Source organism: Terrabacter sp. Soil810 (genome assembly GCF_001429645.1).
Lineage (GTDB): Bacteria > Actinomycetota > Actinomycetes > Actinomycetales > Dermatophilaceae > Terrabacter.
Genome location: NZ_LMSW01000011.1, coordinates 1,599,004 through 1,655,433, shown reverse-complemented (window position 1 = coordinate 1,655,433; position 56,430 = coordinate 1,599,004). Strand labels below are relative to the sequence as shown.

The window sequence follows — 56,430 nt, the reverse complement described above, 5'->3', positions numbered from 1 at the left end:
AGGCGAGCAGGTCAGCCGCCGACGAGGCGACCCGTCACGGCATACGGCACGCCGACGACCTCTGCCGGGCCGCCGAGGATCATGCCGAGCAGCTCAGTGGGCCGGGGGTAGTCGGGGCCCAGGCCCGCGAGGTAGGCGTCATGGGCCGACAGTGACGCGACCGCCGCGTCGAAGTGGTCCGAGACGTCGACGAAGTGCGTCGGCTCGGGGTCGGCGACGACGAGCAGCCGGGCGACCTGCCACGGCTCGTGGCCCTCGTCGACGAGCTCGGGGAAGATCCACCGGTTGCCCGCGTCGGCTTTGGCGTCGACGACGGCGAGGCCCACGGCCCGGTGGTCGGCCTGGTTGACCATGCCACCGGGGAAGCGGTCGGCGTACGTCGTGGTGATGACCAGGTCGGGCCGCCGGATCCGCATCTCGCGGGCGATGGCGCGACGCAGCGCGAGGCCGTACTCGACCACGCCGTCGGTGAAACCGTCGAGGAACTCCACGACGTCGACCCCGACCCTCGCCGCGCCGTCGCGCTCCTCCTGTTCGCGCAGCGGGCCGGCCTCCTCGGGCCGCACGCCGTCGATGCCCGCCTCGCCACGGGTGGCCAGCAGGTAGGTCACGGTCTTGCCCGCCCGGACCCACTTGTCCACCGCGGCGGCCGTGCCGTACTCGAGGTCGTCGGGGTGCGCGACGACGCAGAGGACGGTCTCGAAGGTGCTCTCGTCCAGCGACTTCAGCTCAGGGTGCTCCGTCATGGACCAAATCTAGGGTTGCTTGGCGAAGTCCCGGGGGGATGTGACGATGGAGAACATGCTGACCATCGAGCTCGCCCGCCGGCTCTCCGACGCGGGACTGACGTGGGAGCCCGTCTCCGGGGACCGCTTCGTCGTGGCCGTCAACGGCATGGAGGACGACGTGTTCGTCATCAGCGAGATCACGGTCGACGTCCACCACTTCACGACGGGCGACGTCATCGGCTTCAACGGCACCACCGAGTGGGCCCTCGACAGCGTCGAGCAGGACAAGGCCGTCTGGCTCCCGCGCGAGGACCAGCTGCGCCACCTGCTCGGCGACGCGTTCGTGTCCCTCGAACAGCTCGAGGGTGGGTATGCCGTGTCCGCCCGTGGGCGCGACGGCGCGGTCGAGCGCCACGCTGACATCGACGCCGAACGTGCCTACGCCCGAGCGCTGCTCGTGCAGCTCGGGACGTCGGCTCCCTAGGCCTAGCCGGACAGACGGTCAGGCCGGGCGCCATCCCGCGATCGACATGACGGCGACGTTCGTCGCGTCCGCGAGGGCCGCGTCGGCGTCGGCCGCGAGGTCGCGCAGCAGGCGCGTGCGGTTCGCCGTGGTCCCCGCATCGAGCCCTCCGGAGCCCAACGAGGTCCGGTCGGCGTTGCGGTGTGCCAGGCGCGAGAGGCTGGCCGCCAGCGCCATGATCCGCAGGGCCCGTCCGGACGTCTCGGGCGGGATGCCCCACAGGGCCGTGTCGAGGTCGGCCTGCGCCTCGGCGCGCGCCTCGTGTCCCCAGGGGTGACCGCCCACCTGCTCGAACCGCACCGTGTGCTCACGCAGCCGGCTCATGAGGTCCCGCTCGATCTCCCGGAGGTCGAGCATCTCCATCCGGTGACGGGGGAGCGGGTCCGCCTCATAGGCCGTCCAGTCGGCCCTGACGCCCACGTCCCCCTCGGGACCGAACTCCGAGAGCGTCGGCACGAGGACGCCCCCGATGCCCGCGACGAAGACGCACTCGCCGGCGTCGGCGGCGTGTGCGGTGGCCGCGGAGGACCCACGCGGCATACGGCTGATGTCGCCGGGACGGGGGAGCGCCACGAACAGGGCGCGCTCCCCGAGGTCGCGCCACACGTCGAGCCGGGCGAGGTCGCCGGCGACGTGGTCGAGGTCGGGAAACGCCCGCGCCAGGGCCTCCGTCGTCGCGAGGTCGCCGCGCCACGAGGCGGTCACCCACAGCGCGAGGCGCACGGACGCGGGCAGCTCGGACACCCCGTCATCGTAGGGTGCGCCGCCGCGTCGACCTCGATGGCCTTGTCATAGGGTCGAGCCATGAGCGACGTCCTCGCCTTCGCCGGAGTCACCGTTCGTCGCGGTGCCTCGACGCTCCTCGACGACGTCACGTGGGAGGTGGAGGAGGGCGAGCGCTGGGTCGTGCTGGGCGCCAACGGTGCCGGCAAGACGACCCTGCTCCAGATCGCCGCGGCGCGCCTGCACCCCACGTCGGGTGTCGCCGGCGTCCTCGGCGAGGTGCTCGGTGCGGTCGACGTCTTCGAGCTGCGGCCCCGCATCGGGCTTGCGAGCTCGTCGATGGCCGAGCGCATCCCGGGCGGCGAGCTCGTCGGCAACGTCGTCGTCACGGCCTCCTACGGGATCATCGGCCGCTGGCGCGAGACGTACGACCACGTTGACTACGTGCGCGCCATGGAGCTGCTGCGGACCCTCGGCGCCGACCACCTCGCCGACCGTGCCTACGGCACGTTGAGCGAGGGCGAGCGCAAGCGCGTCCAGATCGCGCGGGCCCTGATGACCGACCCCGAGCTGATGCTCCTCGACGAGCCGGCCGCCGGACTCGACCTCGGCGGCCGCGAGGACCTCGTGCGCCGCCTGGCCGACCTCGCCGCCGACACCGAGGCGCCGGCGATGGTGCTCGTGACGCACCACGTCGAGGAGATCCCGCCGTCGTTCACCGACGTGCTGATGATCCGCGACGGCAAGGTCGTCGCTGCCGGACCCATCCCGCTGACGCTGACGGCCGAGAACCTCAGTGCGACGTTCGGGCTGCCTCTCGTGCTCGAGCAGCACGGCGAGCGCTGGTCGGCGCGGGCCGAGTCCTGATCGCAACCGGTCCCGACCTCCCGATCCGTAGGTCCCGAGAGGGAACTGAGGCAGAATCGAGAACGTCACAGGAGTGACGCACGGGACCTCGGGGCCCGTCGCCGGCACGGACGAAAGCAGGGTGGGGGCACGTGGGCGAAGGACACGCTTGGATGGTCTGGCTCGCGGTGGCCCTCGTGCTGGTCGCCATCGAGGCGGTCACGGTCGACTTCACCTTCCTCATGCTCGCGGGCGGCGCCGTGGGAGGTTCGGTCGCTGCGGCCCTGGGGGCGTCCCCGGTGGTGCAGGCGATCGTCGCCGCGCTCGTGGCCGTCGCCCTGCTCGCGATCGGGCGCCCGTGGCTCAAGAAGCGCTTCCAGGCCACCTTGCCGCACGAGCTCATGGGGGCCGCCGCCCACGTCGGTCGATCAGCTGTGGCCATCGAGCGGGTCAACCCGGCCGGGGGACGCGTCAAGCTCGCGGGCGAAACCTGGTCGGCGCGCACTCTCGGCGACGACATCGAGCCCGGTGAGGAGGTCGTCGTCGACTCCATCGACGGCGCGACCGCCATCGTGAGCCGCGCCCACGTCGTGGGGAGCTGAGCCGGACACCGGCAACGCGCCTCGCCGACGCCACCGAACCACCGAGCGGATCGACCGATCCGCCCGCACCAACCGCGCTTCCTCGGGGAGCCCGGACCGTACAGGAGAAGGTCGAGAAGGTCGTGGACCCGGTACTCATCATTCCGATACTCATCGTCATCGTGGCGTTCGTGCTCGTGCTGCGCACGGTGCGCATCGTGCCGCAGCAGACGGCACAGATCGTGGAGCGGCTCGGCGGCTACAACAAGACGCTGACGGCCGGCATCCACTTCCTCGTGCCGTTCGTCGACAAGGTCCGGGCCAACATCGACCTGCGCGAGCAGGTCGTGTCGTTCCCGCCGCAGCCCGTCATCACCTCCGACAACCTCGTCGTGAGCATCGACACCGTCATCTACTACTCCGTCATCGACGCCAAGGCCGCGGTCTACGAGATCGCCAACTTCATCCAGGGCATCGAGCAGCTGACGGTCACCACGCTCCGCAACGTCATCGGGTCGCTCGACCTCGAGCAGACCCTGACGAGCCGCGACCAGATCAACGGCCAGCTCCGCGGTGTCCTCGACGAGGCCACCGGCAAGTGGGGCATCCGCGTCAACCGCGTCGAGCTCAAGGCCATCGACCCGCCCCACTCGGTGCAGGACTCGATGGAGAAGCAGATGCGTGCCGAGCGTGACCGTCGCGCGGCCATCCTCACGGCCGAGGGCGTCAAGCAGTCCGCCATCCTCACGGCCGAGGGTGAGAAGCAGAGCCAGATCCTGCGCGCGGAGGGTTCGGCCCAGGCCCGCATCCTCGAGGCCCAGGGCCAGGCGCGCGCCATCCAGCAGGTCTTCTCCGCGATCCACCGCGGCAAGCCGACGCAGAAGCTGCTCGCCTACCAGTACCTCCAGGTGCTGCCGCAGATCGCGCGCGGCGACTCCAACAAGATGTGGATCATCCCGTCGGAGCTGACCGACGCGCTCAAGGGCATCGGCAACGCGCTCGGCGGCAACGACCCGCAGTCGGGTGCCGAGGAGGACGAGCCGTGGGTGCAGACGACGGATGCCGAGGAGGACGCTTTCGCCGAGACGATCCTCGAGGACTCCGCCAAGGCTCTCGCCGAGGCCCGTGGCGAGGCCGCGGCCGCGAGCGCCGAGTCCACCGAGCACACGGGTCCCATCTGGCGCCAGAGGGCGTCGGTCCACCCGGCCGACCCTGAGCTGCCCCCGCCGCCCGCGGCCGCTCCGCCGGTCCCGCCGCAGGCGTCACCCGCGATCGCCCCGCCGGCCGCTCCGGCGGACCTGCCCGACGCGCCGCCGGAGCCTCCGGCACAGCGCTGACGGACACCACCCGACGACACCCGGTCACCCTCTGTAGGGTGACCGGGTGTCGTTCTGGTCCGCCGTCGCCGTCGCGCTGGCCGGGACCGGAGCCGGCATCATCAACACGATCGTCGGCTCGGGCACCCTCATCACCTTCCCGACCCTGCTGTTCTTCGGGGTCAACCCGCTCGTCGCCAACGTCTCGAACAACATCGGCCTCGTCGCCGGAGGCGTGACCGGGGCGTGGGGCTACCGCGAGGAGCTGGACGGCCAGGCGCGCACCCTGCGGCGCCTCATGCCCATGTCGTTCCTCGGCTCGGTCGTGGGGGCGGGGCTGCTCCTCGTCCTGCCGGCCGCGGCATTCCGGGCGATCGTCCCCGTGCTCATCCTCATCGCACTGGTGCTCGTCGTCGCCGGCCCGCGCATCCAGGCCCGCGTCCACCCGGAGGGTGACGACGGGCCCGTGCCGCGCTGGCACGCGCCGGCGATGGCGGCCGGGGTCTTCGCCGCCGGCGTCTACGGCGGCTACTTCGGTGCTGCCCAGGGCGTCCTGCTCATGGGGCTGCTCAGCGCCCTGAGCCTCGAGCCCCTGCAGCGGCTCAACGCCTACAAGAACGTCCTCTCGCTCGTCGTGAACTTCGTCGCCGCAACGGTGTTCGTCCTGTTCGCCCGCGAGCACATCGACTGGCTCATCGTCGCGCTCATCGGTGTCGGCGCCTTCGTCGGCGGCATCATCGGGGCGCGCGTGGGCCGGCGCATCCCGCCGAACGTGCTGCGCGGTCTCATCATCGCGATCGGACTCGTGGCCGTCGTCAAGCTCGTCCGGTTTCCCTGACCTGGACCGGACCCACGCCCACGATGCCGGGCGGGCACGCGACCACCACTAGCCTGTCGGGCGTGCCGATCGAGATCTCCGACCCCAGCGACCCGCGACTGACCGACTACGTCTCGCTGACCGACGTCGTGCTGCGCAGGCGGCACGAGCCCGAGCGTGGCCTCTACATCGCCGAGAGCCAGAAGGTCATCCGGCGGGCGCTCCGGGCCGGTCACCGGCCGCGGTCCTACCTCATGGCGCGCCGGTGGCTCGACGACCTCTCCGACATCGTCGCGGACGCCGAGGCCGACGGCATCCCGGTCTACTTCGGCGACCACGACGTCATCGAGCAGCTGACTGGATTCCACCTGCACCGAGGCGCCCTCGCCGCGATGCAGCGTCCGTCGTTGCCGACGGTCGAGTCGCTCATCGCCGACGCCCGGCGGGTCATCGTCCTCGAGGACGTCGTCGACCACACGAACGTCGGGGCGATCTTCCGTTCTGCGGCTGCTCTCGGCGTCGATGCCGTCCTCATCACGCCCCGGTGCGCCGACCCGCTCTACCGACGCTCCATCCGGGTGTCGATGGGGACGGTGTTCCAGGTGCGGTGGACCCGGATCGACCCCTGGCCGCAGGGCATCGGACTGCTGCACGACGCCGGGCTGACGGTGGCGGCGATGGCGCTCTCCGACGACTCGGTCTCGCTCGACGACCTCGAGAGCGCTCCACCCGAGCGGCTCGCCCTCGTCGTGGGCACCGAGGGCGACGGACTGTCGCACCGGACGGTCGCCGACGCCGACCTCACCCTGCGCATCCCGATGGCCGGTGGTGTGGACTCGCTCAACGTGGCCGCCGCGAGTGCCGTCGCCATGTGGGCGCTGCGCCCACCCGCGCGGGCCTGACCGAGCGGCTCAGGCCCGGACGAGGCGGTCGAGGAGCCGCTCGAGCTCGACGCCGGGGTCGTCGCACAGTCCGCCGTGCACGGGGCCCGGTTGCACGACGGTCGAGCGCGGCGCGATGATCCAGCCGAACCGCTGCCCCGGCTTGTCGAGGGTCGGCAGGCCGCGTCCGGTCTCGCCGCGGCACACGGCGCGGACGCGGTCGAGCGTCGACCGCACCCCCTCGAGGTCGCACGTCGGGCACAGCGCGCTCGCGCGGCCCTCGTCGAGCTCCCAGGCGGCGTCGAGGAACCCGGCGTCCTGCGAGTAGAGCACGACGCCGACGTTGATGAACTCCTCGCGGTCGACGCGCGGGACGAGGCGGAGCAGGACGTACTGGTAGGCGTTCACGCGGCGATGCCCGTCGGCACCCACGTCAGCGGCCCGTCGAGGCGGGCGCGCAGCATCTGGGCGTATGCCGTCCGCACCGCGGGCGCGTCGGCGAGGTCAGGAGTGGGCTCGATCCACTCGTCGGGGACCTCGGCGACGACGGCGTCGACCGCCTCGGGCGTGAGGCGCCCGGCGAACTCGTGGTGCCGTCGGGCCACGTCGCCCGCGACGTCGCGCAGGACGTGGCGGCTCGCGTCGAAGGGCTGAGCGGCGAAGCGCTCGGGCGCGGGTGCCCTGCTCGGCCACGAGTGGTGGAAGTACAGCGCGGCGCCGTGGTCGATGGCCCACGTGCGGCCGTGCCAGACGAGCAGGTTGGGGTTCGACCACGTGCGGTCGACGTTGGCCGTCAGCGCGTCGAGCCAGATGATCCGCTCGGCCAGGTCGGCGTCGGGAGGCCTCGAGCCGTCGTAGCCGAGCGATCCCGGCAGGAAGTCGACGCCGAGGTTGGTGCCGACGGAGGCGGTGAGCAGGTCCTGGACCTCCTCGTCGGCCTCGTACTTCGCGATGCGCGGGTCGAGGCGGATCACGGCGAGGTCAGGCACCGGCACCTCGAGCAGGCGCGCGATCCCGGCGACGAGCACCTCGGCCACGAGGACCTTGAGCCCCTGGCCCGCGCCGCGGAACTTCAGGACGTACGTCCCGTCGTCGTCGGCCTCCACGATGCCGGGCAACGACCCACCCTCCTTGAGCGGCGTCACGTAGCGGGTGGCGGTCAGCTCGGGAAGCACGCCGTCAGCCTAGTGGCCGCTCGTGGTCGAGCACCGTGGCCCGCGTCCACAGCCGGCCGAGCAGCATCGCGCTCGCCCCGTAGAGGCACGCGAACGCCACGAGCGGCCACCACGCGAGCCCGCTCTCCGGGAGGACGAGCGCGCCGAGGGCCGCCGCCGCGACCATGCCGGCGTTGTAGACGACGTCGTAGGCGGAGAAGGCGCGGCCGAGCAGGTGGTCGTCGACGTGGGCCTGCAGCAGCGAGTCGACGGTGATCTTGACGCACTGCGAGGTGAAGGAGACGACGAAGCCCACCACGACGATGCTCCACGGCGTGAGGAACGGGCCCAGCAGGGCGCACACGATCGCTCCGAGCGCGAGCATCCGGGCGGCATACGGCACGGCGGTCAGGCGGGGGGCCAGCCACGGCGTGACGAAGGCGGCGGAGGCGAACCCCAGCGCGGACGCGCCGGCGGCGATGCCGAAGCCCTGCGCGCCGTGACCGGACTCGAAGGGGCCGCGGAAGAGGAGCAGGGTCTGCAGCAGGAGGAAGCCGAACGGGAGCCGGGTGAGGAAGACGAGGGCGAGCAGGAGGCGGGCGCGGCGCGGCAGGGTGTGCACGGCCTCGACGAGGCCCGTCACGACGGACCTGGTGATCTGCCCGACCGAGGGCGCACCGCTCGTGTCGTCGGGGCCGATGAACGGCAGACGGGTCGCCGCCCAGGCGGCCACGAGGACCCCGGCGGCGGCGAGGAGCACGTCGACGACGTCGCTGCCACCGAGGGCCCGGATCCCGGTGCCGACCGCGCCACCGAGGAGGTACGCGAGGGAGCCGCACGTGGGAGCGACGGAGTTCGCGCTCACGAGGTCCTCGCGCGGCACCACGTGCGGCATGGCCGAGGAGAGCCCCGCGAGGATGAAGCGGTTGACCGAGAAGACGAGGAGCACGAGGCCGAAGAACGCCGGGCCGGTCTCGGCTCCGGTGACGAGTACGGAGACGCCGAGGATCGCCGCGGCCCGGATGACCTGGCTCACGACGATGACGCGCTTGCGCGGCCACCGGTCGAGCAGCACCCCGACGAACGGCCCGAGGGCCGTGTAGGGCAGCAGCACGATCGCGAAGGCGATGGCGATCCCGCGCGCGTCGGCGGCCTTCTCGGGGTTGAAGAGGATGTGGCTGGCCAGGGCGACCTGGAAGATGCCGTCGCTGAACGACGACGTGACCCGGCTGACGAAGAGCCGACGGAACCCGCGCCCCCGGAGCAGGGTGAACAGGGCGCGCAGGAAGGTCACGCGGCACAGCGTACGGTCACCGCTGCGACGGCCGGTGTCGGGACGGGGTCAGCGCGCGAGTCGCCCGATGAGGGCGGCGGCGCAGACGATGCCGGCGACCGCGCTGCCCGCGAGGACACCGAAGTCGACCCAGTAGCTCGTCGGCGTGTCGAGGAGCAGGCCACGCAGGGCCGACACCTCGTAGGTCAGGGGGTTGACGTGGCTGATGACCTGGAGCCAGCCCGGCATCATCTCGATCGGGTAGAGCGCGTTGGAGGCGAAGAAAAGCGGCATCGTGATGGCCTGGCCGATGCCCATGAGGCGGTCGCGCTTGAGGGCGACCCCGGCGATGCCGAGCGAGAGGCACGAGAAGAAGGCAGCGCCGAGCATGACGACGACGACCACCCCGAGCAGGCGCACCGGGTTCCACGTCATCGCCACGCCCATGAGCGCCGCGACGACGACGACGATGACCGCCTGCGCGACCGACCGCACGCCTGCGGCGAACGCCTTGCCGGCCACGAGCGCGGTTCGCGGCGTCGGCGTCACGAGGAGCTTGGTGAGCACGCCGGCGTCGCGCTCCCAGATGATCTGGATGCCGTAGAAGATCGAGACGAAGAGGGCCGACTGGGCGATGACGCCCGGCGCGAGGAAGTCGAGGTAGTCGAGGCCCCCGGTGGGAATGGCCCGGATCTGGCTGAACGTCGTACCGAAGATGACGAGCCAAAGGATGGGCTGGATCGCGCGCGTAACGAGCTCGCTGCGGTCGTGACGCAGCTTCTGGAGCTCGACGAGGCAGAACGTCGCGACGCGCGACACGAGGAGCCGCACCCCGGTGCGGCTGCGCCGGTCAGCCCAGACGGCGGGCGGTTCGACGAGTTGCTCGGACACCGCGCAGCCCTCCCTTCTCGCCCTCGACCTCGTCGAGCGCCTCGCCCGTGTGGTGACGGAAGACGTCCTCGAGGCTGGCACCGTCCCCGGCGGCGGCCTTGAGCTCATCGGGGGAGCCGAGGGCGCGCAGGGCGCCACGGTGCATGAGGGCGACCCGGTCGCACAATGCGTCCGCCTCCTCCATGTAGTGGGTCGTGAGGAGCACGGTCATGCCGTGGTCTCGCTGCATCTGTGCGACCCGCTGCCACACGCTGTCGCGGGCGACGGGGTCGAGGCCCACGGTCGGCTCGTCCAGGACGAGCAGGGCGGGGCGGTTGACGAGGGCCTGTGCGAGCTCGAGACGGCGCACCATCCCGCCGGAGTAGGTCGAGGCGAGGCGTGACTCGTCACCGCGCAGGTCGACCATGTCGAGGACCTCGTCGACCCGGGTCCTGCGCTCACGCCGGGGGACGTCGAAGAGGCGGGCGAACCACTCGACGTTCTCGCGGCCCGTGAGGTCGCCCTCGATCGACAGCTGCTGGGGCACGTAGCCGAGCAGCCGCCGTACGGCCATCGCCTCGGTGCGAACCGAGCGGCCGAAGATCTCGACCTCCCCGGCCTGCAGTGGCAGCAGGGTGTTGAGCAGCCGGATCGTCGTCGTCTTGCCGGCCCCGTTGGGCCCGATCAGGCCGAAGCACTCGCCCGGCTCGACGGCGAGCGTCAGGTCGTCGACGGCCCGGTGCGTCCCGAAGCTGTAGCCCAGCCACCGGATGTCGATGGCCGCCGTCATGGACGGTCGCCTCCGGCCGGATCGTCCGCGTGCTGGTCGACGTGCGGGGCCGCGTGCTCGTCGTGGTGGAGGCCGACCGGAGCGAGTGCCGGGTCCGAGGGCCCCGTCGTGGCGACTGCGGGCGTGACCGGCAGGTCCGCGGCGATGCGCGCGATGGTCGGCAGCGCTGCGGCCAGCCGGGCGCGCTCGTCGGCCGGGAGCCCCTCGAGCGCCACGGCCGTCGCCTGGGCCCGCCGGTCGCGCCACTGCTCGAGCCCGGCACGGGCCGAGGGCGTGAGGTCGAGGCGTGCCACCCGTCGGTCGCTCGCGTCGCGTTCCCGGAGGAGCACCTCGAGGGCCAGCAGCTGGCCCACGAGGGTCGACACGGTGTTGGCGGCCAGCCCGAGGACCCGCGCCGACTCGGCGACGGTGATGCCGGGGTTGCGGCGCACGACGCGCATGAGCTCGAGCTGCGCACCCGACAGGGCCAGCTCGGGAAGGGGAGCGCCCACGAGTCGCCGCGACCGCCGCCGCAGCAGGCCGATCACGTCGTAGAGGTCGTCCGCCAGCCCAGCCACGTTCTCGTCGCTCACGATCGAAGATTACGTCTGTCGCAGAGGGGTGACCAGAGGGAACGAGTCCGGTCGACCCGACGTGCGTGGAAGTGGGCCACAGGACACGAGAAGACCCCCGGGTCCTGACCTGCAGGAACCCGGGGGTCTCATGGTGTCGAGGGGGGGACTTGAACCCCCACGCCCGTTAAGGGCACTAGCACCTCAAGCTAGCGCGTCTGCCATTCCGCCACCCCGACAAGGTGTTGCAAGGGGCTCGTGGGATTCCCTTGCGGCGAGGCGAAACGTTACACGGGGCCCGACCAAAAGACCAAACGGGCGGCTGCGAGCGGCAGGAGGTGGCGGCATACCCTGATCCGCATGAGCCACGACGACGCCGACCGCACCGTGACGACCACGGGAACGACTGCCGTGACGCCCGAGGAGGAGGTCGCGCGGATCTGCGCCGAGCTCATCCGCATCGACTCCTCCAACTACGGCGACGGCTCGGGCCCGGGGGAGCGCAAGGCCGCGGAGTACGTCATGGGAGAGCTCGCCGAGGTCGGTCTCGAGGGCACGCTCCTCGAGAGCGAGCCGGGACGCGCGACGGTGGTCGTGCGACTCGAGGGCGCGGACTCCTCACGCCCCGGACTCGCGGTGCACGGCCATCTCGACGTCGTGCCGGCCGACGCCGCCGACTGGCAGGTCGACCCGTTCGCGGCAGAGGAGCGCGACGGCTGCATCTGGGGGCGCGGCGCGGTCGACATGAAGGACATGGACGCGATGGTCCTCGCGAACATCCGGCACTTCGCCCGCACCGGCACCAAGCCCGCGCGTGACACGACGTTCGTCTTCTTCGCCGACGAGGAGGCCGGCGGCACCTACGGCAGCCACTGGCTCGTCGACCACCACCCGCAGTGCTTCGAGGGCGTCTCCGAGGCGATCAGCGAGGTCGGCGGCTACAGCATCACGGTGCCCACGCCGCACGGACAGCAGCGGGCCTACCTGCTCCAGACCGCGGAGAAGGGCATCGCGTGGCTGCGACTGCGGGCACACGGCCGCGCCGGCCACGGGTCGGTGCCCAACGACGAGAACGCCATCGTGCGCCTCGCCGCCGCCATCGGCCGCATCGCTGCCCACGAGTGGCCGCGCGAGTACATCGCCTCGGTCCGCGAGCTGCTCGACACGCTGAGCACCATGACCGGACTCTCGTCCGCCGAGGCCGACCTCGAGCCGCTGCTCGCCACGCTCGGCGGGGCCCAGGGGTTCGTGCGCGGCACGCTCCGTGACACGGCCAACGTCACGATGCTCGAGTCGGGCTACAAGCACAACGTCATCCCGCAGACCGCCACGGCTGCCGTCGACTGCCGCTTCCTCCCCGGGCACGAGGACGCGCTCATGGCCACGATCCGCGAGCTGGCCGGCGAGCACGTCGAGGTCGAGGTGGTGCACCGGGACGTCGCCATCGAGGCGCCCTTCTCCGGCGACCTCGTCGAGTCGATGAAGCAGGCGCTGCTCCGTGAGGACCCCGAGGCCGCTGTGCTGCCCTACTGCCTCTCCGGGGGCACCGACAACAAGGCCCTGGGCCGGCTCGGGATCAGCGGTTACGGTTTCGCGCCGCTGCGGCTGCCGGCCGACCTCGACTTCGCGCCGATGTTCCACGGCATCGACGAGCGCGTGCCCACGTCGTCGCTGCGCTTCGGGGCGCGGGTCCTCGGCGACTTCCTGCGCACCTGCTGAGCCGGGCGCGGCCACGTCGGGTCAGGCGGTGCGCTCGACGCGCATGATCCTGCGCCGCAGCCACATCCGCCGCACGCCGCCCTCGTAGATCACCGTGCGCGAGAGCTCCCAACGGCCGTACTCGGCGTGCTCGCGCACCGCCTGTCTGGCCTGGGCCTTCGACGTGTGGCGGTCGAACGTGAGGACCCGGTACTCGTACTCCGTCATCGCCGTCCATTCTGACACCAACCGTGACACCACCGAGACCGTATGCGCGGTGTGGCGCCAGGTGGTCGCGGTACCGTCGATGGGTCATCCTGTCGCGAGACCGGGACCGTGCGAGGTCCCGCGCGGCGAACGGGGGAACCGCCTGGCACAGCCCGGCGTCAAGGGCCCAGGAGGTCACCACACATGAATTGGAACACCCGCCGCATCGCGGCAGCAGTCATCGTCCTGCCGGCCGTCCTCGGCGTCGCCGCCTGCGGCAAGAGCGAGAGCCCGGCCCCCACGACCGGCCAGACCCAGGCCGGCTCGGCCGCCGCGACGAGCAACGCACCCGCAGCGGGCCAGCCCTTCAAGGACAAGGCGTCGTTCGTCGCAGCCATGAAGGCCGCCGGCAAGAACGCCACCACGGCCCACGTGACGATGGCGATGGACGCCGCCGGCCAGAAGATCGCGATCACCGGCGACACGAAGGTCGACGCGAGCAACCCGGCCATGAAGATGACGATGGACATGGGCCCCTCGATGAAGGTCGACATGATCCTCGTCGACGACAAGGTCTACATGAAGGGCTTCCCGGGCCTCGCTGCGGGGAAGTGGGCCGTCATCGACAGCAGCTCGACGCTGGGCAAGCAGCTCTCGCAGTCGCTCGACCAGGCCGACCCGACCAAGATGTACGACCAGTTCGGCGCAGCCGTGCAGGACGTGAAGTACGTCGGCGAGGACACCGTCGACGGCGAGAAGACGTGGAAGTACGACCTGACGCTGGACACGACGGCGATGCAGGCCCAGCTGCCGGCCGACCAGAAGACGAAGCTGCCCGCCACCATCACGTACACCGCGTGGCTCGACGACAAGAACCAGCTGCGCAAGGTCACCTTCGACCTGTCCGGCGTCAAGGCGGACATGACGATGAGCAAGTACGGCGAGCCGGTCGACATCACGGCGCCGCCGGCCGCCGACACCGTCAAGGCCCCCATGTGACACGCCGCGAGGGCGGCGGGTGAACGGCCCGCCAACCACGCGTGAACGGTCCCGCAGCGAGCACGACTCGCTGCGGGACCGCTGCGTTCCCGGGCGTTTCCGGGCCCGTAATCGGTTCTCTGGCTCGGGCGGGTCGACTACGGTCGAAGCATGACCGTGGACCCCCGCGCTGCTCTCGAGCAGCTGATCGCCGCCCTCGAACGCCACCTCGAGGCCGCGAACGCGAGCCGAGACCCCGACCACCCCATGGTGATGGCCGCGGCGCAGGACCTGGCCGAGGCCTTCGACGACTACGACGAGGCGCTCTACGAGGCGACCGAGGTCGCGACGCCCCTGGCGATCTACGGCGACGACTTCGACGGGCACGAGGACGAGGACGGCACCGAGGGCCGCGTCTACGCCGGGCTCGACTCGGACGACTACGACGAAGACGACGATGATGACGACGATGATGACGACGACGACGATGACGATGACGACGACGACGACTATGAGGACGACGACGAGGATGACCTCGACGACGACGGCGTGACCGAGGAGTCCGACGCCCGGGCCTGACGCCGGGCGGCTCGTCCCGGGCTAGGCCGAGACGTCGTCCAGAGCCGCCACGATCTCCGACGGCAGTGACAGCTCGAGGCTCGCGAGCGCCGATCGCAGCTGCGCCGTCGTGCGCGCCCCGACGATCGGCGCGGCGACACCGGGTCGGTCGCGCACCCACGAGAGCGCCACCTCGCCGGGCTTGGCGCCGAGCCCCCGGGCGGCCATCGCCACCGCGTGCGCGACACGTGTGGTCTGCTCGTCGAGGAAGCGTTCGGCGAAGCCCGGGAAGTCGTTCGACGCGGCGCGCGAGCCCGACGGTATGCCGTTGCGGTACTTCCCGGTCAGCACGCCGCGTCCCAGTGGCGACCAGGGAAGCAGGCCGAAGCCGAGCGACGTGGCAGCCGACGCGACCTCGTGCTCCGGCGTACGGCATACCAAGGAGTATTCGATCTCGTTGGCCACCAAGGGGATTCGCGCCGACTCGAGCAGGCTGTAGGCGCGGGCGGACTGCCAGCCGGAGTAGTTCGAGACGCCGACGTAGCGGGCCCTCCCCGACGTCGCGGCCCACTCGAGCGCGGAGAGCGTCTCGGACAGGGGCACGTCGTCGGACCACGTGTGCACGAGCCAGAGGTCGACGTGGTCGGTGCCGAGTCGGCGCAACGACGTCTCCAGCTGGGACATCAGGCCGCGCCGCGACACGTCGACCCGGCGCTCACCGCCCGCCCGCGAGATCCCGGCCTTGGTGCAGATGACGAGGTCGTCACGCGGGACCTCGCCGTCCAGCAGGCCGCCGAGGATGGTCTCCGCGTCGCCGCCGCCGTAGCCGAACGCCGTGTCGACGAGGTTGCCGCCCGCCTCGACGAAGGCGCGCAGGTGGTCGCCGGCCTCGTGGCGGTCGACGGCGTTGCCCCAGAGCATGGTCCCGAGGGCGAGCGGGGTGACCGTGAGACCGGACGAGCCGAGACGCCTGCGCATGCCTCGAACGGTAGTGGGCGACGCCGCACCTCGACCGTCCGCCACGTCGGCGGGTGCGCCGATAGCCTGCGTTCCATGAGGATCGGTGTGAATCTCGGCTACTGGGGACGCGGCACGACAGGCCCGGACCAGGTGGCGGTCGCGCAGGCCGCGGACCGGCTCGGCTTCGACAGCGTGTGGGTGGCCGAGGCCTACGGCTCCGACAGCCCGTCGATGCTCGCCTGGATCGGGGCCCTGACCGAGCACGTCGGCCTCGGGTCTGCCGTCATGCAGATCCCGGGGCGCACCCCGGCGATGACGGCGATGACGGCCGCGACGATCGACACGATGTCCGGCGGCCGGTTCCGGCTCGGGCTCGGGGTGTCGGGTCCCCAGGTCAGCGAGGGCTGGCACGGTGTGCCGTTCCGCAGCCCCCTCGGCCGCACGCGCGACTACGTCGAGATCGTGCGGGCCGCGCTGCGCCGCGACACGGTCACGCACGCGGGACCGCACTACCCGCTCCCGCTGCCGGACGGCCCCGGCAAGCCGCTCAAGCTCTCGGCGCGCCCGGTGCGTCCTGACCTCCCGGTCTACCTCGCGGCGGTCGGGCCCAAGAACCTCGAGCTGACCGGCGAGATCGCCGACGGCTGGCTCGCGATCTTCTTCAGCCCCGAGCACGCCGCCGACCTGCTCGCCACCCTCGAGACGGGGCGGCGCCGCGGTGGGCGAGGCCCTGCAGACGCACCGATGACCGGCTTCGACGTCGTGGCGACCACGCCCGTCGTCCTCGTCGACGACGTCGCGGAGGCGGCGGACCACGTGCGCGACTACTGCGCGCTCTACATCGGTGGCATGGGCTCACGCGAGCAGAACTTCTACAACCAGCTCGCGTGCCGGATGGGCTTCGAGGAGGACGCGGCGCGCATCCAGGACCTCTACCTCGCCGGCCGTCACCGCGAGGCCGCGGCGGCCGTGCCCCTCGAGTTCATCGACGAGACGGCCCTGCTCGGCTCACCACGGCGGATCGCCCAGCGGCTCGGTCGCTACGAGGCGGCCGGCGTCACCACGCTGGCGGTGGCCGTCGGCGGCGGCATGACGCGCGACCAGGCGCTGGCGACGCTGGAGGTCGTGGCCGCGACCACCGGTCTCACCCCGACCCGGTAGACGTGGCACGCGGCGCCGGACGTTCCCGAGGACTTCGCCTCCGCGCCGCTCGCCCCTGAGCTTTCCCAGTCCACGTTGTGGATAGGGTGCGACATTGTGCCCAGCGGCCGCTCCCCGTCGGGACCCGCGGCCCGTCCATTCCCTCCTGCGCAGAAGGCCCACCCTGACCCATGGCTGACCTCAGCTACCTCGACGCCGTCATCCTCGGTGTCGTCGAAGGCCTCACCGAGTACCTTCCCGTGTCCTCGACCGGCCACCTGACCATCACCGAGAAGCTGCTCGGCCTCGAGGTGAGTGACCCGGCCGTGACGGCCTACACCGCTGTCATCCAGCTCGGGGCGATCGCGGCGACGCTCCTCTTCTTCTTCCGCGACATCGTGCGCTTCGCGCTCGCGTGGGTCCGCGGTCTCGCCACGGCGGAGGGCCGCAAGGACCCCGACTACAACCTCGCGTGGGCCGTCGTGATCGGCTCGATCCCGGTCGGGATCGTCGGCTTCCTCGGGCGCGACCTCATCTCGGGCGGGCTGCGCAGCCTCTGGGTGGTGGCGGCGGCGCTGCTCCTCTGGAGCGTCGTCATGGTCCTCGCCGAGCGCATCTACGCCGGCTACGAGGCTCGAGGACAGCTGCGTGGCGAGCACTCCGTGCGCCCGGTCGACGGCGTCGTCATCGGGCTCATCCAGTGCTTCTCGCTCATCCCCGGTGTGTCGCGCTCAGGCGCGACGATCTCCGCCGGCATCGCCCGCGGCATCGACCGCGTCACGGCCACGCGGCTCAGCTTCTTCCTCGCGATCCCGGCCCTCACCGCCGCCGGTCTCTTCCAGTCCGTCGAGGAGAAGGACGGTCTGTCGGCCCTGGGCATCGGCCCGGTGCTCGTCGGCCTCGTCGTGGCCTTCGTCGTGGCCTACGCGTCGATCGCCTGGCTGCTGCGCTTCGTCGCGAGCAACACCCTGATGCCCTTCGTCTGGTACCGAGTCGTGCTCGGCGTGCTGCTGGCCGGGGTCCTCGCGGGTGGCGTCATCACCGCGACCTGAGGCCCGACCCGACACCCCGGGCGGCCGGCTCCCATCCGTGGGAGCCGGCCGTTCGCCGTCGCTAGAGCCAGCCCGAGCGCTTGAACGCGCGGTAGAGGCCGATGCACGCGGCCGCCATGACCCCGAGCACGAGGAAGTAGCCGTACTGGAACTCCCCGCGGCCGAGGTGGACGCTCGCGGTCAGCTCGGGCATGTGCTCGAAGTTCATGCCGTAGATGCCGGCGATCATCGTGGGCACTGCCGCGATTGCGACCCATGCGGAGATCCGGCGCATGTCCTCGTTCTGCTTGACCGAGACGCTCGCGAGATGGGCCGACAGCACGTCGGTCAGGAGGCGGTCGTAGGACTCGACGTGGTCGTTGACGAGTCGCAGGTGGTCGGCGACGTCACGGAAGAAGGGCAGCATCTCCTCCGTGAGGCCGCGGCCCCGCGCCCGCTCCATGAACTGCGTCAGGGTGTCGGCCAGCGGCTGGCTGGCCCGGCGGAACTCGAGCACCTCGCGCTTGAGGCGGTAGATCGTGTTGGCGTCGCCGCCGAGGTGGGAGGCGAACACCTGCTCCTCGATCTGCTCGAGGTCCCTGCGCACCTCCCGGTCGACGACGAGGTAGTTGTCCACGACGGAGTCCATGACGGCGTGGAGCACGGTCATGGCGCCGTGGCCGAGGCGCTCGGGCTCGGTCTCGAGACGCTGGCGCACGCCGGCCAACGGGTTGCCCTCACCGTGCCGGACGGTCACGACGAACCGGTCGCCGATGAAGAGCATGACCTCGCCGGTCTCGATGTCGCTCGTCGCCTCGATGTAGCGCAGCGTCTTGAGCACGACGAACACCGACGACTCGTACTTCTCGATCTTGGCCCGCTGGTGGCCGTTGACCGCGTCCTCCACGGCGAGCGGGTGCAGGTGAAGCTCCTCGTTGACGAGGTCGAACTCCTGGTCGGTCGGGTCCTTGAGGCCGATCCAGAGGAAGCCGTCCTGGGTGAGGCGCAGCACGTCGAGCTCGTCGCTGAGGTCGCCGCACCCTTGCCGCCGGCCGTTGCGGTAGATGGCCTTGTCCACGATCACATCTCCTACTTCACCACGTCCGCTCCCCGACGTCTCGCAGGCTGGCGTAGGCCGCCGGGCGACGGTGCAGGGGCGGGCTAGGGTGGCGATCGTGCCCACCGTCATCTTCGTGCGCCACGGGCGCTCCACCTCCAACACCGCCGGCACCCTCGCCGGCTGGATGCCCGGGGTCTTCCTCGACGAGACGGGCGAGGCGCAGGCCGCCGCCGTCGGCCAGCGGCTCGCCGCCGCAGTGCTGCCCGTCGTCGAGGTCGTCAGCTCACCGCTCGACCGCTGCGTGCAGACCGCCGACCTGCTGGCTGCTGGGCTGCCGGCGCACGTGGCCCGCAGCATCCACGACGGTCTGGGGGAGTGCCGCTACGGCGCGTGGACCGGGCGGCCCATCGCGGAGCTCGCGAAGGAGGAGCTGTGGAAGGTCGTCCAGGACCGACCCAGCGAGGCGCGCTTCCCTGACTCGGCGGCATACCCCGCCGAGTCGATGGTGGAGATGCAGGAGCGCGCCCTGCGCGCCGTCCGCGACACCGACGCGCGCATGCTCGAGACGCACGGCAAGGACGCGGTCTGGGTCGCGGTGTCGCACGGTGACGTCATCAAGTCGATCCTGTCGCACGCCACCGGCGCCCACCTCGACGACTTCCAGCGGATCAACGTCGACCCGGCCTCGGTGAGCGTCGTGCGCTACACGAGCCGCAAGCCGTTCGTGTTGCGGCTCAACGACGTCGGGGGAGACCTGACGGGGCTGCGACCGCCCGAGAAGCCGGCCGCCGAGGAGGGCGACGCCGTCGTGGGCGGGGGCGCCGGGGCACCCGGAGGTGTCGGATAGGGTCGAGCGCATGACGGTCCAGGACTTCGATCCCGCTGACCGGTTCGTCGCCGGGACGGTCGGCCCCGCCGGCCAGCGGGCCTTCTACCTCCAGGCGAGCACCGGCCCCCTCGTCGTCACCGTCGGGGTCGAGAAGCAGCAGGTCTCGATCCTTGCCGACCGCATCAACGACGTGCTCGACCAGCTCGCCCCGGCCGCGGCCGTCGAGCCGGGAGAGCCCGGCGGAGCGCCCGAGGACACCGACCCGCTGCAGACGCCGTTCGACGAGGACTGGCACGTGCAGACCCTCTCCCTCGCGTGGGACGAGGAGGCGCAGAAGGTCGTCATCGAGTGCCACGACCACGACCCCGACGAGGTCGACGAGGAAGCGGACGACGAGGTGGGTCCGCTCGAACGCAACTCGATCCGGGTCGCGCTGACGCCGGCCGAGGCCCGCGCCTTCGCGCGACGCAGCAACGCGCTCGTCGCCGCAGGCCGTCCACCGTGCCCCTTCTGCGGCAGCCCGCTCGACCCCACGGGCCACATCTGCCCGCGGGCCAATGGCTACAAGCGCTGACGCGACCCTGCCGCCGGTCGACCTGAGCGGCGAGCTCGAGGTCCTCGGGCGCATCACGGAGTCCTCGAACCTCGCGGTCGTCGCACGCATCTCCAGCGTGCCCGGCGGCCACGTCATCTACAAGCCGGTCCGGGGCGAGCGGCCCCTCTGGGACTTCCCGGAGGGCACGCTGGCCGGACGTGAGGTCGCGGCGCAGGTGGTCTCGGAGCTGGGCGGCTGGCACGTCGTCCCTCCGACCGTCCTGCGCGACGGACCCCTCGGCCCCGGTTCGGTGCAGCTGTGGATCGGTGACCCGTTCGAGCCCGTCGCCGACGACGTCGTCGTGGACCTCGTGCCCGAGGGGCACATCCCCGACGGCTGGCACGCGGTCTTCGACGGCGAGACGCCCGGGGGCTCTGCCGTCACGGTCGTGCACTCGGGCGCCGACGACGTGCGGTCCCTCGCCGTGCTCGACGCGGTCCTCAACAACTCCGACCGCAAGGGGTCGCACTGCCTGCGTGACCGGGACGGTCGCCTCTGGGCCATCGACCACGGCGTGACGTTCTCGCCGACCCCCAAGCTGCGCACGGTGCTGTGGGGCTGGGCGGGCGAGCCGATCGCCGAGGACGACCTCCTGCGTCTGAAGCGGCTGCGCGACGCGCTCGCCGACGACGGGCCGCGGGAGCGGCTGCTCGCGCTGCTCCCCGAGGACGACGTGGACGCCCTGGCGCAGCGGGTCCGGCGGCTCCTCGACCGCGGCGTGCACCCCTTTCCCAGCCCCGACTGGCCGTCGGTGCCGTGGCCTCCGCTGTGAGCGGAGGAGGCGACGCCGCAGACGCCCCGGCCCACCGGTCCCGACGGGGTCCGGGCGCCGGGATAGAGTCTGCGCGTGAGAAGTTGGCCGATGCCGTTCATCCCCAAGGTTCCCGGCAGTGCACCCGAGGTGCGAGTCCGCGACACGGCATCCGGAGAGCTCGTCCCCGCCGCGCGCGGCGACGTCGTCACCCTCTACGTCTGCGGGATCACGCCGTACGACGCGACCCACATGGGGCACGCCGCGACGTACGTGACGTTCGACCTGCTCGGTCGCGCCCTGCGCGACAGCGGGCACGCGGTGCGCTACGTCCAGAACATCACCGACATCGACGACCCGCTGCTCGAGCGTGCCGAGCGCGACGGCGTCGACTGGCGTGACCTCGCGACGCGCGAGATCGCGCTCTTCCGCGAGGACATGACCGCGCTCGCCGTGATCCCGCCGGACGAGTACCTCGGCGCCGTCGAGAGCATCCCGACCTTCGTCGGGCCCATCGAGAAGCTCGTCGCCGACGGCTGGGCGTATGCCGTGCCGGCGCCGGACGCGTCACGCGAGGGTGCGCAGGACCACTACTTCGACGTGGCCCGGGACCCGCGCTTCGGCTCGGTCAGCCACCTCGACGAGGCCGGCATGATGGAGGTCTTCGCCGAGCGGGGCGGCGACCCCGACCGCGAGGGCAAGCGCAACCGTCTCGACGCCCTGCTGTGGCGCGCGCACCGCGAGGGCGAGCCCGAGTGGGACGGCGGAAGCCTCGGCTCGGGCCGGCCCGGCTGGCACATCGAGTGCGCGTGCATCGCGCTCGACCACCTCGGCATCCCGGTCGACGTCCAGGGCGGCGGCACCGACCTCGTCTTCCCCCACCACGAGATGAGCTCGGCGCACGGCCGCGCGCTCAGCGGCTCCGAGTCGTTCGCCGGGTCCTTCGTGCACCAGGGCATGGTCGGCCTGGACGGCGAGAAGATGAGCAAGAGCAAGGGCAACCTCGTCCTCGTCTCGCAGCTGCGACGCGACGGCGTCGACCCGATGGCGATCCGTCTCGCGCTGCTGGCCCGCCACCACGCCCACGACTGGATGTGGACCGACGACCAGCTCGCCGAGGCCCAGCAGCGGCTCGCCACCTGGCGCGAGGCGCTCTCGGGCAACGGCGGCCCGGTGGCCGACCAGACCGTCGACGACATCCGGGCGGCCCTCGCCGACGACCTCGACAGCCCACGGGCCCTGGTGGCCGTCGACCGGTGGGCCAGCCAGGCGCTGACCCGCGGTGGCGACGACCCGGGCGCCCCCGGCGTACTCGGTCGGGCGCTCGACGCCCTCCTCGGCGTCCGTCTCTGACGAGCCGTCCTCGCCTCGGACGGCCAGCTCCAGCCCGTCCCTGCCGACCGAGACGACCCACCGAACACGGCGTTCGATCACGAACTCACTGTTCCAACACGGCCTTCGCCACCGAACGCTGCGTTCGGTGGCGAAAAGGCGCTTGGTTCAGCGGGTCAGCGGCCGGTCTGGTCGTCGTCGCGGCCGCGCAGGTAGCGCTCGAACTCGCGCGCGATCGCGTCGCCGCTCGCCTCGGGCAGCTCGGCCGTGTCCTGTGCCTCCTCGAGGGACTGGACGTACTCGGCGACCTCCTCGTCGGACTGGGCCAGCTCGTCGACGCCGCGCTCCCAGGCGCGGGCGTTCTCCTCGAGCTCGCCGTGCGGCACGGTGATGCCGAGGAGCGACTCGATGCGGCGCAGCAGGCTGAGGCTCGCCTTGGGTGACGGAGCGCCACCGGCGTAGTGCGGCACCGCGGCCCACGCCGAGACCGTCGGGATGCCGGCGTCGGAGGCGGCGTGGCTGAGCACTCCGACGATGCCGGTGGGGCCCTCGTAGCGCGAGGCCTCGACGTCGAAGCGGTGGATGGCCGCCTCGTCCTCCGCGGTCGCGGTGACCGGGATCGGGCGCGTGTGCGGGACGTCGGCGAGCAGGGCCCCGACCGTGACGATCGTCGTGACGCCGAGCTGGTCGGCGAGCTCGAGCAGCTCGATGGAGAAGGCCCGCCAGCGCATCGACGGCTCGATGCCCTGCACGAGCACGACGTCCCGGTCGAAGCCGGTCTCGGTCGCGACGAGGATGCGCGTCGTGGGCCAGGCCAGCATGCGCCGGCCCTCCTCGAGCGACACGCGGGGGCGGTTGACCTGGAAGTCGTAGTAGTCCTCGGGGTCGAAGGCCGCGACGACCTCCGCGTCCCAGACCTCCGCGAGGTGGCGGACCGCGCTCGTGGCGGCCTCGCCGGCGTCGTTCCATCCCTCGAAGGCCGCGATGAGCACCGGGTCGGTCAGCTCCGGCACGTCCTCGAACTCCAGCACCATGTCTCCTTCACCGTGGGCGCGGTCGCGCCCACACCACCAGCCTAGGACCTGCCGCCGTCGATGGGCCGGACTCCCGGACGGGCGCGCCCCCGTCGAGGTGCCGTCCCCGGGCCCACCGGCGACGCCGACGGGGTATGCCGTGTGGTGGCGCCGCGTGACCGCAGTGCGGGCGGCGACGCGCGAGGCACGGCAGGTCCGTAGAATCGGGCCGGTCCCGTCACTCGGCACGAAACTCGTGCCGTCGAGAGGAGCCACGTTGTCCCAGTCGCAGCAGCGACCCGACGCCACCGAGAGCCTGACCGCCACGCTCGGTCGGCGCATCATGGTCCTCGACGGCGCGATGGGCACGGCCATCCAGCGCGACCGGCCCGACGAGGCCGGATACCGCGGTGAGCGTTTCGCCGACTGGCCGAGCGACGTCCAGGGCAACAACGACCTCCTGACGCTGACGGCGCCCGAGATCATCGCCGGCATCCACCGTGAGTACCTCGAGGCCGGCGCCGACATCATCGAGACCAACACGTTCAACGCCAACGCGATCTCGCTGTCCGACTACGGCATGGAGGAGCTCGCCTACGAGCTCAACCTCGAGGCGGCCGCGCTGGCCCGGCGCGAGGCCGACGCGATGACCGAGCGCACCCCTGACCGTCCACGCTACGTCGCGGGGGCGCTCGGGCCCACGACGCGTACGGCCTCGATCTCGCCGGACGTCAACGACCCCGGTGCGCGCAACGTCTCCTACGACCAGCTCGTCACGGCCTACCTCGAGGCGGCACGGGGCCTCGTCGACGGCGGCAGCGACCTCATCTTCATCGAGACGATCTTCGACACCCTCAACGCCAAGGCGGCGATCTTCGCGGTCGAGACGCTCTTCGAGGAGCAGGGCCGGCGCTGGCCCGTCGTCGTCTCCGGCACCATCACCGACGCGTCCGGCCGGACGCTGTCGGGTCAGGTCACCGAGGCCTTCTGGGACTCGATCCGGCACGTCTCCCCGCTCGCCGTCGGCCTCAACTGCGCCCTCGGCGCCAAGGAGATGCGGCCCTACATCGCCGAGATGGCCCGCCTCGCCGACTCGTTCGTCTCCTGCTACCCGAACGCCGGGCTGCCCAACGCGTTCGGCGAGTACGACGAGGCGCCCGACGAGACCGCCGCCATCGTGGGCGAGTTCGCCGAGGCCGGCCTCGTCAACCTCGTCGGCGGCTGCTGCGGCACGACCCCCGAGCACATCGCCGCCATCGCGAAGGCCGTCGAGGGCAGGCCGGTCCGAGAGCTCACCCCCATCGCGCCAGCGATGCGCCTGTCGGGCCTCGAGCCGTTCACCGTCACCGACGACAGCCTCTTCGTCAACGTCGGCGAGCGCACCAACATCACCGGCTCGGCCCGGTTCCGCACGCTCATCAAGGACGGCGACTACGACACCGCCCTGTCGGTGGCCGCACAGCAGGTCGAGAGCGGCGCCCAGGTCATCGACGTCAACATGGACGAGGGGATGATCGACGGGGTCGCGGCCATGGACCGCTTCCTCAAGCTCGTCGCGAGCGAGCCCGACATCAGCCGCGTGCCCGTCATGGTCGACTCCTCGAAGTGGGAGGTCATCGAGGCCGGGCTCAAGTGCGTGCAGGGCAAGGCCATCGTCAACTCGATCTCCCTCAAGGAGGGCGAGGAGCCCTTCCTCCGGCAGGCGCGCCTCGTGCGCAAGTACGGCGCAGCGGCGGTCGTCATGGCCTTCGACGAGGACGGCCAGGCCGACTCGCTCGAGCGCCGCACGCAGATCTGCTCGCGCGCGTACCGCCTGCTCACCGAGGAGGTCGGCTTCCCGGCCGAGGACATCATCTTCGACCCCAACGTCTTCGCCGTCGCGACCGGCATCGAGGAGCACGCCTCCTACGGCCTCGACTTCATCGAGGCGACGCGCTGGATCAAGGAGAACCTCCCCGGCGCCAAGGTGTCCGGTGGCATCTCCAACGTGTCGTTCAGCTTCCGCGGCAACAACCCCGTGCGCGAGGCGATCCACGCCGTCTTCCTCTACCACGCGATCCGCGCGGGACTCGACATGGGCATCGTCAACGCCGGGGCCCTGGCCGTCTACGACGAGGTCGACTCCGAGCTGCGCCTGCGCATCGAGGACGTGGTGCTCAACCGTCGCCCCGACGCGGCCGAGCGGCTGCTCGAGATCGCCGAGGAGTACAACAAGGTCGGCCAGGCCGCCGAGGTGACCGAGGAGGAGTGGCGCGCCCTCCCGCTCGGCGAGCGGATCACGCACTCGCTCGTCAAGGGCATCGACGCCCACGTCGAGGCCGACACCGAGCTGCTCCGCGCCGAGATCGCCGAGCGTGGCGGACGGCCCATCGAGGTCATCGAGGGTCCGCTCATGGACGGCATGAACGTCGTCGGTGACCTCTTCGGTGCCGGCAAGATGTTCCTCCCGCAGGTCGTCAAGAGCGCCCGCGTCATGAAGAAGGCCGTCGCCTACCTCATCCCGTTCATCGAGCAGGAGAAGATCGACGACCCCTCGCTCGCGACGCAGAAGGACACGAACGGCACGATCGTCATGGCCACGGTGAAGGGCGACGTGCACGACATCGGCAAGAACATCGTCGGGGTCGTGCTCCAGTGCAACAACTACGAGGTCATCGACCTCGGCGTCATGGTGCCGGCGCAGAAGATCCTCGACGCCGCGCGCGAGCACGATGCCGACATCATCGGTCTGTCCGGACTCATCACGCCCTCGCTCGACGAGATGGTGGGCTTCGCCGCCGAGATGCAGCGCCAGGGCCTGACCATCCCGCTCCTCATCGGCGGGGCGACGACCTCCCGCGCGCACACCGCGGTCAAGGTCGACCAGCGCTACGACGGTCCCGTCGTCTGGGTCAAGGACGCCTCCCGGTCGGTGCCCACCGCCGCCGCGCTGCTCAGCGACGAGCTGCGTCCCAAGCTCATGGCCCAGGTCAAGGAGGACTACGACTCGCTGCGGGCACGGCACGCGGGCAAGGCGGACCGGCGGCTGCTCGGTCTCGACGAGGCCCGCGCACGGCGCACGCCGATCGACTGGTCCGGCTACCGTCCGCCACACCCGCACCTGCTGCTCCAGCAGGACCACGACGTCTCGTCGATCACCCGCTCCCACCGGATGTCCCAGCACGTCAAGGTGTTCCGGAGCTACCCCCTCGGTGAGCTGCGCCGTTACATCGACTGGCAGCCGTTCTTCAACGCGTGGGAGATGAAGGGCAGCTTCCCCGACATCCTCAACAACCCGGCCAGCGGCCAGGCGGCCCGCAAGCTCTACGACGACGCCCAGGCCATGCTCGACCGCATCATCGAGGAGCGGTGGCTCACCGCCAACGGGGTCATCGGCTTCTTCCCCGCCAACTCGGTGGGTGACGACGTCGAGGTCTACCTCGACGACGAGCGCACCGAGCCCGTGACCGTGCTCCACCACCTGCGCCAGCAGGGCGACCACCGCGCCGGGGTGCCCAACCGGTCGCTCGCCGACTACGTCGCCCCGAAGGGGACGAAGGACTGGGTTGGTGGCTTCGCCGTCACGGCCGGTCTCGGTGGTGCCGAGCGCGTGGCAGCGTTCCGGGCCGACCTCGACGACTACAACGCGATCCTGCTCGAGTCGCTCGCCGACCGCCTCGCCGAGGCCTTCGCCGAGCGCCTGCACGAGCGGGTCCGCAAGGAGTTCTGGGGCTACGCGCCCGACGAGCACCTCGACAACGTCGCCCTCATCAAGGAGCAGTACGCCGGCATCCGGCCTGCGCCGGGATACCCCGCCTGCCCCGAGCACACCGAGAAGGAGACGCTCTGGCGTCTCCTCGACGTCGAGGCCAACACCGGCATGACGCTGACCGAGAGCATGGCCATGGCGCCGGGTGCCTCGGTGTCCGGCTGGTACCTCTCCCACCCACAGTCCCAGTACTTCGTCGTCGGTCGGCTCGGCCGAGACCAGGTGCAGGACTACGCCGACCGCAAGGGCTGGACGCTCGCCGAGGCCGAGCGCTGGCTGTCCGCGAACCTCGCCTACGACCCGGAGGACTGACCCGGTGACCCTCTCGCACACCGCCGACGCCGATCGCACGGTGCCGGCACTGCCGGCCGCCGTCCTGTGGGACATGGACGGCACGCTGGTCGACACCGAGCCCTACTGGATCGAGGCCGAGCACGAGCTCGTCGCCGCTCACGGGGGCGTCTGGAACGACGAGTTCGCCCACCAGCTCGTCGGCAACGCCCTCGAGGTCTCGGCGCAGCTGATCATCGACCAGTCGGGGATCGCCCTGTCGGTGCCCGAGATCATCGACGCCCTCCTCGAGCGGGTCATCACCCAGGTCGAGCAGCGCGTGCCGTGGCGACCGGGAGCCCGGGAGCTGCTGCTCGAGCTCGGCGAGCTCGGGGTCCCGTCGCTGCTCGTGACCATGTCGTGGCGCTCGCTCGCCGACACGGTCGTGGGGCGCCTGCCCGACGGCGCCTTCGACCACCTGGTCACGGGTGACGAGGTGAGCCACGGCAAGCCGCACCCCGAGCCCTACCTGGCCGCCGCCCGTCTCGTCGGCGCCGACCCGGCCGACTGCATCGCCATCGAGGACTCCCCGGCCGGGGTGCGCTCCGCGACGGCCGCAGGGGTGCCCACCATCGCGATCCCGCACGTGGTCCCGGTGCCCCACGTCGACGGCGCCGTGCACATCGACACCCTCGCTGGGGTCGGTGCGGCCGACCTCACGACGATCGTGTCGAGCGTGCGGTCTCCTCGCTGAGGTGCGCCAGTGTCAGGAGCTGACGCCGCATCATCACGAGGTCACCCCACGCGAGTGCCACGGACCGGGCGCGGGCCAGGGCCGAACCCGGTCGGGGGAGTGCGATGTCGCCGCGCAGCGTCGTGCCTGCCTCCGGGCCGCCTGGGAGCGGGACCGTCTGGTAGACGAGCGGCAGCCGTCCGAAGAGGCGTATGCCGGCCGGCTCGGTGATCTCGAGGGCGACCAGCTCGTCGGGCACCCAGTCGACGAGGGTGAAGATGGACGCGAACCGCTGTCCGACCGCGAGGGACTCCAGGCCGGGTGTCAGCGTGCGTGGGCTCCGGCGACCGCGGTTGTCGACGATGTCGTAGCTGTACGGCGCGACGCGTAGCTGGCAGAGCCATCGGAAGACGACCGCGGGCTCGGCACGGACCGTCACCGCACGGCTGACGACCGGACCGGAGTGGCGTGCCAGGCGGTCAGGAAGCCCCGATGTGCCGAACTCGCCCCACCGCCAAGGGAGCTCGCCGCTCGGTGCCCGAGGGGTGCCGACCGGGCCTCTCACCGGCGGCCCTTGCGTCGCGGGCCACCTCCGCGGGCCGCGCCCTTGCGCCCGGGCTGCTGGGCCCGCCGACCGGCGGCGCCCCGGGAGCGGTCGCCCGACCGGGCAGGCGTCGTGGAGCTCTTGGCCCGGCCCGGCTGCCTGGCCGTCTCGTCCGCGACCTGCGATGAGGCCGGCTCGGACGTACCGCCACGGGTGCTGCGTTCGGTCCGACCACGGACGATGCCGATGAAGTCCTCGATCCGCGGGTCGTCGTCATCGACCCGCCACGCCAGGCCGACCCGCGACGGCGCGACGCCGGTCACCGGACGGTGGACGACGTCCTTGCGGTGGTGCAGGCGAGCGACCGACATCGGCACGACCACGATGCCGGAGCCCGTGGCCACGACGGACACCGCCTGCTTCGTCGTCATCGGCGGCATGGCAGCGCTCCGGTCGCGAGCCTCGGACGTGGCGACAGCCGCCCACTCGGGGACGAGCGCGGGATCCTGCATGAGGACCTCCTCGCCGAGATCGGTGACGTCGACCTCGTCGAACGCCGCGACGACGTGCTCCTTGGCCACGACGACGACCGGGACCTCCTCGTAGAGGGGGATGACGTGCAGACCGTCGCGGTCGACCGGCAGCCTCAGGAGCACCATGGACGATGTCCCGTCGCGCACGTGGGTCAGGGCCTCGGCGTCATCGACGGGCGCCGCCTCGAGAGGCGAGTCAGGCAGGCGCTGACCCCAGACGCGCAGCCACTTGTCGGGCGTCACGCCCGGCACGAACTCGACTCGGAAGGGATCGGCGGGGCGCGTCCCACCGTCTCCCTCAGTGCCGTCCGTCACCGTCCGAGCCTAGAGGACGAGCCCAGGGTGTCCGACCCTCACTGGTAGTGGAGGGAGATGTCGATCCCGGTCGGGCGGTCGTCGGCCCCGACGAGCAGGGCGTCACGCGCGGCGGCAGGAGGCTCGCTGCCCGTGTCGTCCACGGTGCCGGTCGGGGTCCAGCAGCCCGGGATGATCTGGAAGTGTTCGCCCGGGTCCTGGAGGACGTGCTCGCACACCGTGTAGCGGCCGGGGACGACGACGGCCGTCCACGTGACGGCATCGAGGTCCACGTCCACGTCCATCTGCGTCCCCGCGGTGTCGGTGACGTAGAGGAACCATGCCGTCCCCGATGACGCGGCGCCACCGATGCGGCGAGCGTTCGTCGTGACCCCTACCTTCGTGTAGGCACCGAGCAGTCCGCGGGTGTCGCGCGCGGCGACGTAGTAGCTGTACGTGACGTCACGGCGCAGCGACACCGCGGTGTCGGCATACCGCGTCGTGGGCCAGGCGGCCTCCAGCACCGTGGCGTGGGCCCAGTCGCTGCTCGTGCGCAGGACCCGGTAGCTCGCGATGTCGGCGTCGCCACTGGGGCTCCACCGCACGTCGACCTTCGGGACGAGCGTGCCCGACCGGAGACCGGGCTGGGCCGAGGGCGACGAGACGACGCGTGGAGCCGTCGTGTCGGCGAGGGTCACGAGCGACAGCGTGCGCCGCTGCGACAGGTGCCCGGCGGCATCGCGGACCCAGACGGCGAAGGTGTAGCTGGTGGATGCCAGCAGCGGCCGAGCCTCAGCGACACGGGCGTACTGGACCCACGTCGCGGCGTAGCCCGCATCGGGTGTCGCAGCAGCGGTGAGACCGCGGGTGTACCGGACGACGACCCTCGCCCCGGGCGCGTACGCCGCGGCCGGGACGTCCCACTGGGCACGCAGGGTGTGGTCGTAGCGCGCGTAGGGTCGCAGGTTCGACACTGCAGGCACCGAAGTGGCGGCATCGGCATGGTGCACCGGAGCGACAAGGGCTCCTCCCACGGCCATCGCCGCTGCCGTCAGTACCCGAACGAGACGTCGACTCAACATCTGGTGCCCTTCCCCTGTGGCGGATGCGCTCCGGACGGTAGACCTGCTCACCGTCCTCTGCAAGGACCGGGGTCGGCAGCGACGCGCGCCGAGGCGCCCTAGGCTGGTCCCATGCCCACGCCGAAGCCGCAGACCATGAAGCCCCAGACGGCCGCGAAGAAGCTCGGCGTCCTGCTGTCCGAGACCCCGGCCGAGTTCCAGGACGGCGTCGTCAGCCGCACCGAGCTCAACGCGCTGCAGGCCGATCCGCCGGAGTGGCTCTCGACCTTGCGCCGTAACGGCCCGCACACACGGCAGGAGACGGCACGCCGTCTCGGCATCTCCAACTCCGGCCTCGCCCGGGGCGGCGTCGGAGAGCACCTGACCACCGACGAGATCAAGGCCGTCCTCGAGGAGATGCCCGACTGGCTCGTCTCCGAGCGCGACATCTTCGCCCAGGTCCGGGCCGAGGACGCACGCCTCAAGGCGCGCGACGCCGAGCGTGCGTGACGTCCGCGTGGGTGAGACCGTCCAGACCTTCCGCACCGTCCTCGAGGCGACGGGTGGGAACAACGTCGGCATCGTGGTGCCCGACGAGGTCGTCGCGGCATTCGGCCGAGGCAAGCGGGTGCCCGTCTCCGTGACGGTGGACGGCACGTACACGTATGCGACCTCGATCGCCTCCATGGGTGGCCGGTTCCTCGTGTCCTTCAACGCTGCGACACGGGCCGCCACGGGACGCGGTGCCGGCGACGACATCGAGGTGCGGCTCGAGCTCGACGACGGTCCGCGTGAGGTCGACGTGCCCGAGTCGCTGCGGGCGGCCCTCGACGCCGACCCCGGGGTCCGGACCGCCTGGACGTCGCTGTCCAGCAGCAAGCAGAAGGCGCACGTCCTCTCGGTGTCGTCGGCCAGGACCGAGCCCACCCGGGAGCGGCGTCTGGCGCTGGTGGTCGAGGCGTTGCGCGAGGCCGGCGCCCGAGGCTAGGCCAGCTGGTCGCGGCGACGCTTCAGGTAGGCCGTCTCTGCCGTGTTGCCCGCCAGCTCGATCGCCTGCTCATACGCCGACCGCGACTCCTCGCTCCGACCGAGACGACGCAGCAGGTCGGCGCGGGTCGCGTGGTAGGCGTGGTAGCCGCCCAACACCTCCCGGAGGCGGTCGACGGTGGCGAGCGCCACGTCCGGACCGTCGAGCTCGGCGAGCGCGATGGCGCGGTTCAGGGCGATGATCGGGGACGGGTCTAGGCGGACCAGCTGGTCGTAGAGGGCGACGACCTGCGACCAGTCCGTGTCGCGCATGTCGCGGGCGGAGGTGTGCACGGCGCTGATCGCAGCCATGACCTGGTAGCGACCCGGCGCCACCCCTGAGTCGAGCCGCTCGCGCACGAGTCGGTGACCCTCGGCGACGAGCGCCACGTCCCAGGCGCCCCGGTCCTGCTCGTCGAGCGGCACCAGCTCTCCCGTCGCCGAGACCCGGGCGGTCCGACGGGCCTCCGTGAGCAGCATCAGCGCCAGGAGTCCGGCCACCTCGCCGTCCTCCGGCAGCAGGTCACGGACCATCCGGGTGAGCCGGATCGCCTCGGCGGTCAGGTCGTGGCGGACGGGGTCGGTGTCGGGGCCGGTCGCGAGGTAGCCCTCGTTGAAGACGAGGAAGAGGACGCCGAGCACCCCGGAGACCCGTGCGGGGAGGTCCGCCGCGGCCGGCACGCGGTACGGGATGCGCGCCACCGCGATCTTGGCCTTGGCCCGGGTGAGGCGGCGAGCCATCGCCGACTCCTGGACCAGGAAGGCGCGGGCGATCTCGGGCACCGTCAGGCCGCCCACCATCCGCAGCGTCAGCGCGACGCGGGCCTCCATCGCGAGGGCCGGGTGGCAGCAGGTGAACACGAGTCGGAGACGGTCGTCGTCGATGGCGCCCAGCGGTTCTGGTCGACTGTCGTCGTGCGCCATCGCAGCCTCCCGGTGCTTGTGGTCGCGCTTGCTCTCGCGTCGGATGCGGTCGATCGCCTTGCGGTTGGCGGTGGTGGTCAGCCACGCGCCGGGGTTGGGGGGTGTGCCCTCGGTGGGCCACCGCTCGACGGCGGTCGCGAACGCCTCGGCCGCAGCGTCCTCGGCGAGGTCGAGGTCACCGAATCGCCGCGCCAGGGAGGCGACCACTCTGGCCCACTCCTCGTGGTGGGCCCGGGTGATCTCTGCGCTGACCTCGAGCGGCATCACAGGAACGGACGCACCTCGATCTTCCGGTTGCAGGCCCTCGACCCCTCGGCGCCGAGCTCGAGCGCCACGTCCAGGTCCGGGGCCTCGAGGATCCAGAAGCCGGCGAGGTACTCCTTCGACTCGAGGAAGGGCCCGTCGCTGAAGACCGGCTCGTCCCCGCGGTTGTCGATGACCGTCGCCGGGTCCGGGGAGCCGAGGCCACCGGCGAAGACCCAGTAGCCGTCGGACCTCAGCCGCTCGTTGAAGGCGTCGATGGCGGCCTCCTCGGTGGGCGTGTCCGGACCGGTGCCGTCGTCGATGACGGATACGAGGTACTGCATTGGATCGTCTCCTCTGACTCGGGCCGCCCCTCGCGGGCCGCCTCTCACCCCTACCACGAATACCCCGACCCCGATCGGACAGCGCGTCCCGGACCACCTCAGGGGCCCGGCCCCTCTGGACGAGCTCAGCGGTGCTGCGCGGTCCAGGCGCCGGCGCTCGCGGCTTCGGCGATGAGGTCGGCGACCTCGGCGTGGTTCTCGCGCACCAGTCCGGTGGTCACGCGCACGTGCCCCTCGGGCCCGGCGACGTGCTCCACGGAGAACGGTGACCCGGGGGTGACCGCGATGCCCTGGCTCGCGAGCCGGAGCACCGCCGCGGCCTCGTCCCGCACGGGCACCCAGATGTTGAGCCCGTCGGTGCCCGGCACGTCGATGCCGTGCTCGGCGAGGCGGGCGACCACGAGCTCTCGGCGACGGGCGTACTCCGCCCCGGCCGAGGCGATGCCACGGGCGCAGCCCTCGTCGCGCAGCAGTCCGGCCAGGACCCGTTGGAGCAGCCTGCTCGTCCAGCCCTGCCCGATGGCGCGCGCGTGGCGCACCGGGGCGAGCAGCGAGTCCGGGCCGCTCAGGGCGGCGATCCGCAGGTCCGGTCCGTGCGACTTGCTGAAGCTGCGGATGTGCAGCACCTGGTCAGGGATCCACGTGCCGAGGCTGATCACCGCCGACGTCGAGATGGGACCGCTGGAGTCGTCCTCGACGACGACGCAGTCATGACCCTTCAGCAGCGCGGCGAGCCGGCGCGCCCGGGTGGGCGACATCGAGACTCCGGTCGGGTTCTGACCCCGCGGCTGGATGACGACCGCTGCCGGCCGTCGAGGCAGGAGCGCCTCGACCCGGTCCAGGTCGAGCCCGGTCTCGTCGAGCGGCACCCCGACGACCTCGACGCCCCGGTCCTCGAGCAGGTCGAGCAGGGGAGGGAAGCCCGGGTGCTCGACGAGGACGAGGTCACCCGGGCGCAGCAGGGCCCGGGTGACGAGGTCCAGCGCGTCCATCGCGCCGTCGACGACCAGGAGGTCGTCAGCGGCATACGGCCAGTCGCGGGTCAGCTCGGCGCGCAGCTCGTCGAGCACCGGGTCGTCGAGGTAGCTGCTGGGCGTGGTCGGGTCGGTCAGCGCCGACAGCACCGGGACGAGCGGGGGCAGCAGCGTGCTGTCGGGGATGCCGGTCGACAGGTCGAGGCTCACCGGTGACTCGTGACGCAGGGCCCGGGTGTAGCGCTCGCCGCCTCGTGCGGTCGGTGCGACGGTCGTGCCCCGACGCCCGGCGGACCGGATCGTGCCCGAGCGCGCGAGGAGCTGCCAGGCGGCGCTGACGGTCGTCGGCGACATCATCAGCTCCTCGGCCACCCGACGGATCGGGGGCAGCTGGTCGCCCGGCAGCAGGGTGGCGTCGCGGATGGCCCTCGACACGGCTTGGGCGAGCCCCTTGGCAGTCGGGGCGTCGAGGCGCTCCTCGATGGAGGAGATGACGGCGCGCATGTTCGTAACATAGCAATGAGGTCTTTGTGTGGGGTAGAGGTGGCACGTAGCGTGGACCGCATGACGACCTCCACCGTGACGACCATCGACCACTGGATCTCCGGCGCCCGCGTGCCCGGCACCTCGGGACGCACCGCCCCGGTGCACGACCCGGCGACCGGCCGCCAGACCGGCGAGGTGCCGCTCGCCTCCGCCGCCGAGGTGGACGACGCCGTCAAGACCGCGGTCGCGGCCGGACGCGACTGGCGCACGAGCTCGCTGTCGAAGCGGGCCGCCGTCCTCTTCGCCTTCCGCGAGCTGCTCCACACGCGCACCGACGAGCTGGCTGCCATCGTCACCGCCGAGCACGGCAAGGTCCTCTCGGACGCCGTCGGCGAGATCGCCCGCGGCCTCGAGAACGTCGAGTTCGCGACCGGTGTCCCTCAACTGCTCAAGGGCGGCTTCTCCGAGCAGGCCGCGAGCGGCGTCGACGTCTACAGCATCCGCCAGCCGCTCGGTGTCGTCGCCGGCATCACGCCCTTCAACTTCCCCGTCATGGTGCCGCTGTGGATGTGTGCCAACGCGATCGCCTGCGGCAACAGCTTCGTCCTCAAGCCGAGCGAGAAGGACCCGTCGGCCGCACTCTTCCTCGCGCAGATGTGGAAGGACGCCGGGCTGCCCGACGGCGTCTTCACGGCCGTGCAGGGCGACAAGGAGGCCGTCGACGCGCTCCTCGACCACGAGGACATCGCGGCCGTCAGCTTCGTCGGGTCGACCCCCATCGCGAAGTACATCTACGAGCGCGGTACCGCCAACGGCAAGCGCGTCCAGGCCCTCGGCGGTGCCAAGAACCACGCGCTCGTGCTCCCCGACGCCGACATCGAGATGGCTGCGGACGCCATCGTCTCGGCGGCCTACGGGGCGGCGGGGGAGCGCTGCATGGCCCTGTCCGTCGCGGTCGCCGTGGGCGACGTCGGCGACGACCTCGTCTCGGCGATCTCCACCCGGCTGCCGAAGCTCACCGTCGGACCCGGCGCTGCGGAGGGCACCGACATGGGTCCCCTCATCACGCGTGAGCACCGGGACAAGGTGGCCGGCTACGTCGCTGCCGGCGCCGAGGCCGGTGCCACGGTCGTCGTCGACGGACGCGAGCAGGACGTTCCCCAGGACGGCTTCTTCCTCGGGATGACGCTGCTCGACGACGTGACGCCCGACATGACCGTCTACCGCGACGAGATCTTCGGGCCCGTCCTGTCGGTCGTCCGCGTCGCGACCTACGACGAGGGCCTGGCCCTCATCAACCGCAACCCGTATGCCAACGGCACCGCGATCTTCACCCGTGACGGAGGGGCCGCGCGCCGCTTCCAGAACGAGGTCGAGGTCGGCATGGTGGGGATCAACGTGCCCATCCCCGTCCCTGTCGCGTACTACTCCTTCGGCGGCTGGAAGGACTCGCTCTTCGGCGACACGCACATGTACGGCCCCGAGGGCATCAACTTCTACACGCGCGGCAAGGTCGTGACGCAGCGGTGGCCCGACCCGGCCACCTCGAGCGTCGACCTCGGCTTCCCGCGCACCCGCTGAGAGGACCCACCCGTGACCGACCTGAGCGACCTGAGCAACCCGATCGGCGTGACCGAGCTCGACCGGCGCCCCGTGGTCGCCGACCTCCTCGACGAGATGACCGAGGCGCAGGTGCGCACCCTCGACCGCGAGCACGTGTTCCACTCGTGGTCCGCCCAGGGACTCATCGACCCGCTGCCCATCGCACGGGCCGAGGGCTCCTACTTCTGGGACTACCAGGACAAGCGCTACCTCGACTTCAGCAGCCAGCTCGTCAACGTGAACATCGGCTACAACCACCCGAAGGTCGTCGCCGCCATCCAGGAGCAGGCCGCCCGGCTCGCGACGATCGCACCGTCGTTCGCCAACGATGCCCGCAGCGAGGCTGCGCGGCTCATCACCGAGGTCGCGCCCGAGGGACTGTCCGCCGTCTTCTTCACCAACGGCGGGGCCGAGGCCAACGAGAACGCGATCCGCATGGCCCGGCTGCACACGGGGCGCCACAAGGTGCTCGCGACCTACCGCAGCTACCACGGCGCGACAGGCGGCTCGATCACCCTGACCGGAGACCCGAGGCGCTGGCCGTCCGAGCCCGGCCTCGCGGGCATCGTGCACTTCTGGGGCCCGTACACCTACCGGTCGGCCTTCCACTCCGAGACCGAGGAGCAGGAACGCGACCGTGCCCTCCAACACCTGTGCGACACGATCATGGTCGAGGGCGCGCACACGATCGCGGCCATCATCCTCGAGACGGTCGTCGGAACCAACGGCATCCTCGTCCCACCGGACGGCTACCTCCAGGGCGTCCGTGACCTCTGCGACGAGCACGGCATCATCCTCATCGCCGACGAGGTCATGTCCGGCTTCGGCCGGTGCGGCGAGTGGTTCGCCGTCGACCGCTGGGGCGTCCGCCCCGACCTCATCACCTTCGCCAAGGGCGTGAACTCCGGCTACGTGCCGCTCGGCGGCGTCGTCATCTCGGACGAGATCCGGGCGAGCTTCGACCAGCGCGCGTTCCCCGGCGGGCTGACCTACTCGGGCCACCCGCTCGCCTGCGCCTCGGCGGTGGCGTCGATCAACGCCTTCCGCGAGGAGGGCATCCTCGACAACGCCCGGATGCTCGGCACCGACGTCATCGGCCCGCGCCTGCGCGAGATCGCCGCGAGGCACCCGAGCGTCGGCGACGTCCGGGGGCTCGGGGTCTTCTGGGCGGTCGAGCTCGTGCGCGACCGGGAGACCCGCGAGCCGCTCGTGCCCTACAACGCCGCGGGCGAGGCGGCCGCCCCGATGACGGCCTTCGCGGCGGCCTGCAAGGAACGTGGGCTCTGGCCGTTCACCCACTTCAACCGGACGCACGTCGTGCCGCCGTGCACGACGACCCCGGCGGAGGCCGAGGAGGGGCTGGCGGTGCTCGACCAGGCGCTCGACGTCGCCGACGAGTTCACCGCCTGACGGCGCTCGAGCGTCGCGAGGGCGTATGCCGCTGGGTCCGGGCCCGGCGGCATACGCCCTCGGTCGTGGGCCGGGTCAGGCGTCGAGCTCGACGAGCCCGGTGACGCTCGGGTCGACGGCGCGCTGGGCGGCGTCGTCGGGCAGCGGCGGGGGAGTGCCGCCCCAGGCGGGGCACAGGGCACGGTGGTCGCACCAGTCGCACAGCCGGCTGGGGCTGGGCCGCCAGTCGCCGGTGGTGGCCGCGCGCTCGATCGCCTGCCAGAGGGCCTTGACCTTGCGCTCGGTGCCCAGGAGGTCCTGCTCGTCGGGCTCGTAGGCGACGATCTCGCCGTTGCCGAGGTAGACCAGCTGCAGGCGCTTGGGGATGACGCCTCGCTGGCGCCACAGCACGAGCGCGTAGAACTTCATCTGGAAGAGCGCCTTGGCCTCGAAGTGCTCGGAGGGCGATCGACCCGTCTTGTAGTCGACGACGCGCATCTCGCCGCCGGGGGCCACGTCGAGCCGGTCGACGTAGCCGCGCAGGACGAGCCCGTCGACCTCGGTCTCGACGTAGAGCTCGCGCTCGGCCGGCTCGAGCCGCGTCGGGTCCTCAAGCCCGAACCACGTCTGCAGCAGCGTCGCGGCGCCTGCGAACCACTCGTCGGTGCGGCCGTCGTGGTCGGCGAGCAGGTCGAGCATCGCCGGCTCCTCCTCGGCGAGGCGCTCCCACTCCCCGGGGACGAGCCCGACGGCAGCCTCGATGGTGCGCTCGCTAGCCGGGAGGTCGAAGAGCCGCTCGAGGACGGCATGGACGAGCGTGCCCCGGGCCGTCGCCTGCGTCGGCGGCGACGGGAGCTTGTCGATGACCCGGAAGCGGTAGAGCATCGGGCACGACATGAAGTCGGAGGCCCGACTCGGGGACAGCGCTGCAACCATGGGGCGACTGTATGCCGCGGGGCCGACACCGGCGGTCCGGTACCCACAGCCCGCGCACGGGACCGGCACAGGGAGCGGCGCGGCACAGGGCATAGGGTCGGGCCCATGAGCACTCCCGCACGCCCGGACGCGTCTCACGGGTGGCGGATCGGCAGCCTCGCCGGGACCCCGGTCTACCTCGGCCGGTCCTGGCCGATCATCGCCGTGCTCATCGTCGTCGTCTTCGGGCCCAACCTCTCCCGGTCCGACCGCGGAGCCATCTACGGCTACCTGCTCGCCGGCGCCTACGCGTTGCTGCTGCTCGTCTCCGTGCTGGTGCACGAGGCGTCGCACGCGTTCGCGGCCCGCTGGCGGGGCCACCCGGTGAACCGGATCGTCGCCGACGTGTGGGGTGGACACACCGTCTACGACGCCAACCGCACCTCGCCGAGCACGACGGCCATCGTCGCCGTGGTCGGTCCGCTCTCCAACCTGGCGCTCGCCGCGGTCGTCTGGGGCCTGCGGGTGCTGACGACCAACGAGACGGCCCTGACGCTCCTCGGCATCGTGGCCTTCGCCAACGTCCTCGTCGGCGTCTTCAACCTCCTGCCCGGCCTGCCGCTCGACGGAGGCCAGATCGTCAGCGCCCTCGTGTGGCGGGCGACCGGCAGCAAGGGTCGCGGTCTCGTCACGGCCGGCTGGCTCGGACGCGTCGTCGCGGTGCTGACGGTCGCGTGGTTCGCCCTGAAACCGCTCGCCGAGGGGCGGGCCCCCGACATCTTCGACCTCGTCTGGCCGTTCGCCATCGCCTTCTTCCTCTGGCAGGGCGCGACGGGCGCCGTCCGGGCGGGACACATCCACGAGGCGACCGCGCAGCGTGCGACCGACGTGCTCGAGCCGCTGTCCCTCGTAGCGGGCACGGCCCCCCTGGCCGAGGTCGAGGCCGCGGTCACCGCCGGGGCCTGGGTGGCGGCTGCCGACCCCACGGGGTGGCCCCTCGGCGTCGTCGACGCCGACTCCGCGGCCGGGGTGCCGACCGAGAGCCGGGCGCGCACGGCCATCGCGTCCGTGACCCTGGCCCAGCCGGCGTCCTGGGTCGTCGCACTGCCCGACGACGCCGTGCTCACCGATCTCATCCGCGTCATGAGCGAGCGTGAGCTCTCGCTCGCCGTCGTCGTCGACGAGGCGACCCGTGACATCCGGGGCCTGGCGAGCGCCGAGCGGATCAACGCGGTGGTCGGCGCCGAGCTGGCGCGACGGGGTCGACGCTGACGCCCCGCAACCCCGTGACGGTCTGCACCAGGCTCCCGACGCCGTGCCGTGTCCACACCCCCTCCGTCCCTCGCTCCGCCGTCCACAGACGGGCCCGACGGAGCTGCGCAGCTGCCGACCTCCCGTCACCGTTGGCCCAGGGCCCGACGGGCGGGCCGGAGGAGGCACCATGAGGACGAGCCGGAGCGGGACGACGACGAGCGCGGGTGGAGCGGTGCCCCGGCCGAGGTCGAGCCCCGGTCGCGGGGCACGCGACCGGGCAGAGCCCGGGGCGTCGCCCGAGACCCCACCGCAGCCGGGCCGCAACGAGGTGCTCCTGAGTGGCCGCCTCGGCGCCGAGGCGGAGGAGCGCGAGCTGCCGAGCGGTGACCGCATCGCCACGCTCCGGGTCGTCGTGCCGCGCGAGCAGTCGACCGGCAGGCGACGCGCGGTCACCGACGGACCCAAGCGGGCGACGGTCGACACCATCGATGTCGTGTGCTGGACGGCCGCGACTCGCCGGACCGCGCTGCGACTGCGCAGCGGCGAGCTCGTCGAGGTCGAGGGAGCGCTCCGTCGCCGCTTCTTCGGTGGGCCCGCCGGTCGCCAGAGCCGTTACGAGGTCGAGGCGGCGGCGCTCCGGAAGCTGTCCGGCGGAGGTGTCGCCGGCACCTAGACTGTGCTCCCATGACCGACGCCGAGCAGCCCGACGCCGAGCAGTCCCACGTCCCCGGTGCGCACGACCGCCGCGGTGTCTTCGAGGTCGGGGAGCGCATCCAGCTGACCGACCCGAAGGGGCGTCTGCACACGATCACTCTCGAGCCCGCCCGCGAGTTCCACACCCACCGTGGCTTCCTGCGGCACGACGACCTCATCGGCTCCCACGACGGCTCCGTCGTCACGAACACCGCGGGCGTCGAGTACCTCGCGCTCCGCCCGCTCCTCAGCGACTACGTCATGTCGATGCCGCGTGGCGCGGCCGTCGTCTACCCGAAGGACTCGGGCCAGATCGTCCAGATGGCCGACATCTTCCCGGGCGCGACCGTGGTCGAGGCCGGTGTCGGCAGCGGGGCGCTGTCCATGTCGCTGCTGCGGGCCATCGGCGAGCGGGGACGGCTGCTGTCGTTCGAGCGACGCGAGGACTTCGCCGACATCGCGCGCGGCAACGGCCGCGCCTTCTTCGGCGGCGACCACCCCGCCTGGACCGTCACCGTCGGCGACCTCGTCGAGTCCCTGCCGTCGGTCGCCGAGGCGGGGACGGTCGACCGGGTCGTGCTCGACATGCTCGCCCCGTGGGAGTGCCTCGACGCCGTCTCCGACGCGCTCATCCCCGGCGGCGTGCTCATCTGCTACGTCGCCACGACGACCCAGCTGAGCCGGGTGGCCGAGGGCATCCGCGCCCACGGCGGCTTCACCGAGCCCTCAGCCTGGGAGTCGCTCGTGCGCGGCTGGCACCTCGAGGGCCTCGCCGTGCGTCCGCAGCACCGCATGCACGGCCACACGGGCTTCCTCATCACGACGCGCCGGCTCGCTCCCGGGGTCGTTCCGCCCGAGCGCAAGCGCCGCCCGGCCAAGGGTGCCTACGGTGACGCGGGCGACACGGTCGCGACCACGGGCGACGCGTCCGACGACGCGACCGGCGTCGTCGCGCCCATCGCCGGGTCGACCGCCTCGACGGACATCCCGGCGGAGGCCTGGACCCCCGAGGCGCTCGGCGAACGGGTCAAGAGCGACAAGACGATCCGACGCGTACGCCGATCACTGGCTGAAACGTCCGACGACATCGGCTGACTCGGGGTTAGGGTCGAATCGTCACTATGTGCGAGTGACGGATTGAGGAGGCCGAGATGTCTGATGACGTCCGCAACCCAGACCCCGAAGGTGCCGCCGGCGCCGGAGTCCCCGGAGCGGGGGACCGCGAGCTCGCAGCCCTGCGCGCCGAGGTCGAGTCGCTGCGCGAGGTGACGCGACACTCGCCCCAGCGCACCCGTGAGCTCGAGGCGCGGCTGGCCCACGTCCAGACGAGCCTGTCGACGCTGTCGTCCCAGAACGAGCGCCTCGTGCGTACCCTCAAGGACGCTCGCGAGCAGATCGTCACCCTGAAGAAGGAGGTCGACCGCCTCGCGCAGCCGCCGAGCACCTTCGGCCTCGTCGTCGACCCGCCGGACGACGGCGCGATCGACATCATCACCGGCGGTCGCAAGATGCGTGTCGCGATCAGCCCCTCGGTCGACCAGCACGAGCTCGGACTGGGCCGCGAGGTCATGCTCAACGAGGCCCTCAACGTCGTCTCCGTCCACGGCTACGAGCGGGTGGGCGAGGTCGTCACCGTCAAGGAGCGCCTCGACGACGAGCGCGTCGTCGTGGTGACCCACGGTGACGAGGAGCGCGTGTGTCGCATCGCGACGCCGCTGCTCGGCGAGCACTTCCGCGTCGGCGACTCCCTCACCCTCGACCCGAGGTCGAACTTCGTCCACGAGGTCGTCCCCAAGCTCGAGGTCGAGGAGCTCGTGCTCGAAGAGGTGCCCGACGTCGACTACGAGGACATCGGCGGCCTGGCCGGTCAGATCGAGCAGATCCGCGACGCCGTCGAGCTGCCCTTCCTGCACCCCGAGCTCTACAAGGAGCACGCGCTGAAGCCGCCGAAGGGCGTCCTGCTCTACGGCCCTCCCGGCTGCGGCAAGACGCTCATCGCCAAGGCGGTGGCGGCGTCACTGGCCCGCCAGGTCGCCGCGCGCACGGGCAAGCAGACGGAGAAGAGCTACTTCCTCAACATCAAGGGCCCGGAGCTGCTCAACAAGTACGTCGGCGAGACCGAGCGTCACATCCGGCTCATCTTCCAGCGCGCCCGTGAGAAGGCCTCCGACGGGACGCCGGTGGTCGTCTTCTTCGACGAGATGGACTCGCTCTTCCGCACGCGCGGATCCGGCGTCTCCAGCGACGTCGAGACGACGATCGTGCCGCAGCTGCTCGCCGAGATCGACGGCGTCGAACGCCTCGACAACGTCATCGTCATCGGAGCGTCCAACCGCGAGGACATGATCGACCCCGCGATCCTGCGGCCGGGACGGCTCGACGCGAAGATCAAGATCGAGCGCCCCGACGCCGAGAGCGCGCGTGACATCTTCAGCAAGTACCTCGTCGACACGCTGCCGCTGCACGAGCACGACCTCGCCGTCAACGGTGGGGACCGGGACGCCACGGTCGAGGCGATGATCACGGCCGCGGTCGAGCGGATGTACTCCGAGATGGAGGAGAACCGCTTCCTCGAGGTCACCTACCAGGGCGGCGACAAGGAGATCCTCTACTTCAAGGACTTCAACTCGGGCGCGATGATCCAGAACATCGTCGACCGGGCCAAGAAGCTCGCCATCAAGGACTTCCTCACGACGGGCCAGAAGGGCATCCGCGTCGAGCACCTGCTCAACAGCTGTGTCGACGAGTTCAAGGAGAACGAGGACCTCCCCAACACGACCAACCCCGACGACTGGGCGCGGATCAGCGGGAAGAAGGGCGAGCGCATCGTCTACATCCGCACGCTGCTCAAGGGCAAGGACGGCACCGAGCCGGGTCGGTCCATCGCGACGGCCAACACGGGCCAGTACCTCTGACCGAGGGCGTATGCCGTGTGGCCGGGACGTCCCGGCCACACGTGGCCTCTCGACGTCGACCACGCGGCCACACGTGGCCTCTCGACGGTTGAGCTAGGCGTGGTGCGCTGACGCGCGGGTGCGGCGGACGGCATACGCCCCGATGGCGCGCCAGCCCAGCAGGAAGAGCGCGAGCACCACGGACGCGACCACGACGAAGCTGACGGCCGTGCCCGACCCGACCGCGTGCCGCAGCAGCATGCCCACGAGGACGGTCGCGAACCAGACCGTGACACCCGGCGCCACGTCGAGCGGCCACTCGTGCCGCACGAGCCGCACGACGAGCCAGCCGAGACCGGTGCCGACGAGGAAGGGCCAGGCCGTGGCCAGGACACCGACGACGGGGCTCGACTCGTCGTGGCTCGCCCGGCCGACTCCCGCGAACACGAGGACGAGGACGACGTCGAGGAGCAGCGCGACCAGGGGCCGGCGCCACCAGGCGAGGCGGCTCATGGGTGCGTGTCGAAGGGGAGCTTGGCCTGCGGCGGGGCGTGGGTCGGGTCGACCCCCTCGAAGAGCGAGCTGACCGACCGACCGTGGTGGATGCGGCTGATCGCCTCGGCGAAGAGGGCCGAGACCGAGCGCACCTTGAGCTCGGGCCAGCCGTCCGGCGCCGGGACGGTGTCGGTCGTGACGACCTCGGTGACGAACGGGTGGTCGCGCAGCCGCTCGACCGCCTTGCCGGCGAAGAGGCCATGGGTGCACACGATCGCGGCCTCGGTCGCGCCGGCGTCCTTGAGGCGGTCCATGAGCTCGAGCATCGAGCCGCCCGTCGCGATCTCGTCGTCGAGGATGATGGCACGTCGACCCGAGACGTCGCCGACGATCGAGTCGATGNCCCCGCCGCTTCGAGCCGGCGGCGACGGGCAGGCCCAACAGGCGGGCGAACTGGGTCGCGACCTTGGCGTTGCCGAGGTCGGGGCTGACGACGATCGAGTTGCCGAGGTCGTTGTCGCGGAAGTGGTCGGCGAGGACGCCGATGGCCGTGAGGTGGTCGACCGGCGTCGAGAAGAAGCCGTGCACCTGGGGGGCGTGCAGCGCCATCGTCAGCACCCGGTGGCAGCCGGCCGTCGAGATCATGTCGGCCACGAGGCGTCCGCCGAGCGAGATGCGCGAGGCGTCCTTCTTGTCGGAGCGGGCGTAGGCGTAGTGCGGCATGACCGCGGTGATCTGCGCCGCCGAGGCGCCGCGGGCCGCGTCGATCATCAGGAGCAGCTCCATGAGGTGCTCCTGGGTCGGCGGCACGAGCGGCTGCACGATGTAGACGTCGCGCTGGCGACAGTTGGCGAGCAGCTGCGCCTGGAGGCAGTCGTTGCTGAACCGCTTGATGTCGACGGGAGAACGGGTCACCCCGAGATGGGAGCAGATCCGGTCGGCCAGCGCGGGGTGCGCCGAGCCGCTGAACACGACGACATCGTTCACTTCGAGACCATCCCTCACGAGACTCGCGTGCGTTCGCAGACTATCCGACCGTTCCGGGTCGCGCGTGCCGGGCGACCCACAGGGCGAGCTCCGCGCGGGCCGCACCGCCGACCCGGGTGGCCCCGGGGAAGCTCATGAAGCCGTGCGGGACGCGGGGGTAGTTGGTGTGGCGAACGACGACTCCGGCGGCACGCAGCGCGGCGGCGTAGGCGGCGCCCTCGTCGCGGAGCGGGTCGAGGTCGGCCGTCTGCACGAGCGTCGGGGGCAGCCCGCCGAGGTCGTCGGCGTGCAGCGGCGAGACGAGCGGGTCGAGCGGGTCGAGGGCGTCCTCGCCGTCGCCGAGGTAGTGGGCGAGGAACGCGTCCATGTCGCTGCGGGTGAGGATCGGCGCCTGCGCGTGCTGGGACACCGAGGGCGAGCTCATCGTCGCATCGACGGCGGGGTAGACCAGCGCCTCGTAGGCGACGTCGGCGCCGCCCTCGGCGCGGAGGACCTGCGCGGCCACGGCTGCCAGGTTGCCGCCCGCGGAGTCTCCGGCGAGGCCGAGGCCGGTGTGCCGGACGCCGTCGCCGGACGCGTCGGACGCGGCCCACCGGACGGCATCCACGCAGTCGTGGACTGCCTGGGGAGCGCGGTGCTCCGGAGCCAGGCGGTAGTCGACGTTGAGCACGGCCACCCGGGCGCGGTCGGCGATCCAGGCACAGATGGGGTCATATCCGCGCGTGTTGCCGAGCACCCACCCGCCTCCGTGGAACCACAGCATCGCGGGCAGGGCCTGGCCTTCGGTGTGTCGCGGCCGGTAGGTGCGCACGTCGACGACGTGCCCGTCGCGGGCGGTGAAGCTCGTGTCACGGATCTCCACCCCGGCTGGGACCGAGCCCGTCACCCACGTGAACGGCACTCGTGGCGGAGCGAACCACGCTCTGCTGCGGGCGATCTCGTCACCGGAGAGCATCCGTGACCCGTCTCGGGTGCGGCTCAGCACGCGGGCGAGGAGCTTGGTGCGCAGAGGCATGTCCCACGAGTCGGTGACCGTCACGGCGTCAGTCTCGCACCGGTTCCTGATGGTCGGTGCATCGGGCGCACCAAGCACGGCACGGCGACGCTGCGGCCATTCGGCCCCAGGCTCAGGCAGGATTGGGCCATGCCCGGCGACTCGGAGAGGACGCGGCCCCCCACGGACGGGGCCGTCCCCCGACCCGCCGAGGCGCTGGACGACACCACGGGGGAGACGATGCGCCGGACGGCGGAGGACGTGCACGAGCAGAGCGAGCGCGGTGACGAGGGTGGCGAGGTGACCGTGGGGGAGACGGTCGCCGCGATGGCCGACGGCGGCGCTGCCCCCGGGCAGCCGCCCGGGTCCCCGGGCGGACGTGCCCATGCGTCCGCTCCCGACGTCGAGGTCCTCGAGCCGCCCATCCCGGATCGCGTGCGCCGCCCCGTCGACGGCGTGCGCCTTGCCGTCGCCGTGGTGATCCTCGTGCTGGGACTCGTCGGGGCCGACCTCGCGGCGGGCACGCGAGGCGCGGTCGAGCAGGACCTCACCGACGCCACGAGCGGGCTGCCCAGACTGCTGCTCACGCTGCTCGGCTGGATGAGCGGCATCGGCGTGCTGCTCCTGCCGATCGGCGTGGGCGCCGACCTGCTGGTGCGCCGTCGGCCGATGCAGCTGATCCAGGCGCTCGGCGCCGCCGTCGTGGGAGGCATCCTCGTCATCGTGCTCGCCGTGCTCGTCGAGTCGGGCAACGGGGGGTTCGTCACCGACGTGCTGACGCGGCCGACGGCGACGGGGCACACGGGACCACTCGACATCGTCATCGTCTCGATGGTGGCGCTGCTCACCGTCGCCGACATCTCGGGCCGCAAGTGGATCTCGCCGATCGCGACGGTCGTCGTCATCGCGACCCTCGTCACGACCCTCCTCTCGGGCGCCCTGACCCTCGCGGCCCTCGCCTGCTCGCTCCTCGTCGGCTGGATCGTCGGCCTGGTCTTCCGCCTCGCGTTCGGCGTCAGGTCGACCAGGCCCCCGGGTGTCGAGGTGGCTGCGGTGCTCGTGGCCGGCGGGGTGCCCCTGACCCGTCTGGAGCTCATCGACGCCAACGACGCCGGTGACCGGCGCTACGTCGGTGCCACGCACGACGGGATCCTCGACGTCCACGTCATCGACCGTGACACGTTCGGTCTCGCCTCAGGTCGGCGCCTGCTGCGCGTGCTCCGCCTCCGCAGCGGCTTCACCAGGCCGCCCGCCCTGACGCTGCGCTCCGAGATCGAGCACCGCACCCTGATGGGGCTCGCCCTGCACGACGCGGGCATCCGGGCCCCCCGGCCGGTGGCCGTCTCGGAGGTCGGGCCGTTCTCGGCCGTCATCGCCTACGACGAGCCGCAGGGCACGCCGCTCAGTGACGTCGACGGCGACCTCGACGACGCCCGGCTCGCCGCGATCTGGCGCCTGGCAGCCACCCTCCACCGGCGCCGCATCGTGCACCGTCAGCTCGGACCGTCGACGGTCCTCGTCGACGACCGCGGCGGGGTCGCACTCTCGAGGCTGGGCAGCGGCGACGTCGCCGCTGACGACATCAGCCTGCGCATCGACCTCGCTCAGCTGCTCACGACGGTGGCCCTCGCCGTGGGTCCGGAGCGCACCGTCGACTCGGCCGTCGCGGCGCTCGGCGAGGACGCCGTCCTGCGAGCCGTCCCGGTGCTCCAGCCGGTCGCCCTGAGCCCGGACGCCCGGGTGGCGCTCAAGGCGTCCAAGTCGGTCATGGGCGAGCTGCGTGAGCGGCTCGTGGCCCTGCGGCCGAAGGCCGAGGCCGTCGAGCCCGTCCAGCTCCGGCGCATCTCGGCGCGTGGCGTGGTCACCCTGGTCGGTGGGGGCATCGCCGGCTACCTGCTCCTGACCCAGCTCGCCCAGGTCGACATCGGCGAGGTCGTCACCACCGCCGACTGGCGCTGGGCGGCTCTCCTGGTGCTCTTCGCGGCAGCGACCTTCGCCGGGGCCTCCATCGCGCTCGCCGGCGCCGTCCAGATCCACCTCAGGTTCATGCGGACGTACATGACCCAGCTCGCCGTCGCGTTCAGCGGTCTCGTGGCGCCGGCCGCCGTGGGCAACATCGCGCTCAACACGCGCTACCTGCAGACCTCGGGCCTGTCCCCGACGATCGCCGGAGCGAGCGTCGGTGTGGCGCAGGTCGCCCAGTTCTGCTCGTACTTCGTCCTGCTCGTCATCTCGGGCGTCATCGCCGGCACCGGGCCCGCGGTCTCGTTCAGCCCGTCCCCGGTGCTTGTCGCCGCGATCCTCGTCGTCGTGATCCTCGCGCTCGGGCTGCTCGCCCTGCCGAAGGTCCGGGCGCTGCTCACCGACCGGGTGCTCCCGCAGGTCAAGTCCGCCGTCCCTCAGGTGCTCGCCGTCCTCCAGCACCCGGCGAAGCTCATCCAGCTGCTCGGTGGCGCGCTGCTCCTCGACATGTCGTTCGTCGCGGCGCTCGTCTGCGCCACGAGGGCGTTCGGCGCCGACGCACCCGTGGCCGCCATCGCGGTCGTCTACTTCGCTGGTGCCATCGTCGGCTCGGCCGTGCCGACGCCGGGCGGTCTCGGCGGCATCGAGGCCGCCATGTCGTTCGGCCTCATCTCCATCGGGGTCGACAGCGGCACCGCGGTCTCGTCGGTCCTGCTCTATCGTCTCGCGACCTACTGGCTGCCGATCCCGTTCGGGTGGTTCTCGCTCAACAGGCTGCAGAAGGTCGGGGCCATCTAGGCCCGCCTGACGGCATACGCAGACAGCGCGGGACGGACCGTCCGCGGCGACGCGGCCGAGGGCGGTTATCGTCGGGCCATGACGGTGCGGCGGATCATGGGGCTCGAGACCGAGTACGGCATCTCGGTGCCCGGGGACCCGATGGCCAACCCGATGTTCCTCTCGGGACAGGTCATCAGCGTGTATGCCGCGGCCCAGGGGATCCGGTCCAACCAGTCGAGCTGGGACTACGCCTTCGAGGACCCGCTGCGCGACGCCCGCGGCTGGCAGCTCGACCGGCAGACCGCCGACCCGAGCCAGCTGACCGACGTCGAGGACCCGACGCTGGCCAACGTCGTGCTGACCAACGGCGCGCGCTACTACGTCGACCACGCCCACCCCGAGTACAGCTCGCCCGAGGTCACCCTGCCGCGCGATGCCGTGACGTGGGACCGCGCCGGTGACGCGATCGCCCTCGAGTCGGTGCGCCTGCTCGCCACGCGCCCCGGACAGCCGCCGGTCAACCTCTACAAGAACAACGCCGACGGCAAGGGCCAGTCCTACGGCACCCACGAGAACTACCTCATGCCGCGGCGCACGCCCTTCCCAGACATCGTGCGACACCTCATCCCGTTCTTCGTGACCCGTCAGGTCGTGTGCGGTGCGGGCCGGGTCGGCATCGGTGTCGACAGCAGGGGAGCGGGCTACCAGATCTCCCAGCGGGCCGACTTCTTCGAGACCGAGGTGGGCCTCGAGACGACGCTCAAGCGCCCGATCATCAACACCCGGGACGAGCCGCACGCCGTGGCCGACCGCTACCGGCGCCTGCACGTCATCATCGGCGACGCCAACCACCTCGACGTCGCGACCCTGCTCAAGACCGGTACGACCTCGCTCGTGCTCGGGATGATCGAGGACGGCCACCTCACCGAGGACTGGTCGATCCGGCGTCCGGTGGCCGCGCTCCAGACCGTGTCGCACGACCCGACGGTCACCGCCACCGTCGAGCTCGTCGACGGGCGCAGCGTGACCGCGCTCGACCTCCAGTGGATGTACCTCGAGGCGGCCCGTGCCTGGCTCGACCGCCGCGGCGACGACCCCGAGGCCGAGGCGACGGCCGAGGTGATGGGCCTCTGGGAGGAGGCGCTCACCGGCCTCGGCCGCGACGTCATGTCCTGCGCGCCCCTGCTCGACTGGGTCGCCAAGCTCCAGCTGCTCGAGGGCTACCGGGCCCGCGACGGCCTCGCGTGGGACGACCACCGCCTCGCCGCCATCGACATCCAGTGGGCCGACGTGCGCCCCGAGAAGGGGCTCGTGCACCGCCTGCGCGACCGGGGTCTGCTCCGCGACCTCGTGACGCCCGAGGAGGTCAAGGCGGCCCAGACCACGCCGCCCGAGGACACCCGGGCGTGGTTCCGCGGCGAGTGCGTCCGGCGCTTCACCTCGCAGGTGTTCTCGGCCAGCTGGGACTCCGTCGTCTTCGACGTGCCGGGACGCGCCAGCCTGCAGCGCGTGCCCATCCTCGAGCCCGAGCGCGGCACCCGGGCGCAGGTGGGCACCCTCCTCGAGCAGAGCGCCGACGTCGGCGAGCTCCTGCGCGGGCTGGCCACGCCCGAGTAGATGCAGGCGTGCAGGCGCCGTGGTCGATGCGGGACGCCGTCGTGCGCGACACCGGGGGAGCGGCGCGTCCACCGTCGGCGGTGGGTCCTCGGACGGCGAGGGGCGCACGGGTTAGGGTCGGGGCACGAGGTCTTTCACGTCTGGGAGGTAGCCATGCCGGGTCAGGAGCACGTCAAGCCGCAGCGTCGTGACGAGGAGCCGCCGGAGACGCCGGAGGCACCCCCGACCGCGCCCGCCGGCGCCGCCGTCAAGGAAGGGCTGTCCGACGACATCGACAGCGTCCTCGACGAGATCGACGGCGTCCTCGAGTCCAACGCCGAGGAGTTCGTCCGCGGTTTCGTCCAGAAGGGCGGCCAGTGACCCAGTGGTCCACGGGGCGTCCCCGCCGGCTCGACGACGCCTTCCTCAGCGCGGGGTCGTCGTCGTTCACCGAGTTCGTCTCCGCCTACCGTCCGGAGCTGCTCCCCTCAGGTCGGCGACTGCCGTCCGGCGCGAGCATCGAGGCGCCGCACGGCACGACCATCGTCTCCCTGCTCTTCGACGGGGGCGTGGTCATGGCAGGCGACCGCCGCGCCACCATGGGCAACGTCATCGCCAACCGGGACATGGAGAAGGTCTTCGCCGCCGACGACTACAGCGTCGTCGGGATCGCCGGCACGGCCGGTATCGCCATCGAGCTCGTCCGGCTCTACCAGGTCGAGCTCGAGCACTACGAGAAGATCGAGGGAGCGATCATGTCGCTCGAGGGCAAGGCCAACCGCCTGGCCTCGATGATCCGTGGCAACCTCGCGCTCGCCCTGCAGGGTCTGACCGTCGTCCCGACGTATGCCGGCTTCGACCTCGAGTCGGCCACCGGGCGGATCTACTCCTATGACGTCACGGGCGGGTGCTACATCGAGGGCGGCCACCACTCGACCGGTTCCGGGTCGGTCTTCGCCCGTGGCGCCCTCAAGAAGCTGTGGCGACCGGGGCTCGAGGAGCAGCAGGCCGTGTCGGTCGCGGTCGAGGCGCTCTACGACGCCGCCGACGACGACTCCGCCACCGGGGGTCCCGACCTCGGCCGCCAGATCTGGCCGACCGTCGCGGTCGTCGACCACTCCGGTGCGCGGTTCGTCGCACAGGACGTCCTCGAGGCACACGTGCAGCGCATCGTGGCGGCCCGTCGAGACAACCCGGGAGGTGCCCGATGAGCATGCCGTTCTACGTCCCGCCCGAGCAGGTCATGAAGGACCGGGCCGACTTCGCGCGCAAGGGAATCGCCCGCGGACGCTCGGTCATCGTCGTCGGCTACGACCGTGGCATCGCCTTCGTCGCCGAGAACCCCTCGCGGGCGCTGCACAAGGTCTCCGAGATCTACGACCGCATCGCCTTTGCCGCCGTCGGTCGCTACAACGAGTTCGAGAGCCTGCGCGTCGCCGGCATCCGCTATGCCGACCTGCGCGGCTACTCCTACGACCGCACCGACGTCACGGCACGGGCCCTCGCCAACACGTACGCCCAGACCCTCGGGGCGGTGTTCACCCAGGAGTCCAAGCCGTTCGAGATCGAGATCGTCGTGGCCGAGGTCGGGGTCGACAGCGACACCGACCAGATCTTCCGGCTCACCTACGACGGGTCGGTCGCCGACGAGCAGGGCTTCGTGGCGATGGGCGGCGCGAGCGACGCCGCCGAGGAGCGTCTCGGCACCGGCTGGCGACCCGGCATGACGCTGGCCGAGGTCCTCCGCCTGGCCGTCGACGTGCTCGGTGCCGGTGAGAACGGCGAGCGGCGCGCCCTCGACGAGGCCCAGCTCGAGGTGGCCGTGCTCGACCGCGACCGGCCACGGCGCTCGTTCCGGCGGATCGTCGGTCCGCTGCTGACGCGGCTCCTCGGCGACCCGCCCGTGACCGCGGACGCGCCGACTGGTGCCCCCGAGGCGGACCGTGTCGCGCCCGAGGGGAATCCGGCACCGTCGGGGGAGACTCCCGACGCTCCCGGGCAGATGCCGCCCGCCTGAGTGCCCCGCAGCGGCGCAGTCGCCCGAGGGCGCACACGTCGAAGGCCACCCACCGGTCCGGTGGGTGGCCTTCGTGTCGTGCGTGTGCTGCCGTCGTCCCGTCACGGGCGACGCCGGCGCGTCAACGGCGGGTGGCGCCGACCTTGTCGCTTGCGGCGCTGCGCTGGTAGTACGACGACTCGTCGGAGCCGTAGGACGAGCTCTCGCCGTCCGTGTCGACACCCTCCGCGTCGTCGCCCTGCCCGTCGGCGGCCTCGGCCGTCGGCTGCGCGTCGTCAGGCTGGTCCGCGTCGGACGCGGCAGCCTCGGACGGGGCCACCTCGTCACGGTCGTCGCCGCTGTCGTCGGCGGACGCCGCCTGCTGGACGGCCGGGACCGGCTGCTGGGCGTCGGCGACCTGGGGCGGCTGGGCCGTCTTGGCCGGAGCGCCGAGCGTGTCCATGAGGGCGCCGCCACCGAGGGTGGCGAGCATCTGGCGCACGTTGCCGAGCTGTGCGGTGATGCTGTCGCGCTGAGCCGTCGAGGCCGCGAGCTCCCGGTCGGACTCCTCACGCAGGCGCGAGGCGTGGTCGCGGGCCTCGGACACGATCTGGTCGGACTGGGTCTGGGCGTTCTCGAGGAGGCGCTCGGCCTTGGCCCGCATCTCGTGCGCGTCGTGCTCGGCACGCTCGGTCAGCTGGCGCAGGCGGGACTCGCTCTCGTTGAGGGCGGCCTCCTGCTGCTGGCGGCGGGCCTCGAACTCGGCGTCGGCGGACTCGCGGCGCGCCGCGAGCTTGACCTCGAGCTCGGCGGAGGCCGTGGACGCCTTGAGGCGGTGGGACTCGTACTCGGCGGCCGCCTCCTGGCGCTGCGCCGCGGTGACGCTCTGGGCCTCGGCCACGACGGCCTGGGCCTCGCGGTTGGCCTGCGCGATGATCCGCACGGACTCCTCGTCGGCGCGGGCGCGCGCCTGCTCGGCGTACGTCGCCGTCGTCGCCTTGAGCTCGGCGGCGGCGCGGTTGGCGCGCTCGCGGATCTCGTCGGCCTCGCCGTTGGCGCGGGTGCGCATCTCGCCGGCCTCCTGGTCGGCGAGCGACAGGATCTGGGCGATGCGCTCACCGAGGTCGGCGAACGTCTGGGCCGGGGCGGGGGAGCTGTTCTTCTTGAGGTCGGCCATGACGCGCGACTGCTGACCGAGCTGTCCCCGAAGATCGGTCAGGGCGGCGTTGAGCTTGGTCAGCTCGACGCTCCGCTCGGCGGCGTCCTTCTTGGCCGCCTGCAGGGTGCGGTTCTGCGACTCGATGAACGAGTCAACCTCTTCGGGCTCGTAGCCGCGGCGGGAGAACTTGAAGTGTGGTCTGTCGATCATTTCCGTCCAATGCAGGGGATCGTGGAGGGGTACGGCAAGAGGGGGACAGCGGCCATTGTGACAGCCACACCTGACTGACTATCACAGACGTCGGTAAGTCGGACACCGAGCCGGACGATCGTCGCGACACCGAGACACCAGTTCCCCGGGATCTCTTCCGACGGCGTGCCACGACGGCCCTACCCACGCCTGCGGGGCGCCCGGGACGGGCCCGGCCGCGCCGACGGGTGGTCGTGCCCGACGGTCCCGGGACGCGCCGCCTAGAGTTGGTTCATGGAGCGGCGGATCTTCGGGATCGAGAACGAGTACGGCGTCACCTGCACGACGCAGGGCCAGCGTCGCCTGACTCCGGACGAGGTCGCCCGCTACCTCTTCCGCCGCGTCGTCGCCTGGGGACGGTCGAGCAACGTCTTCCTCGGCAACGGCGCCCGGCTCTACCTCGACGTCGGGTCCCACCCGGAGTACGCTACGGCCGAGTGCGACTCGGTGCGCGAGCTCGTCATCCAGGACAAGGCCGGCGAACGAATCCTCGAGGGTCTCGTCGAGGACGCCCAGGGTCGGCTGCGTGACGACGGCGTGGAGGGCGAGATCTTCGTCTTCAAGAACAACACCGACTCCGCCGGCAACTCCTACGGCTGCCACGAGAACTACTGCTACGGCCGTTCGGGCGACTTCCAGCGCGTCTCCGACATGTTCATCCCGTTCCTGATCAGCCGCCAGATCACGTGCGGCGCCGGCAAGGTCGTCGCCACCGCGCACGGGGCGAGCTTCGCCGTGAGCCAGCGCGCCGACCACATCTGGGAGGGCGTGTCGTCGGCGACGACCCGGAGCCGCCCCATCATCAACACCCGCGACGAGCCGCACGCGGATGCCGAGAAGTACCGCCGCCTGCACGTCATCGTCGGTGACTCCAACATGTCCGAGACGACCAACCTGCTCAAGGTCGGCAGCGCCGACCTCGTCCTGCGGATGATCGAGTCGGGCGTCGTCATGCGCGACCTGTCCATGGAGAACCCCATCCGTGCGATCCGGACGATGAGCCACGACCCCACCGGACGGGCCACCGTGCGACTCGCCAACGGCCGTGAGCTCTCGGCGCTGGACATGCAGCGCGAGTACCTCGACAAGGCCATCGAGTTCGTCGACCGCGAGGGGATGGACAGCCCCGACACGAAGCAGGTCATCGACCTGTGGGGTCGCGCGCTCGACGCCATCGGCTCGGGTGACCTCGGCGCGATCGACACGGAGATCGACTGGGTCATCAAGTACCGCCTCATCGAGCGCTACCGCGCCAAGCACGGACTCGCGCTCACCGACGCGAGGATCCAGCAGATCGACCTCGCCTACCACGACATCAACCGGCGTCGCGGGCTCTTCTACCTGCTCCAGCGACACGGTCGGACGGCGCGCGTCGCCTCCGACGTCGAGATCTTCGAGGCCAAGGTGCGCCCGCCGCAGACCACCCGGGCGAAGCTGCGCGGTGACTTCATCCGCGCGGCGCAGGCGCACGGGCGCGACTTCACGGTCGACTGGGTGCACCTGAAGCTCAACGACCAGGCGCAACGCACCGTGCTGTGCAAGGACCCCTTCCGGTCCGTGGACGAGCGGGTCGAGCGCCTCATGGAGACCATCGACCGGTCGCCCACCATCCAGCGTCCGCTCTGACCGCGCAGGGCCCGACACCGCCCGGGATGGGCCCGGTCACGACCTGTGCGGACCTGTCAGTGCGCTGTGAAGCGCGCACAAGGGTGAGCGTTACAGTGGCTGGGATTTGCCCTGCGGGACCTCCACGCCCGCCCGCCCCGACCGAAAGTCTCTCCCAGTGCGCCCCAACCGACCGGCCGCTCGCACGGCCGTTGCCCTGATCGCTGCCCTCGGGCTCACGAGCCTCGCCGCCTGCGGGTCCGACTCGTCCGGCACCTCCGGCACCGCCACGACGACCGTGGCCCCCTCGGTCGCGCTCAAGGGCGTGACCGCCACCGGCGCCGTCGACCTCAAGACGGCCCCGAAGGTGACCCTCGGCGCCACCCCGATCAGCTCGAAGGCCGTCGAGCACAAGGTGCTGACCCCGGGCACGGGCAAGGCCGCGACCAAGGCCGACACCGTGCGCCTGCGCGCCCAGATCTACAACGGCACGAGCGGCAAGCTCATCGACGACGGCTACGCCGCGGGTCGTTCGGCGGAGGCCTACCGCCTCGGCCGCACCGACATCGTCGCCGGCTTCACCGAGGGCCTCGTCGGCGCCACGAAGGGCGGCCGCATCGCCTTCACGATCCCGCCCGAGAAGGGTTTCGGCTCGGCCGGCAACGACCAGCTCGGCGTCAAGGGGACCGACACCATCGTCGTCGTCGCCGACATCCAGGACGTGCACACCCCGCTGACGAAGGTCGACGGCACCCAGACGGCGGCCCCCGCGGGCCTGCCCACCGTCGAGTTCAAGAACGGCCCCACCAAGGAGCCCACGGTCACGGTGCCCAAGACCGCGGCCCCGACGACGACCCAGCAGGCGACGCTCATCCAGGGCACGGGCGCCACGGTCCAGAAGGGCCAGACCATCAGCGCCCAGTACCACGGCGTCCTCTGGAAGGACGGGAGCGTCTTCGACTCCTCGTGGCAGCGCGGCGCGGCCGCGGACTTCCCGATCGGCGTCGGGGGCGTCATCCCCGGTTGGGACAAGACACTGGTGGGCAAGAAGGTGGGCAGCCGCGTGCTGCTCGTCATCCCGCCGGCCGACGGGTACGGCAAGGCCGGCAGCGCGCCGAAGATCTCCGGCACCGACACGCTCGTCTTCGTCGTCGACATCCTCGACGCGTACTGACCGCACCACCCACCGAGTTCACCGACGAAAGGGAACACGCAGCATGGCACTCGACCCCAACCGCACGAAGCCCGAGATCGACTTCCCTGAGGGTGACGCACCCGCGGACCTCGTCGTCGAGGACCTCATCGAGGGTGACGGCCGCGAGGCGAAGGCCGGCGACACCGTCAGCGCCCACTACGTCGGTGTCGCGCACTCGACCGGCGAGGAGTTCGACTCGTCCTGGAACCGCGGCAGCGCGCTCGACTTCCGTCTCGGCGTCGGCATGGTCATCCCGGGCTGGGACAAGGGCATCGAGGGC

The 56,430-nt window shown here is 71.6% G+C and carries 54 protein-coding genes, 1 tRNA gene and 3 pseudogenes; 33 read left to right on the top strand and 25 right to left on the bottom strand.

Annotation, left to right across the window (positions count from 1 at the left end; genetic code table 11):
• Positions 1–11: 11 nt before the first annotated feature.
• Complete coding sequence (locus ASG96_RS13595; protein ID WP_057588203.1) at positions 12–746, bottom strand: PIG-L deacetylase family protein; 735 nt, start codon at positions 744–746, stop codon at positions 12–14.
• 46 nt (positions 747–792) lie between these two features.
• On the opposite strand from ASG96_RS13595, the gene ASG96_RS13590 reads away from it, so the two are divergent.
• Complete coding sequence (locus tag ASG96_RS13590) at positions 793–1,212, top strand: pilus assembly protein CpaE (RefSeq protein WP_369813590.1); 420 nt, start codon at positions 793–795, stop codon at positions 1,210–1,212.
• An 18-nt stretch (positions 1,213–1,230) separates the two neighbouring features.
• Here ASG96_RS13590 and ASG96_RS13585 read toward each other — a convergent pair whose 3' ends face one another.
• Positions 1,231–1,995: a hypothetical protein gene (locus ASG96_RS13585; protein WP_056756971.1), complete on the bottom strand. Its 765-nt coding sequence runs from the start codon at positions 1,993–1,995 to the stop codon at positions 1,231–1,233.
• Between the two features lie 60 nt (positions 1,996–2,055).
• On the opposite strand from ASG96_RS13585, the gene ASG96_RS13580 reads away from it, so the two are divergent.
• The 5 genes from ASG96_RS13580 to ASG96_RS13560 all read left to right on the top strand — a co-directional run bounded on the left by ASG96_RS13580 (position 2,056) and on the right by ASG96_RS13560 (position 6,436).
• Positions 2,056–2,841, top strand: a complete 786-nt coding sequence (locus tag ASG96_RS13580; protein ID WP_057588202.1) for an ABC transporter ATP-binding protein — start codon at positions 2,056–2,058, stop codon at positions 2,839–2,841.
• 152 nt (positions 2,842–2,993) lie between these two features.
• Positions 2,994–3,422 carry an NfeD family protein gene (locus ASG96_RS13575; protein ID WP_056756966.1) on the top strand — a complete coding sequence of 143 codons (429 nt, stop codon included), beginning with the start codon at positions 2,994–2,996 and terminating at the stop codon, positions 3,420–3,422.
• A 122-nt stretch (positions 3,423–3,544) separates the two neighbouring features.
• A complete protein-coding gene (locus ASG96_RS13570) occupies positions 3,545–4,738 on the top strand; it encodes an SPFH domain-containing protein (RefSeq protein WP_056756961.1) in 1,194 nt (397 codons plus the stop codon).
• A gap of 46 nt (positions 4,739–4,784) precedes the next feature.
• Positions 4,785–5,555: a sulfite exporter TauE/SafE family protein gene (locus ASG96_RS13565; protein WP_057588201.1), complete on the top strand. Its 771-nt coding sequence runs from the start codon at positions 4,785–4,787 to the stop codon at positions 5,553–5,555.
• A 62-nt stretch (positions 5,556–5,617) separates the two neighbouring features.
• Positions 5,618–6,436: an RNA methyltransferase gene (locus ASG96_RS13560; RefSeq protein ID WP_057588442.1), complete on the top strand. Its 819-nt coding sequence runs from the start codon at positions 5,618–5,620 to the stop codon at positions 6,434–6,436.
• A gap of 9 nt (positions 6,437–6,445) precedes the next feature.
• Here the strand turns inward: ASG96_RS13560 and ASG96_RS13555 are convergent, their stop codons facing one another.
• The 7 genes from ASG96_RS13555 to ASG96_RS13525 form a co-directional block, all read right to left on the bottom strand.
• Entirely contained in the window at positions 6,446–6,823 is a 378-nt protein-coding gene (locus ASG96_RS13555; protein ID WP_056757673.1) for a DUF3037 domain-containing protein, read from the bottom strand.
• Entirely contained in the window at positions 6,820–7,590 is a 771-nt protein-coding gene (locus ASG96_RS13550; RefSeq protein ID WP_057588199.1) for a HipA family kinase, read from the bottom strand. Before ASG96_RS13550 ends, ASG96_RS13555 begins: the two co-directional genes overlap by 4 nt.
• A gap of 4 nt (positions 7,591–7,594) precedes the next feature.
• Positions 7,595–8,863 carry an MFS transporter gene (locus ASG96_RS13545; protein WP_056756954.1) on the bottom strand — a complete coding sequence of 423 codons (1,269 nt, stop codon included), beginning with the start codon at positions 8,861–8,863 and terminating at the stop codon, positions 7,595–7,597.
• Between the two features lie 48 nt (positions 8,864–8,911).
• Positions 8,912–9,733, bottom strand: coding sequence for an ABC transporter permease (locus ASG96_RS13540; RefSeq protein ID WP_057588198.1), 822 nt, complete (start codon positions 9,731–9,733; stop codon positions 8,912–8,914).
• Entirely contained in the window at positions 9,693–10,502 is an 810-nt protein-coding gene (locus ASG96_RS13535) for an ABC transporter ATP-binding protein (RefSeq protein WP_057588197.1), read from the bottom strand. Before ASG96_RS13535 ends, ASG96_RS13540 begins: the two co-directional genes overlap by 41 nt.
• On the bottom strand, positions 10,499–11,074 hold the full coding sequence (locus tag ASG96_RS13530; protein WP_056756948.1) for a MarR family winged helix-turn-helix transcriptional regulator: 576 nt from the start codon (positions 11,072–11,074) through the stop codon (positions 10,499–10,501). Before ASG96_RS13530 ends, ASG96_RS13535 begins: the two co-directional genes overlap by 4 nt.
• 131 nt (positions 11,075–11,205) lie before the next feature.
• A tRNA-Leu gene (locus ASG96_RS13525) sits at positions 11,206–11,292 on the bottom strand.
• 121 nt (positions 11,293–11,413) lie between these two features.
• Between ASG96_RS13525 and ASG96_RS13520 the strand changes: the two genes are divergently transcribed.
• Positions 11,414–12,772 carry a M20/M25/M40 family metallo-hydrolase gene (locus ASG96_RS13520; RefSeq protein WP_057588196.1) on the top strand — a complete coding sequence of 453 codons (1,359 nt, stop codon included), beginning with the start codon at positions 11,414–11,416 and terminating at the stop codon, positions 12,770–12,772.
• Between the two features lie 21 nt (positions 12,773–12,793).
• Here the strand turns inward: ASG96_RS13520 and ASG96_RS13515 are convergent, their stop codons facing one another.
• Positions 12,794–12,979 (bottom strand): DUF5703 family protein, encoded by a 186-nt coding sequence (locus tag ASG96_RS13515; protein WP_034770947.1) that lies wholly within the window; start codon positions 12,977–12,979, stop codon positions 12,794–12,796.
• 183 nt (positions 12,980–13,162) lie between these two features.
• Between ASG96_RS13515 and ASG96_RS13510 the strand changes: the two genes are divergently transcribed.
• Positions 13,163–13,957, top strand: a complete 795-nt coding sequence (locus ASG96_RS13510) for an LppX_LprAFG lipoprotein (RefSeq protein ID WP_056756943.1) — start codon at positions 13,163–13,165, stop codon at positions 13,955–13,957.
• A 150-nt stretch (positions 13,958–14,107) separates the two neighbouring features.
• Positions 14,108–14,515 (top strand): hypothetical protein, encoded by a 408-nt coding sequence (locus ASG96_RS13505; RefSeq protein ID WP_057588195.1) that lies wholly within the window; start codon positions 14,108–14,110, stop codon positions 14,513–14,515.
• Between the two features lie 21 nt (positions 14,516–14,536).
• On the opposite strand, the gene ASG96_RS13500 is transcribed toward ASG96_RS13505, so the two are convergent.
• Positions 14,537–15,472: an aldo/keto reductase gene (locus tag ASG96_RS13500; protein WP_057588194.1), complete on the bottom strand. Its 936-nt coding sequence runs from the start codon at positions 15,470–15,472 to the stop codon at positions 14,537–14,539.
• A gap of 75 nt (positions 15,473–15,547) precedes the next feature.
• Between ASG96_RS13500 and ASG96_RS13495 the strand changes: the two genes are divergently transcribed.
• On the top strand, positions 15,548–16,615 hold the full coding sequence (locus ASG96_RS13495) for an LLM class F420-dependent oxidoreductase (RefSeq protein ID WP_057588193.1): 1,068 nt from the start codon (positions 15,548–15,550) through the stop codon (positions 16,613–16,615).
• 170 nt (positions 16,616–16,785) lie between these two features.
• The gene (locus tag ASG96_RS13490) at positions 16,786–17,646 is read left to right on the top strand and encodes an undecaprenyl-diphosphate phosphatase (protein ID WP_056756933.1); all 861 of its coding nucleotides are present in this window, start codon (positions 16,786–16,788) and stop codon (positions 17,644–17,646) included.
• A gap of 61 nt (positions 17,647–17,707) precedes the next feature.
• Here ASG96_RS13490 and corA read toward each other — a convergent pair whose 3' ends face one another.
• Positions 17,708–18,709 (bottom strand): magnesium/cobalt transporter CorA, encoded by a 1,002-nt coding sequence (gene corA / locus ASG96_RS13485; RefSeq protein WP_020144192.1) that lies wholly within the window; start codon positions 18,707–18,709, stop codon positions 17,708–17,710.
• A 91-nt stretch (positions 18,710–18,800) separates the two neighbouring features.
• Here corA and ASG96_RS13480 point away from each other — a divergent pair, with 91 nt between their 5' ends.
• The 4 genes from ASG96_RS13480 to mshC all read left to right on the top strand — a co-directional run bounded on the left by ASG96_RS13480 (position 18,801) and on the right by mshC (position 22,213).
• Positions 18,801–19,532, top strand: a complete 732-nt coding sequence (locus tag ASG96_RS13480) for an MSMEG_4193 family putative phosphomutase (RefSeq protein WP_057588441.1) — start codon at positions 18,801–18,803, stop codon at positions 19,530–19,532.
• Between the two features lie 10 nt (positions 19,533–19,542).
• The gene (locus tag ASG96_RS13475; RefSeq protein ID WP_056756931.1) at positions 19,543–20,088 is read left to right on the top strand and encodes a DUF3090 domain-containing protein; all 546 of its coding nucleotides are present in this window, start codon (positions 19,543–19,545) and stop codon (positions 20,086–20,088) included.
• Positions 20,072–20,881, top strand: a complete 810-nt coding sequence (locus ASG96_RS13470) for an SCO1664 family protein (protein WP_057588192.1) — start codon at positions 20,072–20,074, stop codon at positions 20,879–20,881. The genes ASG96_RS13475 and ASG96_RS13470 overlap by 17 nt, the downstream gene beginning before the upstream one ends.
• A gap of 75 nt (positions 20,882–20,956) precedes the next feature.
• Positions 20,957–22,213, top strand: a complete 1,257-nt coding sequence (gene mshC / locus ASG96_RS13465; RefSeq protein WP_200962683.1) for a cysteine--1-D-myo-inosityl 2-amino-2-deoxy-alpha-D-glucopyranoside ligase — start codon at positions 20,957–20,959, stop codon at positions 22,211–22,213.
• Positions 22,214–22,368: 155 nt separating this feature from the next.
• On the opposite strand, the gene ASG96_RS13460 is transcribed toward mshC, so the two are convergent.
• Entirely contained in the window at positions 22,369–23,223 is an 855-nt protein-coding gene (locus tag ASG96_RS13460; RefSeq protein ID WP_056757667.1) for a PAC2 family protein, read from the bottom strand.
• 325 nt (positions 23,224–23,548) lie between these two features.
• Here ASG96_RS13460 and metH point away from each other — a divergent pair, with 325 nt between their 5' ends.
• Both metH and ASG96_RS13450 read left to right on the top strand, forming a co-directional pair.
• Entirely contained in the window at positions 23,549–27,265 is a 3,717-nt protein-coding gene (gene metH, locus ASG96_RS13455) for a methionine synthase (protein ID WP_235506653.1), read from the top strand.
• Positions 27,266–27,269: 4 nt separating this feature from the next.
• Positions 27,270–27,977, top strand: coding sequence for an HAD family phosphatase (locus ASG96_RS13450; RefSeq protein WP_082588699.1), 708 nt, complete (start codon positions 27,270–27,272; stop codon positions 27,975–27,977).
• Here ASG96_RS13450 and ASG96_RS13445 read toward each other — a convergent pair.
• From ASG96_RS13445 to ASG96_RS13435, 3 genes are all read right to left on the bottom strand, one after another.
• Positions 27,940–28,395, bottom strand: a complete 456-nt coding sequence (locus ASG96_RS13445; protein WP_056756919.1) for a hypothetical protein — start codon at positions 28,393–28,395, stop codon at positions 27,940–27,942. The genes ASG96_RS13450 and ASG96_RS13445 overlap by 38 nt on opposite strands.
• Positions 28,396–28,517: 122 nt before the next feature.
• Positions 28,518–29,348: a LysR substrate-binding domain-containing protein gene (locus ASG96_RS13440; protein WP_056756916.1), complete on the bottom strand. Its 831-nt coding sequence runs from the start codon at positions 29,346–29,348 to the stop codon at positions 28,518–28,520.
• A 38-nt stretch (positions 29,349–29,386) separates the two neighbouring features.
• A complete protein-coding gene (locus tag ASG96_RS13435) occupies positions 29,387–30,301 on the bottom strand; it encodes a hypothetical protein (RefSeq protein ID WP_057588190.1) in 915 nt (304 codons plus the stop codon).
• Between the two features lie 219 nt (positions 30,302–30,520).
• Here ASG96_RS13435 and ASG96_RS13430 point away from each other — a divergent pair, with 219 nt between their 5' ends.
• Both ASG96_RS13430 and ASG96_RS13425 read left to right on the top strand, forming a co-directional pair.
• Positions 30,521–30,898: a DUF5997 family protein gene (locus ASG96_RS13430; protein WP_056756909.1), complete on the top strand. Its 378-nt coding sequence runs from the start codon at positions 30,521–30,523 to the stop codon at positions 30,896–30,898.
• A gap of 7 nt (positions 30,899–30,905) precedes the next feature.
• Complete coding sequence (locus ASG96_RS13425) at positions 30,906–31,376, top strand: YdeI/OmpD-associated family protein (RefSeq protein ID WP_057588440.1); 471 nt, start codon at positions 30,906–30,908, stop codon at positions 31,374–31,376.
• On the opposite strand, the gene ASG96_RS13420 is transcribed toward ASG96_RS13425, so the two are convergent.
• The 3 genes from ASG96_RS13420 to ASG96_RS13410 form a co-directional block, all read right to left on the bottom strand.
• Positions 31,373–32,602 (bottom strand): RNA polymerase sigma factor, encoded by a 1,230-nt coding sequence (locus ASG96_RS13420; protein WP_057588189.1) that lies wholly within the window; start codon positions 32,600–32,602, stop codon positions 31,373–31,375. The genes ASG96_RS13425 and ASG96_RS13420 overlap by 4 nt on opposite strands.
• Entirely contained in the window at positions 32,602–32,925 is a 324-nt protein-coding gene (locus ASG96_RS13415; RefSeq protein ID WP_056756902.1) for a YciI family protein, read from the bottom strand. The genes ASG96_RS13420 and ASG96_RS13415 overlap by 1 nt, the downstream gene beginning before the upstream one ends.
• Positions 32,926–33,050: 125 nt before the next feature.
• Complete coding sequence (locus ASG96_RS13410; RefSeq protein WP_056756900.1) at positions 33,051–34,403, bottom strand: PLP-dependent aminotransferase family protein; 1,353 nt, start codon at positions 34,401–34,403, stop codon at positions 33,051–33,053.
• Positions 34,404–34,463: 60 nt separating this feature from the next.
• Here ASG96_RS13410 and ASG96_RS13405 point away from each other — a divergent pair, with 60 nt between their 5' ends.
• Positions 34,464–35,966, top strand: a complete 1,503-nt coding sequence (locus tag ASG96_RS13405; RefSeq protein ID WP_057588439.1) for a CoA-acylating methylmalonate-semialdehyde dehydrogenase — start codon at positions 34,464–34,466, stop codon at positions 35,964–35,966.
• A gap of 96 nt (positions 35,967–36,062) precedes the next feature.
• Positions 36,063–37,397 carry an aspartate aminotransferase family protein gene (locus ASG96_RS13400; protein WP_057588438.1) on the top strand — a complete coding sequence of 445 codons (1,335 nt, stop codon included), beginning with the start codon at positions 36,063–36,065 and terminating at the stop codon, positions 37,395–37,397.
• Positions 37,398–37,472: 75 nt separating this feature from the next.
• Here the strand turns inward: ASG96_RS13400 and ASG96_RS13395 are convergent, their stop codons facing one another.
• Positions 37,473–38,312, bottom strand: a complete 840-nt coding sequence (locus ASG96_RS13395) for a PD-(D/E)XK nuclease family protein (RefSeq protein ID WP_056756897.1) — start codon at positions 38,310–38,312, stop codon at positions 37,473–37,475.
• Between the two features lie 105 nt (positions 38,313–38,417).
• Here ASG96_RS13395 and ASG96_RS13390 point away from each other — a divergent pair, with 105 nt between their 5' ends.
• The 4 genes from ASG96_RS13390 (at position 38,418) to arc (ending at position 43,153) form a co-directional block, all read left to right on the top strand.
• The gene (locus ASG96_RS13390) at positions 38,418–39,563 is read left to right on the top strand and encodes a site-2 protease family protein (RefSeq protein WP_056756895.1); all 1,146 of its coding nucleotides are present in this window, start codon (positions 38,418–38,420) and stop codon (positions 39,561–39,563) included.
• A 169-nt stretch (positions 39,564–39,732) separates the two neighbouring features.
• Positions 39,733–40,218, top strand: coding sequence for a single-stranded DNA-binding protein (locus ASG96_RS13385; RefSeq protein WP_082588698.1), 486 nt, complete (start codon positions 39,733–39,735; stop codon positions 40,216–40,218).
• An 11-nt stretch (positions 40,219–40,229) separates the two neighbouring features.
• Positions 40,230–41,333, top strand: coding sequence for a tRNA (adenine-N1)-methyltransferase (locus ASG96_RS13380; RefSeq protein WP_056756892.1), 1,104 nt, complete (start codon positions 40,230–40,232; stop codon positions 41,331–41,333).
• Between the two features lie 56 nt (positions 41,334–41,389).
• Positions 41,390–43,153 carry a proteasome ATPase gene (arc, locus tag ASG96_RS13375; RefSeq protein ID WP_056756889.1) on the top strand — a complete coding sequence of 588 codons (1,764 nt, stop codon included), beginning with the start codon at positions 41,390–41,392 and terminating at the stop codon, positions 43,151–43,153.
• A gap of 93 nt (positions 43,154–43,246) precedes the next feature.
• Here the strand turns inward: arc and ASG96_RS13370 are convergent, their stop codons facing one another.
• The 4 genes and pseudogenes from ASG96_RS13370 to ASG96_RS13360 form a co-directional block, all read right to left on the bottom strand.
• A complete protein-coding gene (locus ASG96_RS13370) occupies positions 43,247–43,645 on the bottom strand; it encodes a DUF3054 domain-containing protein (RefSeq protein ID WP_056756886.1) in 399 nt (132 codons plus the stop codon).
• Positions 43,642–44,029, bottom strand: a pseudogene (locus tag ASG96_RS24240) (uracil phosphoribosyltransferase); the annotation flags it as partial. The gene ASG96_RS13370 and the pseudogene ASG96_RS24240, both read right to left, overlap by 4 nt.
• 1 nt (position 44,030) lies before the next feature.
• A pseudogene (locus ASG96_RS24235) lies at positions 44,031–44,614 on the bottom strand (ribose-phosphate diphosphokinase); the annotation flags it as partial.
• Positions 44,615–44,654: 40 nt separating this feature from the next.
• Complete coding sequence (locus ASG96_RS13360; protein WP_057588188.1) at positions 44,655–45,653, bottom strand: alpha/beta hydrolase; 999 nt, start codon at positions 45,651–45,653, stop codon at positions 44,655–44,657.
• Between the two features lie 105 nt (positions 45,654–45,758).
• On the opposite strand from ASG96_RS13360, the gene ASG96_RS13355 reads away from it, so the two are divergent.
• The 5 genes from ASG96_RS13355 to prcA all read left to right on the top strand — a co-directional run bounded on the left by ASG96_RS13355 (position 45,759) and on the right by prcA (position 51,963).
• Positions 45,759–48,368: a lysylphosphatidylglycerol synthase transmembrane domain-containing protein gene (locus ASG96_RS13355; RefSeq protein WP_057588187.1), complete on the top strand. Its 2,610-nt coding sequence runs from the start codon at positions 45,759–45,761 to the stop codon at positions 48,366–48,368.
• Between the two features lie 78 nt (positions 48,369–48,446).
• On the top strand, positions 48,447–49,967 hold the full coding sequence (dop, locus tag ASG96_RS13350) for a depupylase/deamidase Dop (protein ID WP_057588186.1): 1,521 nt from the start codon (positions 48,447–48,449) through the stop codon (positions 49,965–49,967).
• Between the two features lie 153 nt (positions 49,968–50,120).
• The gene (locus ASG96_RS13345; RefSeq protein ID WP_056756869.1) at positions 50,121–50,327 is read left to right on the top strand and encodes a ubiquitin-like protein Pup; all 207 of its coding nucleotides are present in this window, start codon (positions 50,121–50,123) and stop codon (positions 50,325–50,327) included.
• On the top strand, positions 50,324–51,157 hold the full coding sequence (prcB, locus tag ASG96_RS13340; protein ID WP_057588185.1) for a proteasome subunit beta: 834 nt from the start codon (positions 50,324–50,326) through the stop codon (positions 51,155–51,157). The genes ASG96_RS13345 and prcB overlap by 4 nt, the downstream gene beginning before the upstream one ends.
• Positions 51,154–51,963 carry a proteasome subunit alpha gene (gene prcA / locus ASG96_RS13335; RefSeq protein WP_056756861.1) on the top strand — a complete coding sequence of 270 codons (810 nt, stop codon included), beginning with the start codon at positions 51,154–51,156 and terminating at the stop codon, positions 51,961–51,963. Before prcB ends, prcA begins: the two co-directional genes overlap by 4 nt.
• A gap of 121 nt (positions 51,964–52,084) precedes the next feature.
• On the opposite strand, the gene ASG96_RS13330 is transcribed toward prcA, so the two are convergent.
• Positions 52,085–53,311: a hypothetical protein gene (locus ASG96_RS13330; RefSeq protein WP_056756859.1), complete on the bottom strand. Its 1,227-nt coding sequence runs from the start codon at positions 53,309–53,311 to the stop codon at positions 52,085–52,087.
• A gap of 273 nt (positions 53,312–53,584) precedes the next feature.
• Between ASG96_RS13330 and pafA the strand changes: the two genes are divergently transcribed.
• From pafA to ASG96_RS13315, 3 genes and pseudogenes are all read left to right on the top strand, one after another.
• Positions 53,585–54,976 carry a Pup--protein ligase gene (gene pafA, locus ASG96_RS13325; protein ID WP_056756855.1) on the top strand — a complete coding sequence of 464 codons (1,392 nt, stop codon included), beginning with the start codon at positions 53,585–53,587 and terminating at the stop codon, positions 54,974–54,976.
• 157 nt (positions 54,977–55,133) lie between these two features.
• A complete protein-coding gene (locus tag ASG96_RS13320) occupies positions 55,134–56,129 on the top strand; it encodes an FKBP-type peptidyl-prolyl cis-trans isomerase (RefSeq protein WP_057588184.1) in 996 nt (331 codons plus the stop codon).
• Between the two features lie 43 nt (positions 56,130–56,172).
• Positions 56,173–56,430 (top strand): annotated as a pseudogene (locus ASG96_RS13315) (FKBP-type peptidyl-prolyl cis-trans isomerase); the annotation flags it as partial.

Excerpts from the sequence above, each read along its gene's own strand:
- ASG96_RS13400 (WP_057588438.1), top strand. The coding sequence starts at position 36,063 with ATGACCGAGGCGCAGGTGCGCACCCTCGACCGCGAGCACGTGTTCCAC.
- ASG96_RS13505 (WP_057588195.1), top strand. The coding sequence starts at position 14,108 with ATGACCGTGGACCCCCGCGCTGCTCTCGAGCAGCTGATCGCCGCCCTC.
- ASG96_RS13420 (WP_057588189.1), bottom strand. The coding sequence starts at position 32,602 with ATGCCGCTCGAGGTCAGCGCAGAGATCACCCGGGCCCACCACGAGGAG.
- ASG96_RS13345 (WP_056756869.1), top strand. The coding sequence starts at position 50,121 with ATGCCGGGTCAGGAGCACGTCAAGCCGCAGCGTCGTGACGAGGAGCCG.
- ASG96_RS13470 (WP_057588192.1), top strand. The coding sequence starts at position 20,072 with ATGGCTACAAGCGCTGACGCGACCCTGCCGCCGGTCGACCTGAGCGGC.
- ASG96_RS13385 (WP_082588698.1), top strand. The coding sequence starts at position 39,733 with ATGAGGACGAGCCGGAGCGGGACGACGACGAGCGCGGGTGGAGCGGTG.
- ASG96_RS13595 (WP_057588203.1), bottom strand. The coding sequence starts at position 746 with ATGACGGAGCACCCTGAGCTGAAGTCGCTGGACGAGAGCACCTTCGAG.
- ASG96_RS13490 (WP_056756933.1), top strand. The coding sequence starts at position 16,786 with ATGGCTGACCTCAGCTACCTCGACGCCGTCATCCTCGGTGTCGTCGAA.
- ASG96_RS13520 (WP_057588196.1), top strand. The coding sequence starts at position 11,414 with ATGAGCCACGACGACGCCGACCGCACCGTGACGACCACGGGAACGACT.
- arc (WP_056756889.1), top strand. The coding sequence starts at position 41,390 with ATGTCTGATGACGTCCGCAACCCAGACCCCGAAGGTGCCGCCGGCGCC.
- ASG96_RS13515 (WP_034770947.1), bottom strand. The coding sequence starts at position 12,979 with ATGACGGAGTACGAGTACCGGGTCCTCACGTTCGACCGCCACACGTCG.
- ASG96_RS13495 (WP_057588193.1), top strand. The coding sequence starts at position 15,548 with ATGAGGATCGGTGTGAATCTCGGCTACTGGGGACGCGGCACGACAGGC.
- ASG96_RS13410 (WP_056756900.1), bottom strand. The coding sequence starts at position 34,403 with ATGCGCGCCGTCATCTCCTCCATCGAGGAGCGCCTCGACGCCCCGACT.
- metH (WP_235506653.1), top strand. The coding sequence starts at position 23,549 with ATGGTCCTCGACGGCGCGATGGGCACGGCCATCCAGCGCGACCGGCCC.
- ASG96_RS13355 (WP_057588187.1), top strand. The coding sequence starts at position 45,759 with ATGCCCGGCGACTCGGAGAGGACGCGGCCCCCCACGGACGGGGCCGTC.
- ASG96_RS13580 (WP_057588202.1), top strand. The coding sequence starts at position 2,056 with ATGAGCGACGTCCTCGCCTTCGCCGGAGTCACCGTTCGTCGCGGTGCC.
- ASG96_RS13475 (WP_056756931.1), top strand. The coding sequence starts at position 19,543 with ATGACGGTCCAGGACTTCGATCCCGCTGACCGGTTCGTCGCCGGGACG.
- ASG96_RS13535 (WP_057588197.1), bottom strand. The coding sequence starts at position 10,502 with ATGACGGCGGCCATCGACATCCGGTGGCTGGGCTACAGCTTCGGGACG.
- ASG96_RS13405 (WP_057588439.1), top strand. The coding sequence starts at position 34,464 with ATGACGACCTCCACCGTGACGACCATCGACCACTGGATCTCCGGCGCC.
- ASG96_RS13395 (WP_056756897.1), bottom strand. The coding sequence starts at position 38,312 with ATGGTTGCAGCGCTGTCCCCGAGTCGGGCCTCCGACTTCATGTCGTGC.
- ASG96_RS13590 (WP_369813590.1), top strand. The coding sequence starts at position 793 with ATGGAGAACATGCTGACCATCGAGCTCGCCCGCCGGCTCTCCGACGCG.
- pafA (WP_056756855.1), top strand. The coding sequence starts at position 53,585 with ATGGAGCGGCGGATCTTCGGGATCGAGAACGAGTACGGCGTCACCTGC.
- ASG96_RS13390 (WP_056756895.1), top strand. The coding sequence starts at position 38,418 with ATGAGCACTCCCGCACGCCCGGACGCGTCTCACGGGTGGCGGATCGGC.
- prcA (WP_056756861.1), top strand. The coding sequence starts at position 51,154 with ATGAGCATGCCGTTCTACGTCCCGCCCGAGCAGGTCATGAAGGACCGG.
- ASG96_RS13330 (WP_056756859.1), bottom strand. The coding sequence starts at position 53,311 with ATGATCGACAGACCACACTTCAAGTTCTCCCGCCGCGGCTACGAGCCC.
- ASG96_RS13430 (WP_056756909.1), top strand. The coding sequence starts at position 30,521 with ATGCCCACGCCGAAGCCGCAGACCATGAAGCCCCAGACGGCCGCGAAG.
- ASG96_RS13370 (WP_056756886.1), bottom strand. The coding sequence starts at position 43,645 with ATGAGCCGCCTCGCCTGGTGGCGCCGGCCCCTGGTCGCGCTGCTCCTC.
- ASG96_RS13575 (WP_056756966.1), top strand. The coding sequence starts at position 2,994 with ATGGTCTGGCTCGCGGTGGCCCTCGTGCTGGTCGCCATCGAGGCGGTC.
- ASG96_RS13500 (WP_057588194.1), bottom strand. The coding sequence starts at position 15,472 with ATGCGCAGGCGTCTCGGCTCGTCCGGTCTCACGGTCACCCCGCTCGCC.
- dop (WP_057588186.1), top strand. The coding sequence starts at position 48,447 with ATGACGGTGCGGCGGATCATGGGGCTCGAGACCGAGTACGGCATCTCG.
- ASG96_RS13415 (WP_056756902.1), bottom strand. The coding sequence starts at position 32,925 with ATGCAGTACCTCGTATCCGTCATCGACGACGGCACCGGTCCGGACACG.
- ASG96_RS13380 (WP_056756892.1), top strand. The coding sequence starts at position 40,230 with ATGACCGACGCCGAGCAGCCCGACGCCGAGCAGTCCCACGTCCCCGGT.
- ASG96_RS13510 (WP_056756943.1), top strand. The coding sequence starts at position 13,163 with ATGAATTGGAACACCCGCCGCATCGCGGCAGCAGTCATCGTCCTGCCG.